At 72.2% G+C, this 57671-nt stretch carries 40 protein-coding genes and 1 pseudogene (1 of these 41 running past the window's edge); 22 read left to right on the top strand and 19 right to left on the bottom strand.

From position 1 onward, the window contains the following. Positions 1 to 2218, bottom strand: partial view of an amino acid adenylation domain-containing protein gene (locus ACIRR9_RS45830; protein ID WP_403765009.1) — the 5' portion only. Its footprint begins 152 nt before the window's first position; only the first 2218 of its 2370 coding nucleotides appear in the window; the start codon lies at positions 2216 to 2218; its stop codon lies beyond the left edge, outside the window. A 423-nt stretch (positions 2219 to 2641) separates the two neighbouring features. Between ACIRR9_RS45830 and ACIRR9_RS45825 the strand changes: the two genes are divergently transcribed. Beyond that, a complete protein-coding gene (locus ACIRR9_RS45825; protein WP_403765007.1) occupies positions 2642 to 4012 on the top strand; it encodes a cation:proton antiporter in 1371 nt (456 codons plus the stop codon). Between the two features lie 22 nt (positions 4013 to 4034). Further along, entirely contained in the window at positions 4035 to 4772 is a 738-nt protein-coding gene (locus ACIRR9_RS45820) for a thioesterase II family protein (protein WP_403765005.1), read from the top strand. Positions 4773 to 4842: 70 nt separating this feature from the next. On the opposite strand, the gene ACIRR9_RS45815 is transcribed toward ACIRR9_RS45820, so the two are convergent. Then, positions 4843 to 6192 carry an MFS transporter gene (locus ACIRR9_RS45815; protein ID WP_403765003.1) on the bottom strand — a complete coding sequence of 450 codons (1350 nt, stop codon included), beginning with the start codon at positions 6190 to 6192 and terminating at the stop codon, positions 4843 to 4845. Between the two features lie 10 nt (positions 6193 to 6202). After that, complete coding sequence (locus ACIRR9_RS45810) at positions 6203 to 8587, bottom strand: alpha/beta fold hydrolase (protein ID WP_403765001.1); 2385 nt, start codon at positions 8585 to 8587, stop codon at positions 6203 to 6205. A gap of 219 nt (positions 8588 to 8806) precedes the next feature. Between ACIRR9_RS45810 and ACIRR9_RS45805 the strand changes: the two genes are divergently transcribed. The 6 genes from ACIRR9_RS45805 to ACIRR9_RS45780 all read left to right on the top strand — a co-directional run bounded on the left by ACIRR9_RS45805 (position 8807) and on the right by ACIRR9_RS45780 (position 19129). Beyond that, complete coding sequence (locus tag ACIRR9_RS45805) at positions 8807 to 8935, top strand: hypothetical protein (RefSeq protein ID WP_365345284.1); 129 nt, start codon at positions 8807 to 8809, stop codon at positions 8933 to 8935. Further along, a complete protein-coding gene (locus ACIRR9_RS45800) occupies positions 8932 to 9765 on the top strand; it encodes a DUF6202 family protein (protein WP_365345282.1) in 834 nt (277 codons plus the stop codon). Before ACIRR9_RS45805 ends, ACIRR9_RS45800 begins: the two co-directional genes overlap by 4 nt. 49 nt (positions 9766 to 9814) lie before the next feature. Next, the gene (locus ACIRR9_RS45795) at positions 9815 to 10672 is read left to right on the top strand and encodes an aspartyl/asparaginyl beta-hydroxylase domain-containing protein (protein WP_403764998.1); all 858 of its coding nucleotides are present in this window, start codon (positions 9815 to 9817) and stop codon (positions 10670 to 10672) included. A gap of 200 nt (positions 10673 to 10872) precedes the next feature. Next, positions 10873 to 15120, top strand: coding sequence for a HemK family protein methyltransferase (locus ACIRR9_RS45790; RefSeq protein ID WP_403764996.1), 4248 nt, complete (start codon positions 10873 to 10875; stop codon positions 15118 to 15120). Beyond that, entirely contained in the window at positions 15117 to 18206 is a 3090-nt protein-coding gene (locus tag ACIRR9_RS45785; RefSeq protein WP_403764994.1) for an amino acid adenylation domain-containing protein, read from the top strand. The genes ACIRR9_RS45790 and ACIRR9_RS45785 overlap by 4 nt, the downstream gene beginning before the upstream one ends. Further along, positions 18203 to 19129: a kinase gene (locus ACIRR9_RS45780; RefSeq protein WP_403764992.1), complete on the top strand. Its 927-nt coding sequence runs from the start codon at positions 18203 to 18205 to the stop codon at positions 19127 to 19129. The genes ACIRR9_RS45785 and ACIRR9_RS45780 overlap by 4 nt, the downstream gene beginning before the upstream one ends. A gap of 85 nt (positions 19130 to 19214) precedes the next feature. On the opposite strand, the gene ACIRR9_RS45775 is transcribed toward ACIRR9_RS45780, so the two are convergent. Beyond that, positions 19215 to 22334 (bottom strand): amino acid adenylation domain-containing protein, encoded by a 3120-nt coding sequence (locus ACIRR9_RS45775; protein WP_403764990.1) that lies wholly within the window; start codon positions 22332 to 22334, stop codon positions 19215 to 19217. Between the two features lie 275 nt (positions 22335 to 22609). Between ACIRR9_RS45775 and ACIRR9_RS45770 the strand changes: the two genes are divergently transcribed. Beyond that, positions 22610 to 23887 (top strand): cytochrome P450, encoded by a 1278-nt coding sequence (locus ACIRR9_RS45770; RefSeq protein WP_403764988.1) that lies wholly within the window; start codon positions 22610 to 22612, stop codon positions 23885 to 23887. Continuing rightward, positions 23887 to 24717, top strand: a complete 831-nt coding sequence (locus tag ACIRR9_RS45765) for a class I SAM-dependent methyltransferase (protein ID WP_403764986.1) — start codon at positions 23887 to 23889, stop codon at positions 24715 to 24717. Before ACIRR9_RS45770 ends, ACIRR9_RS45765 begins: the two co-directional genes overlap by 1 nt. Before the next feature lie 76 nt (positions 24718 to 24793). Here ACIRR9_RS45765 and ACIRR9_RS45760 read toward each other — a convergent pair whose 3' ends face one another. The 8 genes from ACIRR9_RS45760 to ACIRR9_RS45725 form a co-directional block, all read right to left on the bottom strand. Continuing rightward, positions 24794 to 25963 (bottom strand): alpha/beta fold hydrolase, encoded by a 1170-nt coding sequence (locus ACIRR9_RS45760; protein ID WP_403764984.1) that lies wholly within the window; start codon positions 25961 to 25963, stop codon positions 24794 to 24796. A gap of 3 nt (positions 25964 to 25966) precedes the next feature. Then, positions 25967 to 26908 (bottom strand): chlorinating enzyme, encoded by a 942-nt coding sequence (locus ACIRR9_RS45755; RefSeq protein WP_403764982.1) that lies wholly within the window; start codon positions 26906 to 26908, stop codon positions 25967 to 25969. Positions 26909 to 26939: 31 nt separating this feature from the next. Beyond that, complete coding sequence (locus ACIRR9_RS45750; protein ID WP_365345262.1) at positions 26940 to 27194, bottom strand: acyl carrier protein; 255 nt, start codon at positions 27192 to 27194, stop codon at positions 26940 to 26942. A 24-nt stretch (positions 27195 to 27218) separates the two neighbouring features. Then, positions 27219 to 32513 carry an amino acid adenylation domain-containing protein gene (locus ACIRR9_RS45745; protein WP_403764979.1) on the bottom strand — a complete coding sequence of 1765 codons (5295 nt, stop codon included), beginning with the start codon at positions 32511 to 32513 and terminating at the stop codon, positions 27219 to 27221. After that, entirely contained in the window at positions 32513 to 34399 is a 1887-nt protein-coding gene (locus tag ACIRR9_RS45740) for a non-ribosomal peptide synthetase (protein ID WP_403765062.1), read from the bottom strand. Before ACIRR9_RS45740 ends, ACIRR9_RS45745 begins: the two co-directional genes overlap by 1 nt. 81 nt (positions 34400 to 34480) lie before the next feature. Continuing rightward, positions 34481 to 35593, bottom strand: coding sequence for a DUF6421 family protein (locus ACIRR9_RS45735; protein WP_403764977.1), 1113 nt, complete (start codon positions 35591 to 35593; stop codon positions 34481 to 34483). A gap of 69 nt (positions 35594 to 35662) precedes the next feature. Beyond that, complete coding sequence (locus tag ACIRR9_RS45730; RefSeq protein WP_403764975.1) at positions 35663 to 36691, bottom strand: hypothetical protein; 1029 nt, start codon at positions 36689 to 36691, stop codon at positions 35663 to 35665. 189 nt (positions 36692 to 36880) lie between these two features. Then, positions 36881 to 37525, bottom strand: coding sequence for a LuxR C-terminal-related transcriptional regulator (locus ACIRR9_RS45725; protein WP_365345255.1), 645 nt, complete (start codon positions 37523 to 37525; stop codon positions 36881 to 36883). A 666-nt stretch (positions 37526 to 38191) separates the two neighbouring features. Between ACIRR9_RS45725 and ACIRR9_RS45720 the strand changes: the two genes are divergently transcribed. Together ACIRR9_RS45720 and ACIRR9_RS45715 are read left to right on the top strand one after the other, a co-directional pair. Beyond that, positions 38192 to 39442: a cytochrome P450 gene (locus ACIRR9_RS45720; protein WP_403764973.1), complete on the top strand. Its 1251-nt coding sequence runs from the start codon at positions 38192 to 38194 to the stop codon at positions 39440 to 39442. 59 nt (positions 39443 to 39501) lie between these two features. After that, positions 39502 to 40590 (top strand): branched-chain amino acid aminotransferase, encoded by a 1089-nt coding sequence (locus tag ACIRR9_RS45715; RefSeq protein WP_403765060.1) that lies wholly within the window; start codon positions 39502 to 39504, stop codon positions 40588 to 40590. 72 nt (positions 40591 to 40662) lie between these two features. Here ACIRR9_RS45715 and ACIRR9_RS45710 read toward each other — a convergent pair whose 3' ends face one another. The 3 genes from ACIRR9_RS45710 to vioD all read right to left on the bottom strand — a co-directional run bounded on the left by ACIRR9_RS45710 (position 40663) and on the right by vioD (position 47549). Then, positions 40663 to 41715: a MupA/Atu3671 family FMN-dependent luciferase-like monooxygenase gene (locus ACIRR9_RS45710; RefSeq protein WP_365345251.1), complete on the bottom strand. Its 1053-nt coding sequence runs from the start codon at positions 41713 to 41715 to the stop codon at positions 40663 to 40665. A gap of 79 nt (positions 41716 to 41794) precedes the next feature. Next, positions 41795 to 46420: an amino acid adenylation domain-containing protein gene (locus ACIRR9_RS45705; protein ID WP_403764970.1), complete on the bottom strand. Its 4626-nt coding sequence runs from the start codon at positions 46418 to 46420 to the stop codon at positions 41795 to 41797. Continuing rightward, positions 46413 to 47549 (bottom strand): capreomycidine synthase, encoded by a 1137-nt coding sequence (vioD, locus tag ACIRR9_RS45700; protein ID WP_403764968.1) that lies wholly within the window; start codon positions 47547 to 47549, stop codon positions 46413 to 46415. The genes ACIRR9_RS45705 and vioD overlap by 8 nt, the downstream gene beginning before the upstream one ends. A gap of 280 nt (positions 47550 to 47829) precedes the next feature. On the opposite strand from vioD, the gene ACIRR9_RS45695 reads away from it, so the two are divergent. Further along, positions 47830 to 48042 (top strand): MbtH family protein, encoded by a 213-nt coding sequence (locus tag ACIRR9_RS45695; protein WP_384577769.1) that lies wholly within the window; start codon positions 47830 to 47832, stop codon positions 48040 to 48042. Positions 48043 to 48083: 41 nt separating this feature from the next. Beyond that, on the top strand, positions 48084 to 48839 hold the full coding sequence (locus tag ACIRR9_RS45690) for a thioesterase II family protein (protein ID WP_403764966.1): 756 nt from the start codon (positions 48084 to 48086) through the stop codon (positions 48837 to 48839). An 87-nt stretch (positions 48840 to 48926) separates the two neighbouring features. Here the strand turns inward: ACIRR9_RS45690 and ACIRR9_RS45685 are convergent, their stop codons facing one another. Both ACIRR9_RS45685 and ACIRR9_RS45680 read right to left on the bottom strand, forming a co-directional pair. Further along, complete coding sequence (locus ACIRR9_RS45685; protein WP_403764964.1) at positions 48927 to 49625, bottom strand: VOC family protein; 699 nt, start codon at positions 49623 to 49625, stop codon at positions 48927 to 48929. Positions 49626 to 49828: 203 nt separating this feature from the next. Further along, positions 49829 to 50827: a LuxR C-terminal-related transcriptional regulator gene (locus tag ACIRR9_RS45680; protein WP_403764962.1), complete on the bottom strand. Its 999-nt coding sequence runs from the start codon at positions 50825 to 50827 to the stop codon at positions 49829 to 49831. 142 nt (positions 50828 to 50969) lie between these two features. Here ACIRR9_RS45680 and ACIRR9_RS45675 point away from each other — a divergent pair, with 142 nt between their 5' ends. From ACIRR9_RS45675 to ACIRR9_RS45665, 3 genes are all read left to right on the top strand, one after another. After that, positions 50970 to 51275: a hypothetical protein gene (locus tag ACIRR9_RS45675; protein ID WP_403764960.1), complete on the top strand. Its 306-nt coding sequence runs from the start codon at positions 50970 to 50972 to the stop codon at positions 51273 to 51275. A gap of 153 nt (positions 51276 to 51428) precedes the next feature. Further along, positions 51429 to 51668 carry a hypothetical protein gene (locus ACIRR9_RS45670; protein ID WP_403764958.1) on the top strand — a complete coding sequence of 80 codons (240 nt, stop codon included), beginning with the start codon at positions 51429 to 51431 and terminating at the stop codon, positions 51666 to 51668. Between the two features lie 33 nt (positions 51669 to 51701). Further along, positions 51702 to 52709 carry a ParB N-terminal domain-containing protein gene (locus ACIRR9_RS45665; protein WP_403764956.1) on the top strand — a complete coding sequence of 336 codons (1008 nt, stop codon included), beginning with the start codon at positions 51702 to 51704 and terminating at the stop codon, positions 52707 to 52709. A gap of 294 nt (positions 52710 to 53003) precedes the next feature. Here the strand turns inward: ACIRR9_RS45665 and ACIRR9_RS45660 are convergent. Then, positions 53004 to 53358 (bottom strand): annotated as a pseudogene (locus ACIRR9_RS45660) (transposase); the annotation flags it as partial. Positions 53359 to 53606: 248 nt separating this feature from the next. Between ACIRR9_RS45660 and ACIRR9_RS45655 the strand changes: the two are divergent. The 4 genes from ACIRR9_RS45655 (at position 53607) to ACIRR9_RS45640 (ending at position 56346) form a co-directional block, all read left to right on the top strand. Next, complete coding sequence (locus ACIRR9_RS45655) at positions 53607 to 53915, top strand: helix-turn-helix domain-containing protein (RefSeq protein WP_403764954.1); 309 nt, start codon at positions 53607 to 53609, stop codon at positions 53913 to 53915. Next, positions 53915 to 55471 (top strand): helix-turn-helix transcriptional regulator, encoded by a 1557-nt coding sequence (locus ACIRR9_RS45650; RefSeq protein ID WP_403764952.1) that lies wholly within the window; start codon positions 53915 to 53917, stop codon positions 55469 to 55471. Before ACIRR9_RS45655 ends, ACIRR9_RS45650 begins: the two co-directional genes overlap by 1 nt. A 1-nt stretch (position 55472) precedes the next feature. After that, positions 55473 to 56048 (top strand): transcriptional regulator, encoded by a 576-nt coding sequence (locus tag ACIRR9_RS45645; protein ID WP_403764950.1) that lies wholly within the window; start codon positions 55473 to 55475, stop codon positions 56046 to 56048. Between the two features lie 157 nt (positions 56049 to 56205). Then, on the top strand, positions 56206 to 56346 hold the full coding sequence (locus ACIRR9_RS45640; protein ID WP_403764948.1) for a hypothetical protein: 141 nt from the start codon (positions 56206 to 56208) through the stop codon (positions 56344 to 56346). A gap of 21 nt (positions 56347 to 56367) precedes the next feature. Here the strand turns inward: ACIRR9_RS45640 and ACIRR9_RS45635 are convergent, their stop codons facing one another. Then, a complete protein-coding gene (locus ACIRR9_RS45635; RefSeq protein ID WP_403764946.1) occupies positions 56368 to 56517 on the bottom strand; it encodes a hypothetical protein in 150 nt (49 codons plus the stop codon). 404 nt (positions 56518 to 56921) lie between these two features. Here ACIRR9_RS45635 and ACIRR9_RS45630 point away from each other — a divergent pair, with 404 nt between their 5' ends. Then, positions 56922 to 57263, top strand: a complete 342-nt coding sequence (locus ACIRR9_RS45630; protein WP_403764944.1) for a hypothetical protein — start codon at positions 56922 to 56924, stop codon at positions 57261 to 57263. Positions 57264 to 57671 lie beyond the last annotated feature (408 nt).

Below are 57671 nucleotides of genomic sequence, written 5' to 3'. Positions count from 1 at the left end.
AGTTGTCCAGCACGCTGACCGGCGCGGTGCCCAGCAGCCGGCTGTAGAGGCCCGCCAGGACCGCTTCCACCTCGTCGGCCGGCGGTTCGATCGGACGGTCCGGGACGTGCCCCAGCAGCGCGTCGGCGTCGAGCTTGCCGTTGACGGTCGCGGGGATCGCCGGCACCGGGACGATCCGTTCGGGCCGCATGTGCTGGGGCAGCTGGGCCGCCGTGCGGGCGAGGATCGCCGCGGTGTCCAGCTGCTCCGGGTCCCGGCCCTCGGCGGGCACCACGAACGCGAGCAGCCGGGCGGGTTCCCCGTGCGGTACGACGGCGCAGTCCTCGACGGCCGGGTGCTCCGCGAGCACCACCTCGATCTCGCCGAGTTCGATCCGCAGCCCGTGGATCTTCACCTGCCGGTCGATCCGGCCCAGATGCTCCAGCACCCCGTCGTCGTCGTACCGGCACAGGTCGCCGGTGCGGTACATGCGGGATCCGGGCGGGCCGTACGGGTCGGGCACGAAGCGTTCCGCGGTGCGGCCCGGGGAGCGCCAGTACCCCTGGGCCAGTCCGGTCCGGCCGGCGACATAGGCCTCGCCGGGCATGCCGACGGGGACCGGTCGCAGCCGTGTGTCCAGCACGAGCATCCGGAAGTGGCTCTCGGGACGGCCCAGCGGGACACGCGCGCCGGGGTTCGGCTTGATGGGCATGTCGACGACCGTGCCCGCCTCGGTGGGCCCGCAGACGTTCACCAGGGTGGTGGCGGGCAGGGTCGCGTAGAACCGGTCCCGGACCCGCGGGGTGACGGGCTCGCCGCCGCACAGGGCCCAGCGCAGCGCGGTCGCCCGTGCCGGGTCCACGTGCTCCAGGAACGGCGACATCACGGTCGGCACGAGGAACAGTGTCGTGATGCGGTGTTCCTCGACCAGCCGGGCGAGGTGCCGGGCGTCGCCGTGGCTGTCGGGACGGCACACCACCAGCCGGGCACCGTGCCACAGCGGCCAGAAGATCTCCCAGATGGACACGTCGAAGCCGGGGGAGGTCTTGAACAGGGCCGAGTCGCCCGGCCCGAACGGGTACTGGCGCTGCATCCAGTCGATGTGCGCCAGCGCTCCGTCGGTCGGATAGGCCACGCCCTTCGGCCGGCCCGTCGACCCGGAGGTGTACAGGATGTTGAAGAGGTCGGCGGGGACGGTACCGGAGACGGGATCCGTGGTGTCGTACCCGGCCCACAGGGCGTCCTGCGACTCGACGTCCACCACCCGCCAGTCGCCTGCCGGGATCCGGTCGCGGCAGGCCGGGTCCGTCAGCACGTGGGTCGGCGCGGACTCTTCGATCATGAGGGCGAGCCGGGCGTCGGGCAGTTGGGCGTCCAGCGGCACGTAGGTGGCGCCCGCCTTGACCGCCGCGTAGATCGCCACGACCAGGGGGATGCCCCGCTCCAGGCAGACCCCGATCCGGACGCCGGGGGCGGCGCCGCCGGCGCGCAGGAAGTGCGCCAGCCGGTTCGCCCGCTCGTTGAGTTCCCGGTAGGTCAGGGTGGTGCCGGACTCGTCGACCAGCGCCACCGCGTCGGGGGTGCGGGCCACCTGCTGCTCGAACGGCTCGATCATGCTGCGGAAACGGAGCTCCGGGTCCCGGTACGGGTTGAGACCGGTCAGGATCCGCTCCCGCTCCTCGTCGTCGACCAGCGGATGCGAGCCCACCGGCTCGTCCGGCCGCTCCGCCAGCAGGGCCAGCAGCCGCAGGTACGTCCGTGCCCAGCACTGGACGGTCGGCGCGTCCGCGGAGGCGGCCGTGCTCTCCACGTACAGCCGCCGGGTGTTCTCCGAGACCAACAGGGTGACATGGACCGGGCCTTCGGCGGGCTCCTCGTGGGCGCTCCCCAGCAGCGAGCGGAAGTCGGTGGCCGGATCGACCGGGCCGGTGCTGCGCTCCCGGGTCCCCTGCATCACCCGGCCGCGCAGCGGGGCACCGGGCCGTGACAGCAGGGCGGTGAGCACGGCCGCGCCCTGGGCGAGCGCGGTGAACTCGTCACCGCCGGCGTCCTTTGCCAGCGCGCGCAGGGAGTTCATCGTCGTGGCGGGGACGGTGATGGGCCCGATGCACTCGGGCGGGGCGGCGGCCGGCTCGTCGGTGGCCGGAGCCGGCCGGGCAGCGGCTGCCGTACGCAGCTCGACGGGGGCCGGCTCGGGTGCGGCGACGGTGCAGACGGCGGCGCGTTGGTGACGGTTCACAGGCGCTCCTACGGCAGTGGCTGTCGCGACCGAAGTAAACGAAGGCCGCCGTGACGGAATCAAGGCGTGCCGGTGTCCCTGGTTCTGTGGACCCCCTGTCACCCCATGTCACCTGGGCTTCGGAGGTACGTCGCCGATTCGGGTGACTCCATCGGCGCGCGGTGTGGGCCTAACGTCGAGGACCGGCGGAACTGCTCGCGCAACCGGGCACCGCCACGACGTCCACCGGCACCTCATGGTGGCGAACACCGCGGCCGGACAGGGCGGTTCGCCCTTCATCCGTCGTCGATGCACCAGGCGGCCCGCTCCGGTCCGGCCGCGGTGGACTTCCCTGAATCCCTGTTTCCGCGTCCCGCTCGGCGGCGACTCCCGCCTTCGGAACGCGCGGCCGGGCCGCGGAGGCCCACCGCGAAGGAGCACCGGATGACACTGTCCACGGCCGGTCGGCTGATACTCGATCTGGCGGTGATCGTCACACTGGCCCGACTGCTCGGCGCCGCTGCCCGGCGGCTGGGACAGCCCGCCGTGATCGGCGAGATCATCGGCGGGATCCTGCTCGGACCCACCCTCTTCCACGGCGAGTTGACCCAGGCGCTGTTCCCCGCCGAGGTGCGTCCCTCGCTGAAGTTCGTCGCCGACGTCGGCGTCTGCGTGTTCATGTTCCTGGTCGGACTCGGCCTCGACCGCGGTCTGCTGACCGGGCAGGGCCGGCTCGCGGTCACGGTGTCGCTGAGCTCCACCGCGCTGCCCTTCGGACTGGGAGCGCTGCTGGCGCTGTATCTGCTCGGTGACCATCCGGCCTCGCACGAGCTCGCGTTCGTGCTGTTCCTCGGCACCGCGATGTCGGTGACGGCGTTCCCGGTGCTGGCGCGGATCCTCACGGACAAGGGCCTGATACGGACCCCGATCGGCGGGGTCGCGCTCGCCGTCGCCGCGATCGACGACGTCCTGGCCTGGTCGCTGCTGGCCGCGGTGGCGGCTCTGGCCGGCGGAGCCGCCAACCCCTGGCTGGTGGTCCTCGCGCTGCCCTACGCGGCCGTGATGCTGTGGGTGGTCAGGCCGCTGCTGGCACGGCTGGCCGAGCGGCGGGCGGCGGCGGCCGGCGGCCGTGCGGCCGGCGCCGCCGTGCTGATCGCCGTGCCGGCCGGACTGTGGCTGTCGGCCACCGTGACCGACCGGCTCGGCCTGCACCTGATCTTCGGAGCCTTCCTGTTCGGCGCCGTGCTGCCCCGCACCGGGGCCCCGCAGCTGCGCCGCAGGGCGCTGCCGCTGGTGGAGCGGATGAGCGCGGCGGTGCTGCTGCCGGTCTTCTTCATGATCGCCGGACTCAACGTGGACCTGTCGTCGATGAACGCGACCGCCTGCGCAGAGCTCGGGCTGATCCTGCTGGTCGCGATCGGGGGCAAGTTCGGCGGAGCCTTCCTCAGCGCCCGGGCGATCGGGGTACGGCCCCGGCACTCGGTGGTGCTCGGCGTGCTCATCAACACCCGTGGGCTCACCGAGCTGATCGTGCTGACCGTGGGGCTGCAGGTCGGTGTGCTCGACCGGCGGCTCTACTCCCTCATGGTCGTCATGGCACTGATCACCACGGCCATGGCGGGCGTCGTGCTGCGCTTCGTCTACCCGCCTGAGCGGGTGCGCCAGGACCTGGCCGCCCAAGACCGGACGGCGGGCGAGGCCGCCGCCAAGGCCGAAGACCTCTCCGGTGGCTCCGCCACAAAGACCACGGACCCGACCGGTGGCCCCGCCGCGGCCGCCGGCCCTCACCCGCCGCTGCGCCAGGAGCGGTCCTGATGGATTCACCGGGAGTTTGCCGATGACCCTGCCCACCCACACCCCGACCCCTTGGCTGCACCGCCCGCCGTCCGCCGACGCGAGCGGGCGGGTCTTCCTCGTCCCGCACGCGGGCTGCGGCGCCAACATCTTCGACGGCTGGCCCGAACGGCGGGCAGGCGTCGAGTTCCTGCCCGTCGAACTGCCGGGCCGGCTCACCCGGTACGGCGACCCGATGCCGGACACCTTCCAGGAACTCGCCGCGGCCCTCATCGAGGGTCTGCGCCCCTTCCTCGACCTGCCGTACGCGCTGTTCGGACACTGCTGGTCCGGACTCGCCGTCTACGAGGCGGCCGTCCAGCTCGGCCGGGCGGGCCTGCCGATGCCTGAGCGGCTGTTCGTCTCCGGTCAGGTCGCCCCGCAGGACGGACCGGTCGGACGCATGCTCGGCATGGACGACACCGAACTGGCGCAGGAGCTGTCCGAGACCATCCGGGCGGCCGGCAACCAGCCGCATCCCGAACTCGTCGCCCTCTACACCAAGGTGCTGCGAACCGACGTCGAGGTGTGCCGGCGCTACGTCGTGCCGGAACCCGCCCGGCTGGACTGCCCGGTCACCGCGATCGGCTGGGCCGAGGACACCGACGTCCCGCCGGAGCGGATGACCGGCTGGGCGCGGTGCGCCGACACCGCCTTCGAGGTCTTCCCCGGCCCGCACCACCGGTTCCTCGACGCACCGGCCGAACTGCTCGCCGTCCTGCGCGCGGGCCCGTCCTCCTGACCGGCGGACCGCGCACGCACAGCCCTGAGGGGGCGGACATCACGTCCGCCCCCTCAGGGTCCTCCTGCCGTCACCTGGAGGTGGCCGCCCCGGCGTCGTCCCACTCCCGCACGGGCACGTCCGGGAGTTCCTCGTCCAGCCGGCGCAGCCGCGGCGAGCGGACGACCAGGGCCACCCCGAGCGCCGTCACCACGCCGAGCGCCGTCAGCGCCAGCGCGTAGCCGCGGCCCGCGCCCTCGCCGACGAGCAGGGCCACCAGATCCGAGCGCACCCGCTCGGCGCCGACCAGCGGCACGGCCACGTACTCACAGACCACGCCCGCCAGCAGGTTGCCGACCAGCTGCGGGGTCAGCGCGATGGCATTGCGCAACGCCACCGTACGGCCCAGCATCCGGGGCTCCACCTTGACCTGCCAGACGGTCTGGACGATCCCGACGATCAGGGTCGCGGACCCCATGAACAGGAAGACCGCCACGGTCAGCAGCGGCAGACTGGGCCGCAGCGACGCCAGCACGATCGACGCCGCGAACACGAACAGTGATGCCACCAGACCGCCGACCCGCTGCTTGGGCCGGGGCCAGGTCCAGACGCTGATCACCCCGCTGACCACCACCATGCCGAGGGCGCCGACGGACATCACCAGGCCGAGATCGCCCGGTGCGCCGAAGGCGAGCACGAGCGGCGGCAGCACCAGTTCGCCGAAGCCGACGCCGAAGCTCATCACCCCCAGCAGCACGGCGAGGGACAGCAGCCCGGGCCGGGCCCGCAGATACCGAAAGCCCTCGCGGGCGTCCTGCAGTACCGAGGCTGGGACCCCGCCGGTGGCGGTCTCCTGCAGCGGCAGCCGCGGGATGCGCACCAGGGCGAGGGTGACGATCGCGAGCAGGAAGGACGCGCAGTCCAGCGCGACGATGCCCTCGATCTCGACGGCCAGCAGCAGGGCCCCGGCGAGCAACGGACCCACCACGGCACTGACTCCGGTGGCCAGCATCCGCAGCCCGGTGGCCCGGCCCAGCTGTTCCTGCGGCACCAGCAGTGGCAGCGCCGCTTCGAAGGCGGGCAGGTCCAGCGCTCTGAGCGAGGCCGTGACCAGGACGATGAAGTACACCTGCCAGACCGCGAAGGTGTCCGTCCACAGCAGCACCGTCATGAGCAGGGCGACGAGCATGCAGCCGCCGTTGCTGACCAGCATCGCCCGCCTGGCCCCCCAGCGGTCCACCAGGGGGCCGGCGACCGGCGAGACGATCAGGAACGGGACGAAGGGCAGTGCGTAGAGGACGGCCAGTGTCGTCACCGAGTCGGACTGCAGGTAGCAGTAGACCCCCAGGGCGAAACTGGTGACGGCGGAGGCGACCAGTGACACGAACTGGCCCGTCCACAGCACCACGAAGGCTCGAAATCCCGACGCTGATGGCTGCATGGTGTCCGGTTCACCGCTTTGCTGGGTGGTCGAGCACGCGCCGGAGGATCCCGGCGAGGTCCTCCGGCCGTTGCTGGTGGAAGTAGTGCCCGGCGCCGGGCACGGTCTCGATCCCGACGGCGGATCCGAACCGCGCCCACTCCGCGTACCGCTGCCGGTACCGCGGGGTGCCCGGGTCCTCGGTGCCCGCGATGAACGTGATCGGCGCGGTGAGCGGAGCGGTCGCCCCGTTCTTCGGCCACACCCGGGAGAAGTACTCGCGACCGACGGCGATGTCGTGGTGGGCCGCGCGCGTCACGAACTCCAGCTCCTCCTCGCTGAGTTCGCCGTCGAAGCCGGCGGCCTCCCGTAGCTCGCGCAGCTCCTGGGCCACGGCGTCGGTGCTCTCCATCCGGCGCAGCAGGACCCGGCCGATCCGCCCGCCGTCGTAGAACGGGTAGGAGGCCCCGACGAACAGCCGGGTGACCGGCCGCCCGGCAGCCTCCAGCAGCCGTACCACCTCGACGGCCAGGGGCGTGCCCGCCGAGTGGCCGTACACCGAGACCGCGCCCTCGACGGACTCCAGGACGGCGTCGGCGCACTGCCGGGCCACCTCCTGCAGCGGCCGCAACTCCTCGGCACCGCCCGGCTCGTGACCGGGAATCGACACCGCGAGCAGTTCGATGCCGGGGGGCAGGGCGCGGGCCAGCGGCTGGTAGCTGATCGCGCTGCCACCGCCGTACGGGACACAGACCAGGGTGTGGGCGGGTGCCTGGGCACCGGAGGTGAGGCGGCGGACGAGACCGGCGGGCTGTTCGCCGGACCGGAGCGCCCCGGCCAGCGCGCGGACGCTCGGGTGGGCGGCCAGCATGCCGAGCCCGGAGCGCGCGATGCGGTTGACGGCGCGTACCGCGTCGAAGGAGTTGCCGCCCAGGTCGAAGAAGCTCGCCAGGGCGTCGACGCCGGTGATGCCGAGGACGTCCTCGAACACCGCGGCTATCGACTCCTCCAGCGGGCCGGCGGGTGCCTCCGGCTCGCGTGGTGCCGCCTCGGCCGGCCGCTCGCCGGACACGGCGCCGGCCAGGGCGTCGGGGCGGGGGCCCGCGGCCTGCACGACCGAAGAGATCTCCGTACCGGTGACGACGGCGTCGAACACGCGGAAGAGACAGGCGAGCACGTCGTCGACGAACCCCGGCGCGAACCGCTCGCGGTGGATGAGCAGCTCCAGCTTGTTGACCGGGTCGGGGGCGAGGGTCAGCGTCAGCGGGATGTCGATCTTGTCGAAGAGCTCGTGGGTGCGGAAGGAGAGCTCCTGGCCCGACTCGGAGTCGACGGCCAGCGAGTAGTTCTCCAGCACCAGCAGGCTCTCGAAGAGCGCCCGGCCGGTCGCGCCGCTCCACTTCCTGATGTCGCCGAGCGGGGTGTACTCGTACCGGCGCATCTCCGCGTACCTGCCCTGCAGCTCGCGCAGCCAGGGGCCGAGGGCGCCCCCCTCGGGTACCGAGAGGGACAGCGGCAGGGTGTTGGCGAACGACCCCACGATCCGGTCCACCTGCGGCAGTTCCGGGGGCCGGCCGGAGCTGACACAGCCGAAGGTGATCTCGCTCCGCCCGGTGAGCCGCTGCAGGACCACCGACCAGCAGGCCTGCACCACCGTGCTCAGCGTCACCTGGTGACGTGCCGCCGTGTCCCGCAGCCCGCGGGAGACCTCCGGCGGCAGTTCCACGGTGCGCCGCTCCACCTCGCCGGTCCCGCGCTGCGGGTCCGCGGGTGCCAGCCCGAGCAGCGGGCTGGGGCGGACGTCCGCCAGCGTCCGGACCCAGAAGTCCCGGGCCTCCTGGAGGTTCTGGCGCTGCAGCCAGGCGATGTAGCTGCGGTAGGGCGGGGCCGGCGGCGGCGGGGGCGTGCCCAGAGCCAGTGACCGGTAGTGGGTCATCAGCTCGTTCATGAAGACCGGCACCGACCAGCCGTCCAGCAGCAGGTGGTGGTAGGTCCAGATCAGGGTGTGCCGCTGTGCGCCGCGCCGGATCAGGTGCAGCCGCTGCAGCGGCGCCTCGGCGGGGACGAACCCCACCGACCGGTCCTCGGACCGCAGCCGCTCCAGCTCCTTGTCCTGGCGCTCCTCGTCCCGGTCCGTCCAGTCGTGCCGGTGCACGGGCAGCTCCACCTCGTGGTGCACCACCTGCAGCGGCTTCTCGATGCCGCCGTCCCAGTGGAAGGAGGTGCGCAACGAGGGATGCGCCTCCACCATGGACCGCCAGGCGAGCACCAGAATGTCGAGGTCGAAGGGCCCGTCGACGGTGTAGGTGTGCTGACTGAGGTACATGTCGGCGGCGCCGTCATGCAGGCTGTGGAGCAACATCCCCTGTTGCAGCGGGGAAAGCTCATAGACGTCATCGATATTCTTGGTACCCACCCAAGCTCCCTGCGGAAATCATTCGAGTGCGGTTCTTACCGAACGTACGGGGCGGCTCCCGGCACGTCGCGTCACCCAAACCAGGGGCGGTTCTCCACAAAGGCTGCACGCAGTCGCCCAAGGTGTTCGACTGCGAAGTTGAGCAGTCGAATTCAACGGCCGTTCTCCTAGGCTCGTTCACCTGGTGACAGTTCGTACCGGCATGAGCCAGGAGTGGGAATGAGCCAGCTCGGAGAGCTGGAACTCAGCCCGGTGCACACGGGCCGGCGGTACGGATCGACGGCGGCGCCGGGCGAGACCCTCGCCGGCGTCGCGCTCTCACGACCTACCTGCCGGGAGGCACCATGACGACCCTTGCCCTGCCCCCTGCCGCGCTGTCCGCCGCGGAGCAGGCGGAACTGGACGCGCGCGTGGAGGCCGCGATCGACGAGGCAGGCCTCAGGCGTGCCGACAACCCGTTCTTCGGCGCGGCCCGCCGCGCCGGGACGGTGAGCCACGAGGGAGCCCTTGCGGTGGCCCACCGCTGGCGGGCGATGACCAAGGGCTTCATGTTCACCACACTCTCCGGCCTCGGTGTGCTGGCCGGCCGGCTCAACGCCCAGGACGCCCCCTCCCCGGTGCTGCTCGGCGCCTTCCAGACCGTGTACCAGGTGATCGGCGACGATCTCGCCAACGCGGCGCCGGAGTTCAGCGCCGTGGCGCCCAAGGGCCCGGCCGGCATCCACTACGTCTGGTGGCAGGACACGGTTCTCGCCCCGGTGGCGGCGCTGGTGCCGGCCGAGGTACGCGAGCGGGCCGCCCAGCTGCCGCCCGCGGTGACCGACCTGCTGGCCGACATGGACCGCCTCGCCGCCGAACCGCTGGGCGCCGCTGTGCAGTTGCGCATCGTGGAGACCATCGCGCTGGACATCGCGGTGGCGTTCCGGCGGATGTACGGCAAGGTGCAGGCCGTGGACGGCGCGCTGTTCCGCCAGGACGGCGCCCTGGACTGGGTGGACTCCCACATCCGCGCCGAGACCGTGCACGCCGCCCAGGTGAGCGCCGACGAGACCGGCATGACCAGTCTGGTCACCTCCGCCGCGGAGGCCGACGACTTCGTGCGGCTGAGCGTCGAGTACGCCGCGCACTGGTCCCGCTCCCTGGCCTCCTTCGCGGACTGCCTGCCGGACGCCGCGTAAGGGGGCCGCAGGCCGCCCCCACCCGTCCCGTACACCCAGGGAGATCCTGATGACCGACACCACGGCCGGCAAGGCACCGGGCGCCGAACGCACCCGCCGCCTCGCCACGGTGCCGCTGGACACCGAGCGGCTCGCCGCCGACCTGGAAGTGATGGACCGGCTTCCGTACGCCTCCTCCTACAGCGACTTCGCCTTCGCCCCGCTGCGCAACACCATGCTCTGGAACGCCACCGGGGTGCTGGGCGAGGCCCTGCTCGGCGACTACCCGGGCGGCGCCCGGCCGACCGAGCACGGCCGGCTGCTGCCCTATGTGAACGAGCTGATCACCGGTCTCTTCCGCACCGAGCACCTGAAGTTCGCCCGGCTGCTCGTGCTGCCGCCGGGCTGCGTGATGGTGCCGCACCGCGACTACCTGGAGCTGGATCAGGACATGATCCGCATCCATGTGCCGCTGCGCACCTCCGAGCGGTGCTTCAGCTCCCAGGGCGACACCGTCTTCCATATGCGGGCCGGCGAGATGTGGTTCCTCGACGCCACCCGCACACATACCGCCGCGTCCTTCTGGGACATCGACCGTATCCATCTGACCTGCGACTTCATCGCCGGAAGCATCGACGAGGTGCTCACTGCGCCGGCCGCGCACCGGCCGGGCGTCCCGGCCGGGAACATCGCCCCGCGGCGGCCGCTGCGCCCCGCGGAGCGGGACGCCCTGCTGGGCCTCGCCGGGCTGATCGACCTCGACAACTACCGCGACGTGATGGCCGTCCTGACCAAGCGTCACTTCGAGGCGCTGATCCAGGCCGACGAGGTCTTCGGCTGGATGAAGGACATCGCGGCCGCCTCCGGCCGGCCCGAGGTCCTCGACCGGGTGGCCCGCGACGAGGAGTACTACCTGGTCCGCCGCTGAACCCCGGGGACAACCCGCCCGGGCCCCGCCGAGACACCTCGCCCGGCCTCCGCGCCGGGCGAGGCAATCGGCCTTTTCCGGCACCGGCCACAATTCCCTCACGTGCCCGGTCCCGTGAAATCGAGAGGGCACATAAGCGCCCGGCTCGACCCTGCTTTTGGTGACATCCGACCCGACGTCACGGGTCCTAGCCTTTTCTTATGTCACTTCCTTCGACGCAGGTTACCGCGGACTTCGAAGAATTCTCCGGACGGGATTCCACCGACCTTTCCGCGAGTGATGCCGACGCGCCGGGCAGCCGCTATGAGAACGCCATTCTTGCCATCTGGCAGGAGGTGCTCGGCCGTTTTGACGTCGATGTCACGGACGACTTCCTCACCCTCGGCGACCACTCCCTGGCCCCCGCCGTGGTGGCCAGGATCCGCAAGCGTCTGGGCGTCGACATACCGGTGATGGACTTCTTCGAGTCCCGCACGGTCACCAGCCTGGCCGCCAGGGTCGCCGCGAAGGAGGCGGCCGCCCGGGCGGCGGCGGCCCCGCCCCGGACGATCACCCCCCGCCCCCCGGACGCCGAGCCCGTGCTCTCCTACGATCAGCAACGGCTGTGGATGGAGAACCAGCTGCTGCCCGGCGTGATCTACAACGTCCACATGCGCAGGCGGCTCATCGGCCCGCTGGACGTGCCGGTGCTGCAGCGGAGCGTGCGGGCCATCCTCGCGCGGCACGAGGCGCTGCGCGCCCGGTTCCCGACCGTGGAGGGCCGCCCGGTGCACAGGGTGGCCGACCCCGACGACGACTGGAGCGTCCGGGTCGAGGACCTCACCACCGCCGACGGCGACCGTACGGCACGGGCCCTGGCCCTGCTGGACGAGGAGTCCACCACCCCGTTCGACCTGGCCGAGGGCCCCCTGCTGCGATGCATGCTGGTCAGGATGAGCGACACCGAGCACCTGCTCGGCGTCACCATGCACCACATCGTCTCCGACACCTGGTCGCTGGCCCTGTTCGTACGCGAGCTGTCCGCCCTGTACGAGGCGGGCGGCGACCCGGTCCTGGCCGATCTGCCGCCGCTGCCCGTCCAGTACGGCGACTACGCGCTCTGGCAGCGTGAGCGGCTGGTCGGCGAGGCGCTGGAACGGCAGGTCGGGTACTGGCGCGAGCATCTGGCCGGCGCGCCTCCCGTGCTGGCGCTGCCCACGGCACAGCGCCGCACCACGACCCAGCGTGCCGAGGCCGACCGGATGGAGTCGGTGCTCACCCGCGAGGAGACGACCGCCCTGCACGCCCTGTGCCGGGCCCAGGGCGTGACCCCGTTCATGGCCCTGCTGGCCGGCCTGACCACCGTGTTCAGCCGCTGGACCGGGCAGGACGACGTGGTGATCGGCGTGCCGCTGGCGGGCCGTACGACCAGCGGCACGGACCACATGATCGGCTTCTTCGTCAACGTGCTGCCGTTCCGCATCGACCTGTCGGGCAACCCCTCCTTCACCGAGCTGCTCGGCCGGGTCCGCCGGATCGCCCTTGACGGCTACGACCACGCCGACGCCCCGCTGGACGCGCTCGTCGAGGACCTCCAGGTGGCCCGGGACCCACGGCGCACCCCGCTCTTCGAGGTGGTGCTGAACGTGGTCGGCAGCCCGGAGGCCGAACGCGCCATGGGGCTCACCGTGGAGCCGATGGAGACACCGTCCCTGTTCAGCCGGTTCGACCTCACCGTGACCGCGCAGGAGTCCGACGGCCGGCTGCGGCTGCAGCTGGACTTCGCCTCGGACCGCTGCGACGTGGAGATGGTGCGGGTCCTCGTCGGGCACGTGCACGAACTGCTCAGCGGCGCCGTGGCCGATCCCGGACGCGGCATCCTCGACTACACGTTCCGGCCGCCCGCCGCACTGCCGGGACCGCAGACCCCCGCTCTGGACCTCGCACCGCACGAGGAGGTGGACCGGCACGCCGCGTCGGCCGCCGGGACCGCGGTGACCGACGCGGACGGCGAGTGGAGCTACGGCCGGCTCGCCCGGACGGCCTCGGACATCGCCGGGCTGCTGGCAGGGCACGGCATCGCCGCGGGCGACCGGGTGGCCGTCGTACGGCGGCCCGGGGCCGGGTTCGTGGCGGCGCTGCTCGGCTGCGCGAAAGCGGGCGCCGACTGCTCCGTGATCGACGACCCCGCGGCTGCCACGGCGGTGTCGGCGGTGCTCGACGCGGCCGCGGACGGCACCGGCACGATCGGTCTCTCCGAGGTGCTGAGCAACCCGGCCGCGACGCCCACCGGGCAGGCACCGGCCCCGTCCGGCACACAGGACAGGCCCGCCGACCGCTTCGGCGCCACCCCCGCCGACCGGATCGCAGTGCTGTCCAGCGTGCCCGGCCACCTGGAGTCGGCGCTGGCCATGACCTTCCGCGCGGGGGCGACCTTCGCGATCCCGAACTGCTCGTTCGCCGCGGACGCCGGCACCGTCACGCACTGGCTGCGGACCAACGCGATCAGCGTCCTGTACGCCACCCCGTCCGTGCTGCGCGCCCTGGCCGCCGACCCCACCGGCCCCCGACTGCCCGATCTGACCCGCGTGTTCGTCGAGAACACCGGCGACCTGCTGTCCCGTGACGTCGACACCCTGCGCCGCCTGGCGCCCACCGCCCGCTTCGTCTCGCTGTACGGCAGCGGGGCCGACGGACGCCCCCGCGCCGTGCACGAGGTGCCCGTCGGGCAGGAGCTGCGCACCGCACCGCTGCGCGTGCCCCTCGGCCGCGAACTGCCCGGCGCCCCGGCCGAGCTGGTGCGGCCCGGCGGCCGGCCCGCCGCGGTCGGCGAACCGGGCGAACTGACCTTCGCCACCGTGCGCACCGGGGACATCGGCCGTCGCTGGCCCGACGGTTCCCTCGAGTTCGTGTGCCGCGCCGACGGCAGCCCGGCCTTCGACCCGCAGGAGACCGCGGCGACCCTGTGGGACATCCCCGAGGTGCGCGACGCGCTGGTCACCGTGGCGGCGGGACCGGCGGACCCGCCCGCGCTCACCGCCTACGTCGCCGGCCCCGACCCGCGGACCGACGCCGCCGTGCTGCACAACTTCCTTCGGACCCGGCTGCCCGGCTATCTGCTCCCCGAGCGCATCGTCGTACTCCCCGCCCTGCCGCGCACCCCCTGGGGGGAGTACGACCTGGCGGCGCTGGAGGCCAGTGCCGGGGACGGCGGGACCGACGAGGAGTACGTGCCCCCGCGCACACCGATGGAGGAACAGCTCACCGAGCTGATCAAGGAGCTCCTGGACATCCGGCGGGTCGGGGTCTACGACAGCTTCTTCGAACTCGGCGGCTTCTCCCTGCTCGCCACCCAGCTCGCCACCCGGATCCGCGCCCTCTTCCACGTGGAACTGGCCCTGCGCGACATCTTCGAGGCCCCCACCGTCGACGAACTCGCCCAGCTGATCGTCCGTACCCAGGCCGAGCTGTCCGGGGACGACGACCTGGAGGCGCTGCTCGCCGAGCTCGACACGGCCGACCAGGACGGCACGGCGGCCGCGCTGCCGGTCGCGCCGGGAGAGGACGCGGTACCGCTGCTGTACGGGCGGGTGGAGGAGCGGCTGCGCGAGCAGGCGGTGTTCACCGCCGACAAGCCCGACGAGAGCCCGCAGAGCACGGCCCGGGCGCTGTGGTTCGCCGCCGCCGGCACCCCCCGTGCCGTCACGGCCGACGCCACCGAGCCGCTGCCCGGCCTCACCCCGGAGCAGGAGCGCGCCCTCGACGAGCTGCTGGGCCGCCGCATCGCCGGCGAGCCGCTCGCCTACCTCACCGGCCGCGGCGGCTTCCTGGGCCTGGAACTCCTCACCGCGCCCGGCGCACTCATCCCCCGCCGCGGCACCGAGTTGCTCGCCGGCGCGGCACTCGACCTGGCCGGGGAGATCGCCGACCGGGCCGCCGAGGTGCGGATCCTCGACCTGTGCACCGGAGCGGGCAACCTGGCCGTGTCGCTGGCCGTGCTGGAGCCACGGGCCCGGGTCTGGGCGTCCGACCTGGAGGCGGACGCGGTCGCCGTGGCCGCGCGCAACGCCGAGTTCCACGAGGTGGCAGACCGGGTCACCGCGGCCGCCGGTGACCTCTTCGCGGCCCTGGACGAACTGCCCGACCGGCCGGCCGAGTTCGACCTGATCGTGTGCAACCCGCCGTACATGCCGACCGAGTCGGCCCGGACCATGCCCGTCGAGGTGGGCGGATTCGAACCGGCCGCGGCCTTCGACGGCGGCGACGTCGGCCTGACCGTGGTCTACCGCCTGATCGCCGAGGCGCACCGGCATCTCGTGCCCGGAGGCTGGCTCGGCTTCGAGGTCGGCGCCGGGATGGGCCGCGTCGTGGAGAAACGCCTCGCCGCACTCGGTACCTACAGCGAGATCCGGCTGGTCGCCGACCAGGACGGCAACACTCGCGCAATCCTCGCCCGGAGGCTGTCGTGAACCCTGCTGACCCCATCCGCGTACCGACGACACCGCTGCCCCCGTGGACACTCCCGGACGCCCCGTCCGGCCGTGGCCGGCAGGAGCGGGACCTGCCGCCGGAGCTCAGCACGGCACTGCGCGCCGCGGCGGACCCGGTGCCGCAGGCCTGCTGGGCCGCGGTGCTGTCGCGATGCGTCGGTGAGGCCGATGTCACCACCGCCGTGACCGGTGCCGACGGCGGACTCGGCGCACTGACCGCGACGGTCGGCCGGACCGGCTGGTCCGCACTCGCCGCCGCCCTGCGCCACGGGCCGCTGGAGGGCCGCCCGCACAGCGTGCTCGACCTGCACGGCACGGCGGATCCGGCCGACTCGGGCCTGGTGGTCGGGCTGGACCGGCGATCGGGACAGCTCACCGTCGACTACGACACCACCGAGGTGTCGCACCAGGCGGCCGACCGGCTCCTCGGGTACCTCGCCCACGCCCTGGCGGCCGCGACCACCGACCCCGACGGCTCCGTCGACCTCGCCGACATGCTCGGTGCCGAGGAACACCGCCGTCAGCTGACGGAGCTGTGCGGGCCACGGGTGAACAACGGCCCGGACGGGTTCGTCTCCGCGTTCCGGGCCCGGGCCGCCGCCCATCCCGACCGTCCGGCCGTCCACCACCGCGACGCGAGCCTCACCTACGCCGAGCTGGACCAGGCCTCCGAGCGGATCGCGCACCACCTGCACGGCATGGGCGTCACGGCCGGCCAGGCGGTGGCCGTGGTCTGCGACCGCCACCTCCCGTGGGTGACCGCGCTGCTCGGCGTGCTCAAGGCCGGCGGGGTCTATCTGCCGGTCCGCCCCGACTTCCCCGCCTTCCGGGTGGTGGACCAGCTCACCCGCGCCCGGTGCGCCGTCGCCGTCACCGACGCCGACGGCGCCGCGCTGATGACGGAAGTCACCGCAACCGGGGACTGGCAGGGCGCGGTGCACGGCATCGGCACCCTGCTCGCGGAGCCGGCGCCCGCCGTGGAACTCCCGCCCCCCGCGCTCGACCAGCCCGCCTACGTGTACTTCACGTCCGGCTCCACCGGCCGGCCCAAGGGGGCCGTCTGCGCCCACGACGGGATGATCAACCACCTCTGGGCCAAGGCCGACGACCACGGCCTGGGCCCCGCCGACGTCGTCACCCAGACCGCGTCGCAGTGCTTCGACATCTCCCTGTGGCAGGTGTGCGCTCCGTTGCTGGTCGGCGGGGCGACCGTCATCGCCGGCATCGGCGAGCAGCTGGACATCGCCGCGTTCGCCGGGCTGCTCGTCCGCCACCGCGTCACGACCATCCAGATCGTCCCCTCCTATCTGGAGGTGCTGCTGGCACACCTGGAGGCCGGGGCGGTCCGGCTGCCGGCACTCGCCTCCGTCTCGGTGACCGGCGAGGCGCTCAAGGCGGACCTGGTACGCCGCTGGTTCGCGGCCGTACCCGGAGTGCGGCTGGTCAACGCCTACGGAGCCACCGAGGTCTCGGACGACACCATGCACAAGGTGCTGGACGGACCGCCCCGGCGCCCGCTGGCCGTCGTCGACGTGGGCCGACCGCTGCGGAACATGCGGGTCTACGTCGTCGACGAGCAGCTGCGGCTCATGCCCGAGGGCGGCCGGGGCGAGATCGTCTTCGCCGGCGTCTGCGTCGGCGGCGGCTACATCAACGACCCCGAACGCACCGCCGACGCGTTCCACCCGGACCCCTACGCCCCCGGGGAACGGCTCTACCGCTCCGGCGATCTCGGCCGCTGGCTGCCGGAGGGGCGCCTGGAGTTCCTCGGCCGGCGTGACGAGCAGATCAAACTGCGCGGGCTGCGGGTGGAGATCGGTGAGATCCAGACCGCGCTGGCGCAGGTGCCGGGAGTCTGCGGCGCGGCGGTCGTCACGGTGGGGGAGGGCAACGGGGCGCGCCTGGTGGGCTTCTACGTCTCCGACCGCGAGCTGTCCTCCGTCGACCTGCACGACCTGCTGTCCGCCAGACTGCCTCCCTACATGGTCCCCGCCCATCACTTCCGGCTCCCCGAGATGCCGTTGAACGAGAACGGCAAGACCGACAAGCGGCGGCTGAAGGAACTGGCGGAGGAACTGTCCGCCGGCATCCACGCCTTCGAACCTCCGGCCGGCGACACCGAGCGCTGGCTCGCCACGCTCTGGGCGGAGGTGCTGGGCATGGCGGCCGGCCGGGTCGGTCGGCACGACGACTTCTTCGACCTCGGCGGCACCTCGCTGTCCGCCATCCACCTGCTGATGCGGCTCGACCACCGGCTCTCGCTCGCCGACATGCTCGGCCACGCGGTGCTCAAGGACCAGGCCCGGCTGCTCGACGAGGCCGCGGACGCGACCACGGCCCGGCTGGTCCACGAACTGAGCCCGGCGGAACCGGGCCGGCCCATGGTGGTCTGCCTGCCCGACGCCGGCGGCAACGCGATCAACTTCCAGCGGCTCGCCGACGTCGCCGGCGGCCGGGCGCAGGTTCTCGCCGTGGAACTGCCCGGACACGATCTCGCACACGCCGACGAACGGCCGGTCCCGCTGGCCGAGCTCGCCGGGCGACTGGCCGCCGAACTGGCCGGCCGGGAGGGACTGTACCTGTGGGGCCAGGGCGCCGGGGCCGTGGCGGCGCTCGCGACCGCGCGGGCGCTGGAGGACGCCGGCGGCAAGGTGGCGGGCGTCCTGACCGCCTGGGACGACACCGTGCCCGAGGACCTCGCCCGGGTGACCGGGACCGCGCTCAGCGACGACGCGATCGCCGACCTGCTGGGCCGCCGCCAGGCATATGTCGAGGTCGACGGAGCGACACCGGGCCGCCTCGCGTTCGTCGCCAAGGCCTACCGGCACGACTGGGCCGAGGCGCTGGACCTGCTGCGCCGGTTCGACGGCGCGCCAGGGCCCGGACCGGACTGCCCGGTCACCGAGCTGACCCTGGGCGCCGCCGAGTCCCGGTTGCGGCCGGACGGTACCGGGATCACCCGGTACCGGCTCACCGAGACGGCGGGCGACGTCGCCCGGATCCGCCCCGAGGCGATCCTCGACCTCCTGGAGGGCCGCTTCGGCTCCACGGCGGCGCTGTCATGACGGCGCCCGCCCGGCAACTGACCGCCCCCGTCCGTCCCGGCTCCGGCCGGGTCGGCGTGGGGACCGCCAACGGGACCTTCGGCGAACTGCTGCAGGGCGCCCTGCCGGGGCCGGGGGAGACCGACGGCGAGGGCCGCTTCCTGGTCACCCTGCCGGTGGCCCGCTGGTCGACCGCCCGCTTCGAACTCAGCCCGCCCGGCAGCGGGCTGCGGGTGAGCCCGGCCGGCAAGTCCAAGGCGGGCCGGCTCGCCGCCGCCCTGCTCGCCGAACTCGGCAGACCGTGCGACGGGGAGCTGGTGCTGCACGGCAGCATCCCCGAGGGCAAGGGACTGGCGAGTTCCTCGGCCGACCTGGTCGCGACGGCACGCGCCGTCCTGGCGGTCACCGGGGAACAGGTGTCCGGCAGGCGGCTGGGCGAGCTGCTCACCGCCATCGAACCCACCGACGGTGTGATGCACCCGGGCGTCGTGGCCTTCGACCACCGCCGGGGCCGGCATCTGCACACTCTGGGAGAGCTGCCGGGGCTGCAGATCGTGGCGGTGGACCAGGGCGGGGCGGTGGACACCCTGGCCTTCAACCGCGCTGCCCCCGGCTACGGACCCGGCGAACGGCGGCACTACGCGGGGCTGCTGGACGAACTGAGCCGGGCCGTCGCGGTCGGCGAGCTGGCGGCGGTCGGCGCGGTCAGCACCGAGAGCGCGGCCCTCAACCAGTCCCGGATGCCCAACCGCAACTTCGCGGCGCTGCGGGAGATCTGCCGGACCGTCTCGGGGCTGGGGCTGGTGGCCTGCCACAGCGGCACCATGATCGGCATCATGCTGGATCCGAGGCGGGACGGCTATCGCGCACAGCTGTCCGCCGCCGTCCGACTGGCCCAGGAACTGCCCGGCCAGACCCATCTGTACCGGACGCTGGGCGACTGACGACGGTACGGCGGGGACCAGGGCGCGAAGGCCGCCGGCCGGGGCTGTCAGCCCCGGCCGGCGGCCTTCGGCACTTTGGCCGGTGTCACGCGGGGCCGGGCACCGCGACCTCCGTCGGCTGCGCCGCCGGGCTCCCGGCCGCCTCGGCCAGCATCCGGGTGAAGTCGTCGGCGATCCGGGCGGCCGTCGCCTCGTCGAAGAGCTGGGTGGCGTAGTCGAGCCGGCCCCCGATGCCGCCGTCCGAGCGGTCCGTCAGCCGCAGCGAGAGATCGTGCTTGGTGCCCGGTGCGTCCGGCACCGGGAACCCGGCGATTTCGGCCGGCACCCCCTGCGCGCCGAACGTCACGTCGAACAGCGGGCCGCGGCCCGGCGCCGGCTCGGTCTCCACCACGTCGAGCACCCCGGCGACGATCTCCTCCAGCGGCAGCACCGCGTGCCGGTGCGCGGCGAGCACGGCGTCGCGGACCCGCACCAGCAGCTCGCGGAACGTGGGCGCGTCGGCGACGCTCGCCCGGACCACCGCGGTCTCCTCGAACACGCCGACGACACCGGCGAGTTCCGGCCGCCGGGTGGACACCGGCACCCCGACCGTCAGATCGGCGCCGTCGGAGTGCCGGGCCAGCACGGCGAAGAAGGCCGCCAGCAGCCCCACCGACGCGGGGGCGTCGTGCTCGAAGGCCAGCTGCCGCAGTGCCCCGGCCGTCTGTGACGGCACCGTGAACCGGATCGTCCCGCCCTGCCAGTCGCGGCCGAACGGGCGCGGCCGGTCGGTGCGCAGCCCGGCCTGCCGCAGCCCGGCCAGCGCCGTGCGCCAGAAGTCCAGGTGAAGGCGGCCCGAGGGAGCGGCCACCAGGTCCCGCTGCCAGCTCGCGTAGTCGGCGTAGCGCAGTTCGGGCGCGGGCACCGCTCGGGTCTGGTAGGCCGCCCGGATCTGCTTGGCGACGAGGTCGCAGGAGCGGTCGTCGGCCGCGATCCGGTGCAGCACCAAAAGCAGCAGCGCCGACTCCGCCCCCGGCTCCGGCACCAGCCGGAACCGTACCGGCGGCTCCTTGGAGAGATCGAACGGCCGGGCGAGCTCGGCCGCCAGGATCTGCCGCGGATCGCCCACCTCGGCGGTCAGCCGCACCGGCTCGGCCGGGTCGGCCACCGCTACCGGCTGGCCGGAACTGTCGTACTCGTACCGGGTGCGCAGCACCTCGTGACGGTCCAGCAGGCCGGTGAGCGCCGACTCCGCGGCCGGCACGTCCAGCGGGCCGGGCAGCCGGACCGTCAGCGGCCGGTTGTCCGCGGTGCAGTCCGGCACCCGCTGCTGGTGCAGCCAGGACCGCCACTGCGCCCAGGACAGGCGCGGCGCCCGGTCGGCGGGCAGCGCGGCGAGCTCGGGCTCGGCCGCGTCGTCGCCGTCCAGCAGGAGGGCCAGTCCGTAGGCGGTGCGGGCCTCGAACAGGGCGTTGATCGGGACCTCGCGGTTCAGCTCCGCGTTCAGCGTCAGGATCGCCTGCACGGCGCGCAGCGAGTCACCGCCCAGGGCGAAGAAGTCGTCGTGCGGACCGATCTCCGGGCGCTCCAGCACTCCGGCCAGCACCTGGGCGACCCGCTCCTGCGTCCCGCCGGCCGAACCGCCCGCCGCGGCCCGCCCGGCGCCGGTCCCGCCGGCCGGGATCTCCGCCCTGGGCAGCGCGGGCGGGGCGGGCAGCGCCGCACGGTCCAGCTTGCCGTTCGGGGTGCGCGGGAAGCCGTCGAGGACGACGAACTGGGCGGGGACCATGTACGCCGGGAGCGAGCGGGCCGCGTGCAGCCGCAGCCGGTTGGCCTCGGGAGGGCTCGCCGGGTCGGCGGAACGCACGTAGCCGACCAGCCGCGGGGTCTTTTCGGCCGCGCCGCTCACGCGTACGGCCGCCTCGGCGACCTCCGGGTGTCCGGCCAGCACATGCTCGATCTCGCCCGGTTCGATGCGGAAGCCGCGCAGTTTGATCTGGTCGTCGTTGCGTCCCAGGATCTCGATCCGGCCGTCGGCATGCCGCCGGGCGAGGTCGCCGGTGCGGTAGAGACGGGCTCCCGGGCGGTCCGCGGACGGATCGGCGACGAACCGCTGCGCGGTCAGACCGGCACGGCCCGGATAGCCGGTGGCCAGTCCGGCCCCGCCGATGTACAACTCGCCCTCGGCAACCGGCGAAAGCCGCTCGTCGAGCACGTGCAGCGGGGTCCCGCGCACCGGGTGGAACCGGGTGTCCGCGCCACGCTCGTAACGGGTGAGGGACGACCAGATCGTCGTCTCCGTGGGGCCGTACAGATCCCACAGCACCACGCGCTCGCCCAGCAGCCGGCCGGCCAGTTCGGCAGGCAGCCGCTCACCGCCGCACAGCACGGTGAACCCGGCAGGCGGCGTCCAGCCGGCCTCCAGCAGCAGTCGCCAGGCGACCGGGGTCGCCTGCATCACCCGGGCACCGGTGCGCTCCAGCAGCGCCGCCAGCCTGCGGGGGTCGGCGGTCTCGGACTGCTGGGCCAGCACCACCCGGCCGCCGGTGGTCAGCGGCAGGAACAGCTCCAGGCCCGCGATGTCGAACGAGACCGTGGTGACGGCCGGCAGGACGACGTCGTCGGGCAGCGCGAGCCGCTCGCGCATCGAGGCGATGAAGTTGGCGAGCGCCCGGTGCGGCACGGCGACGCCCTTGGGCAGGCCCGTGGAGCCGGAGGTGTAGATGACGTAGCCCGCGGACTCGGGGTCCGCCCCGGGGAGCGGGCCGGCGCCGCCCGGGCCGCGGCGCACCGGGACGTCGTCGAGATGCACCCGCATCTCGGTGCGCAGCCCGGGGCAGCCGGAAGCGTCGGACGTCACCAGCACCCGCGCCGCACAGTCCCGCAGGATGTGGTTCAGGCGCTCGGCCGGGTGCTCCGGGTCCAGCGGCACGTAGGCGGCACCGGCCAGCTGGACGCCGAGCAGGGCCGGCACCAGGTCGACCCCGCGGGGCACCGCCACCGCGACCGGGTCGCCCGGACCGACCCCGATGCCGACCAGGTGCCGGGCCAGGCCCTCGGCCTGCGCCAGCAACTGGCCGTACGTCAGGAACTCTCCCGCCGACTCGACCGCCGTCACCTCCGGCGACCGCAGCGCCTGCGCCCGGATCAGACCGGGCACGGTCGCTGCGGAGCCGTCGCGGGCGGACACCGCGGGGGTGGCCTCGGGGCCATCGAACGGATTCATTGCCTCGACTCCTTGCCGGGGACGTCACTGCTGCACCCGCCTGGCCGGTCCGACCGGGCGGCGCCGGCGTGGCTGCTGACCTGCGGGCGAAGCTACCGAGTCGGGCACCGGCAGGGGCGTCACATGAATCGAGGACGGCGGGGCCCCGGCTGGTACCGGACCCGTGTCTCCCCGCTTTATGGGACGCCCGCCCGGCCGGCCCCGGCAGCTACGTTGCCGGTCATGACCGCCTCGGCCACGGCAGCCGCGGGCAGCGCAGGAAGGGGCCGGCCCCGATGACGACCACCCTGGACACCCCCCCGTCCACCGAACGGACCGACCCGGTCCCGCATCTCGATCTCGCCCGTCCCGACCTGCATCACACTCTGGACCTCCAGGGCGTCTTCGCGGATCTGCGGCACGCCCACCCGGTGAGCTGGCACGGGCCGAAGAGCCGCCCCGGGTTCTGGTCGGTGACCCGGCACGCGGACGTGGTACGGGTCTACCGGGACACCGCCGCCTTCACCGCCACCCACGGCATGACGATCGACTCGGTGGGACCGGACCCCGATCCGGCCACCGGCATGATGGCCGAGGTCACCGACCCCCCGGAGCACCGGCGGCTGCGCCGCGGCATCGGGGGGTTCTTCACCGACGGCGCGGTGGCCGCGATGGAACCCGACGTGCGGGCGCTGGTACGGCGCCTGCTCACCGGGATCCGCGACCGCGACGAGCCGGTGGATTTCGTCCCGGAGGCCGCGGCCCGGATCCCCACCCAGGTGGCCGGTCTGCTGCTGGGCCTGCCGCCGGAGGACCTGGACTGGATCGCCGAGCGCACGGCGCAGGTCTTCCTCTCCGGCGAGGCCGTCCAGGACGGCCGGCGGGTGGACCTCGACGCGCAGGCCACCCGGGCCAACGGGGAACTGCTCAGCTACTTCTCCAAGCTGGTCCGCTCCGGCCGCCGGCAGGCGGGTCGGCGCGGGCTGGTGCAGCAGCTGTCCGAGGGGACGGCGAGCCGGGACGGACTGACCAAGGGCGAAGTGATCCTCAATGCCCTCAACATGGCCATCGCCGGCACCCAGACCACCCGCAACTCGCTCGGCAACATGCTGCTCGCGTTCGTCCAGTGCCCGCAGAGCTTCCGGGACCTGTGCGCGGACCCGGAGCTGGTGCCGTCGGCGGTCGAGGAGTCGGTGCGCTGGGCCAACCCGGTGCGGCACATCACCCGGGTGGCCACCCGCGACGTCGACCTCGGCGGCCGCGCCGTCCGGGCCGGGGACCCCGTGGTGCTGTGGCAGATCTCGGCCAACCGGGACGAGACCGTCTTCGCGCTGCCCCACGTCTTCGACATCCGCCGCCACCCCAACCCGCACATCGGCTTCGCCACCGGCGCACACAGCTGCCCCGGCTCCGGGCTCGCCCGGCTGCAGATGCGCACCACCCTGACCTGCCTGACGGAGCTGTTCGCGGGGGTCGAACTCGCCGGGACGCCCAAGCTGGTGCGGTCCAACTTCCTGCACGGGTACGAGCATCTGCCCGTGCGGTTCACCGCTCGACACAAGGAGGGAAGCTGATGGGAGCGCCGGAGGTGTCCGACGCGGAGTTCCGTGCCGCGGTCGGCAGGCTGCGGGCACCGGGCATGGGCACGGAGGTGGTCGCGCCGCTGCTCGCACAGCTGGTCCGGCTGCACCGCCCGAGACGGGTGCTGGAGATCGGCATGGGCTACACCACCCCGTTCCTGGCCGCCGCGCTCGCCGAGAACGAACGCGAGGCGGACGCCGAGGCCGTGGCGCTGGCCGCCAAGTCGCGGGCGCACCTGGGCAGCGGGGCGGACCTCGACGACATCTGGGCGTACACCGAACCGCCCCTGCTCGCGCCGTCGTTCTATCTGGAGCCCTACCGGCCGCGGTTCGTGGCGGTGGACAACCTGTCCATCGAGGCGTCCTCGGCGGGCCGGGTGCTGGACGTGCTCGGCGACCTCGGCCTGGCCGAACGGGTCGAGGTGGTCAACGCCGATCTGCACGACTGCGCCGGACTGCTGCCGGACGACCTCTTCCCGATCGACCTGGCCTGGGTCGACGCCTGGGAGTGCCTGTACTTCTTCGAGCACTTCTGGGAGCGCATCAATCCGGACGGCGGCCTGGTGGTCATGCACTACCTGATGACCTACCCGGAGGGCGAGGCGATCCTGGAGTACTTCGCGAAGGTGCAGCACAGCCGCCCCGGCGAGCTGGAGATGGTCAACCTGCTGGAGCCGCACAAGCTCGGCCAGAACAGCATCACCGTGCTGCGCCGCACCGGCGCCGTCCGCCCGCGTCCCTACGGCGGCCCGGGCGGCGCCCTGCGGTACCACCCCGGTCTGCGCCGGGAGGCGGCGACGCAGGCGGGGCTGGGCGAGGGATAGCCCGGATACGGCACGACGGAGCGGCCGGCGCAGGAGAGCTTTTGCCGGCCGCTCCGTCATGCTCCCCGCCGGCCGGTCAGGCCACCTCCCCGAGGAACGCCAGCAGCGTGTGCACCTGTTCGGGACTCGCCCGGAACGCGTCCAGATGGGTGCCGTGCGCGGTGACCACCAGCCGGGCGTCGGGGACCAGCCGCGCCAGCCGCCGCGATCCGTCGGGGTGGGCGGTGTGGTCGTCCTCGCTGGTCACGATCAGGGTCGGCTGCGTCACCCGGGCCGCCGTCGCACGGGAGTCCCAGTGCATGGTCGCCCCGGTCAGCCGCGCATAGCGGTAGAGGAGTTCGGCGGTGGCGTACGGCCGTACCACCAGCGGCCCGACCTGCGGGGGCACCCCCGTCATCGGCCCACTGGCGATCTTGTCGCGCAGCCAGCCGGCCGTGTCCCGGGACTCGCCGGCCAGATCCAGCAGCGACCTCAGATTGGTCTGGTGGTCGCTCTTCGCCGCCTCCGGACCGAGCTCCAGGTCCGCGTGCCACAGGCTCACCGACCGGACCAGGGACGGCTCCTGCACGGCGGCCAGCAGCGCGGGTACGGCGCCCCCGCACAGCCCCATCAGATGACAGGACCCGATGCCGAGGGCGTCGGCGACGGCGAGCACATCCCCCGCCTGTTCCGGCACCCCCGAGGCGTACCGGTCGAAGTCCGCCGGGTCGGCCACGGGTTCGCCGGTGCCGCGGGTCTGCAGCACCACGCACCGGTGGCCGGCGCCGAGCGCGTGCAGCCAGGGCAGGGCGAGCCGGTGGCTCATCCCGCAGGCCGACGAGAGCAGGACGCAGGGCCCCGTCTCCGGGCCGGTCTCGACGACCTGGAGCTCGGCGCCGTCCGGCCGGACCACGGTGTGCAAGCGCAGCCGGGCGTCCTCCTCGTCGCGGATCAGCCGGGCCGCGTCCGCCGCCTCCCGCGGGGTCAGGCCGGCCAGCTCCGGCGCGCGTTGGGCACGCTGTATCTCCGCCGCCAGCGACTGGAGCGCATGGTCGTCCAGGGGGCCGTCGAAGGCCAGTGCGATCCCCAGCTCCCGGCACACGGCCGCGACCAGTTCCGGTGCCCGGTCGCAGGTGCCGGCCGGCAGCGCGACCGGGCCGACCTGGCGGACCAGCCCTTCGAGCTGCCGGACCGCGCCGACCAGGTCGGTCAGCGCGGCCCGGGCCGCGGAGTGCGCAGACCGGGACGATTGCGTCTGCAGCGCCATCGGTCAGTGCCGCGCGAACGGGTGGCCGGTGGCGGTGTGCGTGGCGATGCGGTTGTGGTCGTAGCGGTTCTCGCCACTGACGACCACGGCACCGTAGCGGTCCAGGCTCACCTTGCCGCCGTACTCCTCGACGACGTCCGTGTCCGGGTAGACATGCACGCTGGTGGGCACGTACCGGCCGGCGAAGCCCAGCCGCATCTCGTCGCTCTTGCCCGTGTGCGGGTACGAGGCGTGCATCAGCGTCGACCAGAACATCACCGCCTCGCCGGGCCGCAGCACGATCGGCACGGCCTGGGACTCGTCCGGCACGAAGTCCGGGTCGATCTGCAGCTCGCGGTAGTCGTAGCCGAAGAAGCCGCGGCGCACGCCCCGCTTGCGATTCCGGTTGATCGTCTCCGGCCGGTACTCCATGACCTTGGTCTCGTCGTAGTTCATCGTCGTGAACGAGCCCGGGATGAACTGCAGGCAGCCGTTGTCGACGGTGGCCTCCGTGAAGGCCGTCCACACCGTGAGGGTGCCGCCGAACCCGCTGTCCTCGGGCCACACGATCTGCGGCTTGCCGGAGGCGTTGGCGAAGGTGTCGGCCTGGTGCCAGTCGGTGCCCTCGTCGCCCGGGTACTTCGGGAAGAACTCGGTCCGCCAGCAGAGCACGTCCGGGCCCAGGACACTCGCCACCCGGTCGGCGATGCGCGCGTCGGTGACGAGGTCGGCCAGGAAGTCGTTGTCCATGTGCCGGTCGTAGTTGGAGATGTTGGTGTTGCCGGAGACCGCCCACTCCTCCGTGTAGATGGCGTTGCTCCGGTCCATCAGGGCGAGCCGCTCGGTCCGCCAGGCGCTCACCATCTCCTCTTCCTCCAGCACCTTGAAGATGAGGAAGCCCTGCTCCTGGAAGGTCTTGCGGTCGGCCTCGCCGAGGGCGAAACCGCTCTGCACGGTGTCCGTCATGGTTGTCCCAACTCGTTTCTGTGGCGGGCGGTCAGCGGGCGGCGCGGACGAGGCTGCGGGCCGTGACGGAACCGCCCAGTTCCCGCAGGTTGACGTCGGTGCCGAGGGTCTTGCGGATCTCGGCGAGGATCCGGACGATCGAGAGCGAGGTGCCGCCGAAGTCCATGACCTCGTCGTCCGCGGTGAGTCCCGGCTTGGACAGGACCTGGCGCACGATGGCGAGGACCTGCTCGACGCGTGCGTCCTCGGAGCTGTCGGGTAGGGCGTCCGTCTGCTGGATGCTCACGGGGTTCCTCCTGGGGAACAGTCGTTACGGCCGGGCGTCGTCGCCCGCGTTCACGGGGAGGGCGGACCTGTCGTGGCCGCCGTCCGGGCTCAGTGGGATGCGGGGCAGCAGGGTCAGCCGGCCCGGGATCAGGTACTCCGGCAGCCGGGTCACCAGGTGCTGGCGGATCCGGGCGGGGTCGAGCGTCGGGTCGGACACCGCCAGCCAGGCGTCCGCCGCGGCCGCGTCCCCGGCGGTGCCGGACACGGTGACCACCGCGTCGGCCACCCCGGGCAGGTCCAGCAGCGCCGCGACCGTCTCGAGGACGTCCGGCCCGCCGTCCGCGGCGGGTCCGGCGAACTCGAGCAGCCCGTCACTGCGGCGCCGCACCGGAGGGCCGGTGAACTCGCCGGCGTTCCGCAGCCGGGCCACCTCGCCCACCGCCGCCGGAAACCCGGCCGCGTTGCGCGCGTCCGCTTCGGCCGGGGCGCCGATCGGCACCCGCAGCGGGGCCGAGACGGGCGACCAGCGGGCGGGGACCTCGTAGGCGGCGGCCGACGAGACGTCCGAGGCCGACCGGAACACGGCGACCACCCGGCAGCCGGGCGCCAGCTGCCGCGCCCGCGCCACGTCATGGGCCGTCAGACCGCCGTCGTTGACGAGGAAGACGTGCCGCAGCAGCGGCAGCACCGTCCCCGCCCCGCGTCCGGTGAGCGCCCTCAGCAGCGGTGCGCTCAGCTCGACCGCGGTCACCGCCGAGGTCCGCAGCCAGCCGAGGAGCGCGACGGGGTCGTCGCCCGGCGGCCGCTCGGGCAGCACCAGGTCCGCGCCCTCGGCCGCCACCGGGTCCCGCCAGACGCCGTCGCCCGAGGCCAGCGGAGCGAACCGGTCGGCGGGGGACAGCCCCGGACGGAACGCCGGGCCGGCCGGCCCGGTCCCGCCGCACAGCTCCAGTTCGAGGAGGCCGCGGTCCGGGTCGTCGGCGGCCGCCGCGAGGACCGCACCGAGCTGCCGGAGCAGCTCCCGCATGGCCGCCTCGTCGTATCGCTCCGCGTGGTACTGCAGGTCGAACCGGTAGTCGTCGCCGTCGTGCCGGACATCCAGGTTCAGGTCGAACTTGCTGGGCTGCACCGGGTGTTCCGGCGTCTCGACGGTGATCCCGGGCAGCTGCCACTCGCCCTCGGCGCTCTCGATCATGTTCAGCATGACCTGGAACAGCGGTGTCCGGGCCGGATCCCGCACCGGCCGCACCTTGCTGACCAGCGCCTCGAACGGGGTGTCGGCGTGGCTGCCGTACCCCTCCAGCGAAGTCCGCCGCACCCGCTCCAGCACCTCCCGGAACGAGGGGTCGCCGGCGAGCCGGACCCGTAGCGGAAGCGTGTTGACGAACAGCCCGACCAACGCGTCCGCGCCCGCGGAGCCCCGGGTGTTCACCGGCACCCCGATGACCAGGTCGTCCTGGCCCGTCCACCGCCGCAGCACGGTCGCGTACGCCGCCAGTACGGCCATGAACGGGGTCACCTCGTGCTTCCGGCACAGCTTGTGCAGCGCGGCCGACGCGTCCGGGCCGAGCGCCGTGCGCACCCGGCCGCCGGCCGCACCCTGCGTCGGCAGCCGGCGGCGCGCCGTCGGCAGCGCCAGCGCCGGGGGAGCCCCGGCCAGTTCCCGCTGCCAGAAACCGACCTGCTCGGAGAGGCGCTCGCCGGCCATCTCGGTGCGCTGCCACACCGCGTAGTCGAGGTACTGCACGGGCAGTTCCGGCAGCCCGGCCCGCCCGGTGTCGCCGCCCGCCCGGTACAGGGCCGACAGCTCCCGCAGGATCAGCCCGACCGACCAGGCGTCGGAGACGATGTGATGGATGGTCATGCTGAGCAGATGACGGGTGTCGCAGACCCGGACCAGCAGACAGTCGAAGAGCGGTCCCGACGCCAGGTCGAACACCGTTGCCGCCTGACCGTCGGCCAGCCGTTCGGCCTCGTCCGGGCCGTGCCCGGACAGGTCACGCACCGGCAGCCGCCACTGCGGGTCGGGCGCCGACACACGCTGCTCCGGCAGACCGCCGGCCGCGGGGAACGTCGTGCGCAGCGCCTCGTGCCGGGAGACGACGGCCCGGATGCTGCGCTCCAGGACCGGGACGTCCAGCGGGCCGTCCAGCCACTGCCGGCCGTGCACGTTGTAGGCGGTGCCGCCCTTGACCATGCACTCCAGCCAGACCCGCTGCTGGTCGAAGGAGAGGACGGGTTTCGCCCCCGCCGGCCTCGGGACCACCGTGGTCCCGCCGGACGCGGGCGGTGCCGTGGGCAGGGCTGCGGCCAGGTCGGCCAGCCGCGAGTGCTCGAACACCATCCGCAGCGGCAGCGCGCCGCCCGCCCGGGGGCGCAGCCGGCTCAGCACCTCGCCGGCCAGCAGCGAGTCCCCGCCCAGATCGAAGAAGTCGTCGTCGCGGCAGACGTCGTCGAGTTCGAGGACCTGCCGCCAGACCTCGGCGACCAGTTCCTCGTCCGGGCCGTGGGGCGGCTCACCGCTGAGGCCGACCGGGGCCTGCGGGACGGGCAGGGCGCGGCGGTCCACCTTGCCGTTCGGGGTCTGCGGCAGCGCGTCGAGGAGCATCAGACTGCTCGGCACCATCACCACGGGCAGCGTCCGGCGCAGATGGGCCCGCACCTCGTCGAGGTCCAGGGCGCCGCCCGGGTCCCGGGCGGTCAGATAGCCGACCAGACGGTCCTCGTGGAGCGACACCACGGCCTCGTGGACGTCCGGATGGCGTTGCAGGGTGCTCTCGATCTCGCCGAGTTCGATGCGCTGGCCGCGCACCTTGACCTGGAAGTCCCGCCGTCCCAGATAGAGCAGGGCGCCGTCGGACCGGTACCGGACGAGGTCACCGGTGCGGTACATCCGTTCGCCCGGCTCCGTCGCGCACGGGTCCGGCACATAGCGGCCCGCGGTCAGGGCGGGCTGGTTGATGTAGCCGCGCGAGACCCCGCGCCCGGCCAGGTAGAGCTCGCCGACCGCGCCCACCGGCAACGGTCGCAGCGCCTCGTCCAGGACCCGGCCGCGCCCGTGCGGCAGCAGCACACCGATCGGCGGTGGCTGTTCGGCGGGCTGCAGGATCGCGTACGTCGAGTAGGTGGTGTCCTCGGTCGGCCCGTAGAGGTTGACGACCGCCCGCACGTGCCCGGTGGCGTACAGGTCGTCGACCAGCGTGCCGGTCACGGCCTCGCCGCCGAGCCCGACCACCTGGGTGCTGCGCGGCAGCGCGCCCGCGGCGATCAGCGCCCGGGCCGCGGAGGGCACCGAGCAGACCATCGACACGTCGGTGGGCTCGGCCAGCAGCGACAGCGCGTTGTCGACCACGACCACGGTGCCGCCCGCGCACAGCGGTCCGAAGAACTCGAAGACCGAGACGTCGAAGCAGATCGACGTGGACGCCAGCACCCGCGACATCTGCTCGGCGGTGAACGTGCGCCGCCCCCAGAGCACCATGGGCACCGCGTTGCGATGGGTGACCAGGACGCCCTTGGGACGTCCGGTGGAGCCCGAGGTGTACAGCACGTAGGCCAGCTGGTCCGGCCGCACCGGAGCGCGGTCCACGGCGGACACCGGCAGGCCGTCGAGCGCGGCCAGTTCGGCATCCGCCACCACCAGCCGTGCCCCGCTGTCCGCGAGCATGTAGTCGGTGCGGTCGGCCGGGTACGCCGGGTCGAGCGGCAGATAGGCGCCGCCCGCCTTGATGATGCCGAGCATGGCCACGGCGAGGTCCACCGACCGGCCCAGCCGGATGCCGACGATGTCGCCGTCCGCGACTTTCCGCCCGGCCAGCAGACGGGCGAGCTGGTTGGAGCGTTCGTCGAGTTCGCGGTAGGTCAGCGAGCGCCGGGAGTCCTCGACGGCGACGGCGTCGGGGGTGCGCGCGGTCTGCCCGGCGAACAGCGCGACCAGGCTGGTGTCCGGGTCGTCGGTGTCGGGGCCGCGGCCCCAACGTTCCAGCAGCGTCCGGTCGGAGTCAGTGAGCAGGTCCAGCCGGTCCAGCGGACGGTCTGGTTCCGCGAGCGCGCGGGCCAGCAGGGCCGGCAGCCGTTCGGCCATCCGGGCCGCGGTGTCCGGCGTGAACGCCTCCGTGCTGTAGTCCCAGGTGCCCCACAGGCCCCCCTGCTCCCGCCACAGGTGCAGATCCACGTCGTAGCGCAGCCCCGGACGGTCCGTGGCGACCTGCCGCAGGGGTGCGCCGGCCAGGGTCAGCGGACCCCATTCGCCCTGGAAGGCCAGGCTGGCCCGGACGAGCGAGCCGTCCAGGTGACGGCCGGGCGCGAGGGCCGAGACCAGGTCCTCGAACGGCACGCCCCGGTGGGCGAACGCGTCCAGACAGGTGCCGCGCACCCGGCGCAGCAGCTCCCGGAAGGAGGGCCGTCCGTTCAGGTCGGCCCGCAGCACCAGCAGATCGGACAGCAGCCCCACCACCCGGTGCTCACCGGGACGGGAGCGGCCCGCCTCGGGGGAGCCGACCGCGAAGTCCGACTGCCCGCTGTGCTCGGCGAGCAGCCACTGGAACGCGGCGAGCACCACCATGAACAGGGTGGCGTTCTCCTCGCGCCCCAGTTTCCCGGCCCGCGCGACCAGATCGGCCGGTACGGTCACCTCGACCGAGCCGGCCCCGAACCCGGGCCGGGCGGGGCGCGCCCGGTCGGCCGGCAGGTCCAGTTCGGGCAGCCCGGCGAGCTGCCGCTGCCAGTAGGCCAGGGCGTTTGCGGGTGCTTCGGCGGGAAGGGGCACGGGGACGACGCCGTCGAGCCGGTCCCGGTAGGCGGTGTCGAGATCGGCGAGCAGCACCTGCATCGACGCGCCGTCGCAGACCAGGTGGTGTGCGACGAAGACGATCAGGCGCTCCTCGTCCGACAGCCGCACGACGTGCACCCGCACCGGCGGGGCCTGCGCCAGGTCGAACGGTTCGGCCGCCACCCGCTCGGCGAGCTCCAGGGCCGCCCGCTCGCGCCGCTCGGCGGGCAGCGGGCCCAGGTCGGTCCAGCGGGCGGTGAGTTCGGCGGAGTCCTCGACGACCCGGACCGGTCCCGCATCGCCCTGGTCGAACCTGCTGCGCAGACTGGGGTGGCGGCGCAGCAGGGCGGTCAGCGCGCGGTCGAAGCGTGCCGGGTCGAGCGGTCCGGTGTGCCGGGCGGTGAAGCGCAGGTTGAAGACCGCGGTGCCCGGATGGAGCCGCTCGAACACCAGGATGCCCCGCTGTGCCTTGGTCAGCGGTGCCCGGCCGGTGAGGGCCTGCGGTGCCGTGGTGTCCGCGGTCCGCCAGCGGTGGACGAGATTCCGCCCGATGTCGAGATGATCCATCACACAACTCCCGCGCCCTCGTGGGTGGACTCCATGCGTGTGCGCACCAGTGCCGCGTCGTGCCCGTCGGCCAGCCAGCCCGTCATCAGGGCGGCGGCGACGCGTTCCGGGGTGGCGGAGGTGAGCACGGTCTCCAGCGGGACCGGCAGACCGAGCGCGTGCTCCAGGACGGCCGCGGCCTCGGCAGCCCGCAGTGAGTCGACCCCCAGGGCGGTCAGTTCGTCGGTGGGCTTGCAGTCCGGCAGTTCGCCGGTGCCGGCGATGATGCCGCAGACCAGCGAGGTCAGGTCCGCCGTGGCGGCGATCCGGGCGCGACCGGGTTCGAGGGCCGCCAGCCGGTCCCGGCCGCTGACGACGGCCTCGTCGAAGGCGCCGGCCAGGAAGGCGTCGCGCGCCGCGGACCGGCGCACCTTGCCACTGGAGGTGCGCGGCAGCGACCGCGGTCCCACCAGCGCGACCACCTCCAGGCGCAGCCGGGTGCGGGCCAGCACGGCGGTACGGATGTCGGCCGCGAGCGATGCGCCGGGACTGCCGTGCACCTCCAGGGCCAGCACCGGGACCGAGCCGGTCGGGGTCTCCACGAGGAAGGCCGCCGCGGTGCGCCCGGCCCGGCCGACGGTGTCGAGGGCGGCGGCCTCCACATCGACGGCGTGGTAGTTCACACCGCGGTGGACGATCACGTCCTTGGCGCGTCCGCTCACGTACAGGTCGCCGTCGCGCAGGAACCCGATGTCGCCGGTCCGCAGATGGCGCACTCCGTCGAGTTCGCCGAACAGCTCGCCGGACTCGTGGGAGAGGTAGCCGGAGGTGATGTGGCGGCCGGCGATCCAGATCTCGCCCTCGGCGCCGTCCGCCACCGGGGTCAGGTTCTCCGGGTCGACGACGGCCACCTGCTGGCCGGCCACCGGCGTTCCGCAGCTGACCGGGCCGTCCGGTTCGCCGGCCGTCGGGGACCAGTGGCCGGCGCTCACCATCAGGGTCGCCTCCGCCAGGCCGTACGACGGCAGGAAGGCCTCGGGCCGGAATCCGGCGGGGGCGAACTTCGCGGCGAACTCGGTCATCGTGCGGTGCTTGACCGCCTCGGCGCCGCTGAAGGCCACCCGCCAGCTGGACAGGTCCAGTCCGTCCAGCGCGTCCTGCCGGTTCGCCCGGCGGACGCACAGGTCGTAGCCGAAGTTGGGGCCGCCGGTGTGGGTGGCGCCGGTCTCGCCGATCTGCCGCAGCCACCACAGCGGGGCCTTGAGGAAGTCGCCCGGCTGCATGATCCGGATCGGGATCCCGGCGGCCATCGGCGTCAGCAGGCCGCCGACCAGTCCCATGTCGTGGAAGGGCGGCAGCCAGGTGAGCGCCCGGGACTCGGGGTCGAGGCCGAACTTCTCGGCGATCGCCGCGGTGTTGGCGGCCAGGCCCTCGTGCCGGACCAGTACCCCGCGCGGCCGGCCGGTGCTCCCCGAGGTGTACTGGATGACCGCGATGTCCTGCTCGGGGCCCACATGGGGCTTGCCGCCGTCCGCCTCCGCGCCGGGCACCCGCAGCACATCCGGCACGCCCAGTTCCGGGTAGCGCTCCCGCGCCACCAGGGTCGACGGCCGGGCGTCGGCGACGATCCCGGCCAGCCGGGTGCGGTCGGGGGTCGAGGAGTAGTCGGGCGGAAAGGCCGGAATCACCGGGCGTCCGGCGAGGAATCCCGCGAACACCGCGACGGGATAATCCAGACCGGCCGGCAGGGCGATCAGCACCGGCCCGTCGCCGCCTTCCGCGAGCCGTCCGGCCAATTCACCGGCTCGGGACGCGACTTGGGAATATGTCAGCGTGCTGACAAGACCGGAGGTGTCAATGCTTTCGTATGCAACGGCATCCGGCGCCTTGTCGGCCCGAGCCAGCATCACATGAGACAGGGCCTGAACTTCCATGTTCTGTAACCTAGTCAGACGGTGCTTTTGCCGAATGTCCCCAAAACCGGGGGACTACACGCCGAGCCGCTTCTTGACCTCGGCGAAGAACGGGATGTGCCGGTAGTCCCTGATTTCCGGGTCATAGTCCGTGTATTCGTTGGTGAATGCCAGCAGCCGCTTGCGCACGGCCTCCACCGGCTCGTCGTGGATGTACCGCTCGATCCGCTGGATCTCGCCCAGGAACCGCTCCAGTACGGCGGGCAGGTGCGGGTTCAGCCGGATCCGGCCCTCGTCGAGCCGGATGCCGTCGTGCCCGATCAGGTAGTTGAACAGCAACTGCGAGGCCACCGCGTCGTAGTTGGGCCTCGGGATGCCCTCCACGGCGTACCGCAGCAGCCGTTCGGCCAGGATGAACTCGTACGCCCGCAGGGCCTCGTCGGCGGGCAGCCGGTCGTCGTGCAGGCAGGCCAGCATGCTGGAGATGTCCACGCGCAGCTCCTCCAGCCCGGCCAGCGGCTTGGACTTCTTCGCGGGCAGGAAGTCGGGGATGGGCATGTCGCCCTGCCGGTGGTGGTACTCGTGCAGCCGCACCCACCACGACGACGCCTGCTGGACGACCTCGTCCGGGGCGCCCTGGATGGCGGGGAAGCCACCCGGCTCCACGATCTCGTCGATCATCTTCCGGGTGACGAGGTTGTGCCGGGTCACGAACTTGTCGATGAAGTAGAAGATGAGGTCGTCGGGGCGCTGGATCCCGTCGAGATGGTTCTCGGGGAAGAGCGCGACCACCACGCGCGAGTCGAATCCTGCGGTCCGGCCCGTGATGGTGACGGGCATGGTCGGGCTCGCGTAGCGCTCGGCCAGATGCGGGTCGGTGGGCAGGGTGGCGTAGGTCAGGTAGTCGAGCTTGAGCCGGGGGAAGTAGGAGGCGTCGAAGAGCGAGAACACGTGGTTGTCCCGCCGGGTGTTGATGTGCGCCTTGACGGCCTCCATCCGGGTGCCGGGCTCGAAGGAGCGCAGGTCCTCCAGCAGGGCCCGGACCGCCGGCACCCGTCGGACCCGCGGCGACACCTCCAGGCGCCGGGCGATCTCCTTGAGCGTCGTGTCCTCCCGGAGCCGGGCCCGCTCCGGGAGGTCCTGGCGTATCTCGTCGACCCGGGCGAATACCTCTTGCATCTCGTCCATGACGTTTCCTTCTGTCGCAACTGGAGAGGCACCGGCGCGCCCGGTGCCGTCGGGCGGACCTGGGCGCGATCAGGAAGACGCCTGCTCCGTGCTGAGCAGCGCCGACGCGAAGTCGGCCCAGGCCAAGGCGAGTTCGCGGGCCAGCGATGCGACCGCGGCGGCGCTGTGCGGCGGGATCCGCTCCGCCGCGTCCGGGCAGTGGGCGATGGCCCGCCGGGACTGGTCGAGCCATCTGATCAGGCCGCGGCCCGCGTCGTTGTAGCGCAGCGACGGGTCCTTGGTGAGGGCGGCGATGATCTCTTCGGGATCGGCGGCCGCCTCGGCCTCGAACAACGCGCGCATCCGTGCGGTGCGCTCGTCCGCGGGCTCCTCCCGCGGGGCCGGTTCCCGCGTGAGCAGCCGCGGTGGCACCGGCTCGTGCCCGTCCCGCAGCCGCCGCCGGACGTCGAGCACGGTGGCAGGGGAGACACCCGCGCGCCGGGCTATCTCCCGGATCGAGGCGGCGGGGTCGGACTCCAGGAGCCGGCACACCCGCCGGCGGCCGACCGCGCCGTCCACCGGGCGCGCCCGGCCGTCCTTGCCGACCCGGATCTGCGTGCGCGGGATCTGCGCGGCCGAACGGCTGCGGATCCCGGCGACGGTGGCCGCGGACAGCCCGGTGCTGTCGGCCAGCCTGCGGTCGGACCAGTGCGGGTGGGTGCGCACGATACGGACCGCGGCGGCGACGCGTTCGGCCCGGGCAAGCGGTCGGCGGCCTCGCAGGTTGAGGCGCACGGCCAGGACGAACGCGTCGTCCTCGGAGCCGTCGAAGACCCTGGCCGTGATGGCCTCGTGGCCGCACAGCACGGCGGCCCGCGCCCGGTGGAGTCCGTCGACGACCCGCAGGGTGGGGCCGTGCACCAGGACGGGCGGCAGCGCGTCGCCCAGGTCCGTCAGGTTCCGGCAGTGCTCCTCGCTCAGCCCGCCCTGCCGCGGGGTGTCGCCGAGCCGCAGCTCCTGGAGGGACACCCGGACGGTCGGGAGGGTTTCGAGGTGTACGGCATCGAGGGCGGCGACATCGAATGCCGGACGGGACGACTCGGTCGACGCGGCACTCATTCTTTCCTCCGATCCGGCCCCGACCGGATTGGAGTTCCGGATATCGAGGCAGACCAATTGTGCAGGCCCGGGGAGAAGAGTCGCCCGGGATCGGGACCGGACGGCTGTCACCGAAATTCGGGACAGCAGGTCGAATCCGTGTGCTTCTGCCGGTCCCGGCTTCTTCGGGAGCCGGTGGTCCGGGCTTCTTCAGGACTGGTGGGAAGGCTCCGCGAGGGTGTGGTCGGCGGAGTCGGAGGCGAACTCGTGACTGGCGCGGAGCATGGCGGCCCGGGTGAGTTCCGCTTTGTTTCCGGCCCCCAGTTTCGTGCGGATCCGTTTGACGTAGGTGTCGACCGTGTGGGTGCTGATACCCAGGCGCGTGGCTATCTGGCTGTGGGTCCGGCCGAGCGAGATGTGGCGCAGCACCTGCTCCTCGCGGCCGGACAGTTTGAGGTCCTTGAAGGCTGTGCGCTTCTCGGCCGGGGGCGCCGCTGCGGCGCCCGGGCGAACGGTCACTCCGCCGGCCATCGACCGTATGGTGCTCGCAATGCGCTCGGCGGACTCTCTCCTGGTGACGACACTCACCGCCCCGGCCGCCAGATAGGCGTCGGCCTTCTCCGGAAGTCCGTGGTTGACCACCAGTACCGTGGCGCCCTGGGCCATCTCGGATATGTAGCGGGGGCCGTCCTCGGGAAGCGCCTCGGCGTCGACGATCAGGGCGTCGGCCAGCCAGAAAGGCTCCTCCTCCAGTGAACTCCGGGTTGCGACGACCTGGATTCCGGAATTTCTCAGTGTCTGTGCGAGGCCGACCAGATAGATCGGCGAGTTGGAAAGTATGTCGATCCGAATCACTTTCGCCTCCGAGAAGGTCGCCTTTCTCTGCACCAGAAGTCATGGATCCATGCGTCCGTGCGCACGCCACTGTGCCGGCGCTGGATTGTGCGCCGCCGCGGACTATGTGGCGTCGTGTCCTCAGGGGTATCCGAAGGAGGTCGGAAGACAAAAGACTCGGCTACCGGCCGGGTCGGTACGGAAACTCCCGGCTGACGGACGGATCCTGCTGTTTCGGGCCGCCTAGCGGGCCGCCCGGCCGGAGCCGCCGGCCGACCTGCGCCCACGAGCCGGGCGTGCGGCTCGCGGCATCGCAGAAGTGCTCGTCATTCCCATTTCCCCCGTTCGTGCGGACCGGGACCGCGACGGAGTCTGCACCGCGATGCCCGGACCGGTGGTCACGTGGTCATGATGGCGGCAATTTCTATCAGATCCACAACTCGCCCGACAGGTATTGACGTTGGACGTCGGTGCTCGCGGGACGGGTCGCACGGGCCGCCCGCTCCCCGTCAAGGCCACGCCGAATTACACGCTGACCTGCGGCTTGACTCGAAGAGCCGATTCCCCCGCTTCGGCCGGCAACCCGCGCCGCGGCGGGCTGCCCCCGATTCCCGGGACGCGACGCGCGTTGCACCGGGTCCTAGGTTCGATTCGGATCTCTCTCGGCCTGGCACTGGAGTTACTTTCATGGGGACAAACAGTCTGACCAAGCAGGAAGATGTCGAGGAAGCCCCGGACGTGCGGGCTTACGACCCTTTCGACTACGAGATCCATTCGGATCCGTACCCCACTTATGCCTGGATGCGTGAGCACGCACCGCTCTACCGGAACGAGGAACGTGATTTCTGGGCGGTGTCGAGGTATGCGGACGTCAAGGACGTCCTGCGCAACGCGTCGCTCTTCTCCAACCGCAACGGTATTTCCCTCGAACCCGAACTCTGGGGACCGGAGGCGGTGAAGACGAGTCTGTTCCTCGCCATGGACCCGCCCGAGCACGGCGCGCACCGGGGCCTGGTGGGTTCCATGTTCACCCCGAACCGGGTGAACGTGCTGGAACAGCGCATCCGTGAACTGGCCCGCGAACGCCTGGAGCCGCTGCGGGACCTGGAGCGTTTCGACTTCGCCGCCGAGTACGCGGCCGCCCTGCCCAACGACGTCCTGTGCGAGATGCTCGGTGTCCCGGCCGACGACTGGGACCAGATCCGCGCCGACACCGACCAGCTGAACCAGCGTGCGGACGGTTCCGACGAGCGTGGCCCGAGTTCGGTGGCGGCGGCACTGCGGCTGGCCGACTACTTCGTGGACCTGGTCAAGCACATGCGGCGCCACCCGGGCGACAACGTCACCACGACGATGATCGAGGCCGAGGTCGACGGCGCGAAGCACACCGACTCGGAGATCGTCGCCTTCCTCTTCCTGATGATCAGCGCCGGCAACGAGTCCACCGGCAAGACCATCGGCAACGCCTGGTACCACGGCTGGCTGCTCCCGGACATACAGCACCAGGGGCTGAACGGGCGGGCAGGCGACTGGGTCAAGGAGACCCTGCGCTACGACTCCGCGAGCCAGATGACCGCCCGCACCGTGACCCGGGACACCGTCATCCACGGCGTCGACCTCAAGGCCGGGGCCCGGATCGCGGTGCTGCCGGCCTCCGGCAACCGCGACGAGCGGGTCTTCCCGCACGCCGACCGCTTCGACCTCGACCGCGACACCAGCCAGATCATCAGCTACGGCCGCGGCCCGCACCACTGCCTGGGATCCGCCCTCGCCAACCTGGAGATGCGGATCGCGCTGGAGGAGATCGGCGCCGTCGTCGAGGGCTACGAGATCGACTTCGCGCACTCCCGGCGGGTGCACTCGCCGCACCAGCGCGGTTTCGCCGCCCTGCCCTGCACGGTGCGCCACCGCGCCAAGCCTCTGACCCCGGGGGCCTGACGGCCCGTGACCTCTCGTATCCCCCTGCCAGGAGGCCAGCGGTGACTATCGACTTCGACATGATTCCGGCCCGGGACACGGTGCCCGCACACCGGCGGGAGGCGATCCTCGCAGACCCCGGGTTCGGCGTGCACTTCACCGACCACATGGTCACCATGCGGTGGTCGCAAGGCAGCGGCTGGCACGACGCCCGGCTGGAGCCGTACGGCTCGTTCACGTTCGACCCGGCCACGTCGGTGCTCCACTACGGCCAGGAGCTGTTCGAGGGCCTGAAGGCCTACCGGCAGGACAACGGGGCCGTCGTGCTGTTCCGGCCCGAGGTGAACGCGGCGAGGTTCAACGCGTCCGCCCGCCGCATGGCGATGCCCGAGATGCCGGAGGAGGTCTTCGTCAAGGCGCTGGAACTGCTGGCGGCCCAGGACCAGGACTGGGTGCCGACCACGCCGGGCACCAGTCTCTATCTGCGGCCGTTCATGATCGCCACCCAGCGGGGCCTGGGCTTCTCCCACCCCTCCACCAGCTACCTCTTCTGTGTCATCGCCTCACCGGCCGCCGCCTACTTCGGCGGTGGCGCACGGCCCAGGGCGCTGACCGTGTGGCTGAGCGAGAACTACTCCCGGGCCGCACCCGGGGGGACCGGCTTCGCCAAGGTCGGCGGCAACTACGGCGGCGCGCTCGCGGCTTCCCGGGAGGCCACCGAGCGGGGCTGCGACCAGGTGGTCTGGCTCGACGCCGCCGAGCGCACCTGGGTGGAGGAGATGGGCGGCATGAACCTCTTCTTCGTGCACGCTCCCGAGGGTGCACCGCCCCGCATCATGACCCCGCGGCTGACCGGCACCCTGCTGCCCGGCGTCACCCGGGACTCGCTGATCCGGCTGGCGCCCACGCTCGGCATCGAGGCCGGCGAGGGCCGTATCTCGACCGCCCAGTGGCGTGAGCAGAGTGCGGCGGGGGAGCTGACCGAGACCTTCGCCTGCGGCACCGCCGCCGTCATGGCACCGGTCGGCCGGGTACGGGGCGCATCGGGCGGCTGGACCATCGGCGACGGCGAGCCCGGACCGGTCACGATGCGGCTGCGCGAGGAACTCCTGGGCATCCAGTACGGGCTGCTGCCGGACCCGTTCACCTGGATCCACAAGGTCTGCTGAGCGCCCGGCTCGACGCACCGGGTATGGGTGTGGGCCCCTCCGCCGGAGGGGCCCACACCCATACCCGGTGCGTCAGGCCGCCAGCGTCCGGCGCAGTTCGGCTATGTGGCCCAACGACGTCAGCACCTCGTCGTGCGGCACACCGAAGTCGATGAGACAGGCCACCTCGTCGACCCCGATCGCCTCCAGCGCACGCACCGTGCCGACACCGTCCGGCACGGAGCCGAACAGGCCGCTGGTCGTGAAGTAGCGGTCGAAGGCGTGGGCGAGCAGGAACTCCTTGTCCTGCTCGGGCAGCCGGTTCACGTCCAGTCCCGGCGGCAGCAGCCCCGAGGCCGCCTTCACGATCAGGTCCACCGAACTGCGCAGGTAGTCGGTGAACGGCTCGCGCACCTGCTCACGCACCCGGTCCCGGTCGGTGCCGAGCAGGGTATGCAGCATCAGGGCGACATGGCCCCGGGAGCCGTCGCCGCGCGTCTGCGCGTAGGCCTGCCGGTACCGGGCGATGTTCTCGGCCAGCGCCGTCACGTCCTGCCCGAGCAGATGGGTGAGCACCCCCGCGCCGAGCCGGCCCGCGCTCTCGAAGGTGTCGGCAGAGCCCGCGCTGGTGATCCAGACCGGCAGCTGCGGCTGCACCGGCGCCGGGAAGATCCGTACGGCCCGCTTCTCCCCGTTCCCGTCGGGGAACTCGGCCTGCTCGCCGCGCCACAGCCGGCGTACCGTGTCGACGGTCTCCAGCAGGGCGTCCTTGCGGGCCGTGTAGTTCTCCGGCCGCAGCACGAAGTCGCGGGCGTGCCAGCCGGAGGCGAAGGAGACGCCGACCCGTCCGCCGGAGATGTTGTCGACGACCGACCACTCCTCGGCGATCCGCGCCGGATGGTGCAGCGGGGCGACCACACTGCCCGCGCGGATGCCCACCCGCTCGGTGACCGCGGCGACCGCCGCGCCCGTGACCGCGGGGTTGGGGTACAGACCGCCGAACGAGTGGAAATGGCGTTCGGGCGTCCACACCGCCGTGAAGCCGTGGGTGTCGGCGAACCGCGCGCTGTCCAGCAGCAGCCGGTAGCTGTCGGCCTCGGCCGCGCTGCCGCCTGAGTCGGCGAAGAAGAAGAGACTGAAGTCCATTGCTGCCCTCCTTGTCGGGCTGAAGGCGGGGGGACCGCCGGTGTCCCCGGCGGCCGCCGGGGACATCCGGGAAGGGCCCCTAGAGCCGGCCGAGGAGTTCGTCGAGCTGTGCCTGGTCCACCCGTGCCAACGGGAAGTCGGACGGGGTGTGCGCCGCGCCCTCGGCGTGCAGGTGCAGTTCGGCCTGCTGACGCAGTTCGCCGAGCAGACGGTCGGCGAGCCGCGCCACCGTCCGCTCCTCGTACCGGCCCGCGTGGTACGACCAACGGACCGCCAGCCTGCCCTCGCGCACCGAGGCACGGACCTGCAGCGGGTACGGCCGCGGTGTCGCCGGGTCCGCGTCCTGACCGGCCGCCGTCGTGCCGCTCTCCTCGCCGAGCCAGCCGAAGAGGAGGTCCGCCGGCGTGTCCGGCAGCGGCCGCGCGTCCTGGCGGAGCAACTGCCATCCCGTGCCGTTCGCCGGCACCGCCCGCAGGGTCTCCTTGGTGCTGCGCAGGGTCGTCTCCGGAGAACCGTCCGGCTCGGCGGACAGCACGACCGGATGGATCCGGGTCAGCGCCCCGACGGTCCGGCCGAGATCGACGTCGTCGAAGACCGGCGCCCGGTCGTGCCGCTCGACATGGATCAACTGCCGGTCCGCCCCGCTCCAGTCCCGCAGGGTCCGCGCGAGCGCGGCGAGCAGGAGTTCGTCGGTACGGCAGCTGAGTGCCTCGGGGACGGTGTGCAGCAGCCCCGCGGTCACCGGGGCGTCCAGCGTCACCGTCAGGGTCCGCTCGTCCGCGAGGGTGCCGGCCGGACCGTCCGCGGGGAATCCGCCCGGCGCGGACAGACCTTCCCAGTACGGCCGTTGCGTCTGCACCTCGTCGGTTGCGGCGTACTTCGCGAGCCGCCGTTGGTAGGACTGCCACGAGGTGGTCTTGGCCCGCAGCCGGACCTGCTCGCCCGCCCCCAGCTGCCGCAGGGCGGTCGTCAGGTCCTCCGTCAGGATCCGCACCGAGGCCTCGTCGGCGACCAGCCGGTGCACCACCAGGACCAGCAGGTCGGGCCGTTGCCCACCGCCACGGACCAGCGCGGCACGCAGCAGCGGACCCACCGCGAGGTCGAGCCCGCGGTGCAGTCCGGCGCGGATCTCCGCCAGCCGGCCGTCCCGGTCCGCCCCATCGGGACCCGGCAGGTCGTGCACCTCGAACGGGGTCACGTCGCCGCGCGGTGCGATCCGCACCCTGGTCTTCGCTCCGGACAGCAGGAACCGCTGACGCAGGCCGTCGTGATGGCCCAGCAGCGCCTCGACCGCCTCCCGTACCGTCCGCTCCTCGCTCGCGTCCGGCAGCTCCAGCACGACGGAGCGGTTCCAGTGCCGCGGCTCCGGGCTGCCCGCCGTGGCGAACCAGCGCTGCGCGGGCGCCAGCGGCACCGGCCCCGTGACATCGCCCTGGTCCGCGTCGACGGCCGGTCCCGCGGTCGCCACCTCCGACAGGGCCGCGACCGTGGGGTTGGTGAACAGGTCGTACGGGGACAGGTGGAGGCCTTCCTCCTGGGCCCGGGCGACGACCTGGATCGCCAGGATGGAGTCGCCGCCCACCTCGAAGAAGTTGTCGTGGACGCCGATCCGGCCGACCCCCAGGACACTCTTGAGGATCTCCGCCAGACGCAGCTGCATCGGGGTCTGCGGAGCGACGTACTCCTCGTCCGTGGCCGGACGCAGGCCCTCCGGGGACGGCAGCCGTTTGTGGTCCACCTTGCCGTTGGGCGACAGCGGCAGCGCGTCCAGCTCGATGAAGGCCGACGGCACCATGTACGCGGGCAGCTCCCGCTCCAGGTACCGGCGCAGCTCCTCGGTGCCGAGCGTCCCCTCGGCGTCGGGGACCAGATAGGCCACCAGGCGCCGGTCGCCGGGGGCCGGCTCGTACAGCGTCACCACGGACTCGGCGATCCGCGGATGGCGGTTCAGCACCGACTCGATCTCGGTGGGTTCCACCCGGAAGCCGCGGATCTTGATCTGGGTGTCGACCCGGGAGACGAACTCCAGGTTCCCGTCCGGCCGTTGCCGGACCAGGTCGCCGGTGCGGTACAGCCGTTCGCCGGCGTGCACGGGGTCGGCGACGAACCGGCCGGCCGTCAGCCCGGGACGGCCCAGATAGCCGCGGGCCACACTGACACCGCCGATGTACAGCTCGCCGGTCGCGCCCATGGGCACCGGCCGCAGCCGCCGGTCGAGGACGCGCAGGTCCGCCGAGGGCAGCGGGGTGCCGATCGGGAGGTTCGGCCAGTCGTGGACCGGGTCCGCGGGGTCGAGGCGGAAGAAGGTCGAGCTGACGGTGGTCTCCGTCAGGCCGTACACGTGCATCAGGGGCACGCCCAGCCGCCGCCACATGACCAGCCGGTCGGGCAGCACCCGTTCGCCGCCGATGATCACCAGGCGCAGGCACTCCGGCAGTTCGCGGCCGGTGCGGTCGAGCTCGCGCACCCATTCGTGCCAGTACGCGGTCGGCAGCTCCATCACCGTCAGGCGGTCCCGCCCGATCAGCTCGACGAGGTCGACCTGGCCGCTGATGATGTGGCCGGTCGGGACGACCACCGCGCCACCGGCGAGCCAGGTCGGGAACAGCTCCTCCACCAGCACGTCGAAGCTCGGCGACGCGAACTGCAGGAACCGGTCGCCCGCGCCCAGGCCCAGCCGCTCCACCACGTCCCGGGCGAACGTCGCCAGCGAACGGTGCTCGACGACGGCGCCCTTGGGACGGCCGGTCGACCCGGAGGTGTAGACGATGTACGCGGCCGAGTCCGGGGCCGGCGCGGCCGGCGGACCGGCGGAGGTGTCCCCGGCGGGCAGGGGTGCGGCGCCGTCGAGGAGCACGCTGTGCTCCGGGAGGGCCACGCCGCCGGCGGTGAGGGCCGCGGCCGGGCCCTGCTCGGTGACGAGCACCCGGGCGTCCGCGTCGGCCAGCATGAACGCGATCCGCTCCGGCGGATACCCCGGGTCCAGCGGCACATAGGCCGCACCGGACTTCAGCACACCGAGGATCGCCGACGCCAGCCGGGGCGAGCGGTCCACCAGGATGCCGACGCGGGTCTCGGGACCGACGCCCAGCGTGCCCAGACGGCGGGCCAGCCGGTCGGCTGCGGCGTCGAGTTCGGCGTAACTGGTCGCCGTGCCGTCGACGATGACGGCCGGGGCGTGCGGGGTCAGCGTGACCCGGCGCCGGAACAGCTCGACGAAGCCCGGCTCGGCGGCACCTGCGGGCTCCCGGACGGGGGCGGCCGGCGCGGCCGCGAGGTCGACCTCGCCGACCGGGGTGTCCGGGGCCTCGACGAGCCGGCGCAGGATCCGGTCGAACTGCTCGGCGAACAGCACCACCGTGTCGGTGTCGAACATCTCCGTCATGTAGATCCACTGCAACTGCAGGGTCTCGGCGCTTGGGTTGGCGTCCAGCGTGAGCGGCGCGGCTGCCACGTTGACCTCGATCGGCTCCTGGGCGATGCGCAGCCCGGGCACCTCCAGAGCGCTCTCGGGCGTGCGGACGTCGATCCACATGTGGCTCATCGACGTCTGCGAGGCCTCGTGCCCGAGGCCGAGCTCGCCGATCAGACGCTCCATCGGCAGGTTCTGGTGGTCGTACGCGGTGAGCACGGTGCCCCGGGCCTGCTGCACGACCTCGCGCAGGCTCATCTTCTCGGCCAGCCGCATCCGCAGGGGCAGCGCGGTCACGAAGCAGCCGATCAGGCGCTCGACCTCGGCCCGGCTGCGACCGGAGACGATCTCGCCGATCACCATGTCGTCCTGGCCCAGGTACCGGTACAGCAGCACGGAGGTGGCGGCGAGCAGGACGACGCCCAGCGAGACCTTCTCCCGCTCGGTGAACCGGCGCAGCTCGTCGGCGAAGTCGGCCGGCAGATCCACGAAGTGCGCGGCGCCGGCGAAGGTCGGCCGGGCCGGGAACGGCCGGTCGCTGGGCAGGGTCAGCGCCCCCGGTATGCCGTCCAGCGCCTTGCGCCAGTGTTCCACCTCGGCGGCCACGCCCTGCTCGCCGAACCCGCGCTGCCAGGCGGCGAAGTCGCCGTACTGGATGTCGAGCGGCGCGAGGACGTTGCCGACACCGTTCTGGTGGCCCGCGTAAAGGGCCGCGAACTCCTGGACGAGGATGGCCACGGACACCAGGTCCGCAGCCGCGTGGTCGGTGGTGATCAGCACGACGTGGTTGTCCTCGGCCATCCGCAGCAGGGAGGTCCGCAGCCGCAGCGGGTGCGCCTGGTCGAACGGCCTGACCACCTCGGCCTTCCAGCGCAGCAGCACCTCCTCGCTCTGCTGCTCGGGCGTGCGACCGGACAGGTCGGTCACGGGCGTGGGAACCGGCGTGACCGGGTGCACCACCTGCACCCGCTGACCGTCCTCCCGCAGCTCCACCGTGGAGCGCAGTACCTCGTGCCGCTCGGTGACCTCGGTCAGGACCCGGCTGAGGAGGCCGAGGTCGAGGGCTCCTTCGACGCGGAACGCGCCGGGGATGTTGTTGGCGGGCCGGAACCGCCCGATGGCCCACTCGCGTTCCTGCTGGAAGGCCAGCGGGGTGGGCTGCGAGCGGTCGCGGGGCTCGATCCGTTCCCTGGAGCCACCCGCGTGCGCGGCCGTCCGTTCGGCGAGCCGTTGTTCGAGAAGAGCCCTCTTCTGCGGGGACAGGGCCGCGATACGGCTCTGCAGGTCAACCATGATTCACCACCATCCCTGCGTCTTCACGCAGCACTCGTTCCAGGAGAGAGAGGCCGGTCGTCAGCTCCTCGGCCGCGGCGCCGAAGCCCAGCCGGGCATGGCTGCGGTAGGCGTCGCCGAAACACCCGCCCGGCACCAGCAGCACCCGGTGCTGCTCTGCCAGCCGGCGGCAGGACCGCTCGACGTCCGGCTGGCCGGGGAACTCGACGAAGGCCGTGACCCCGCCGTCCGGCGGGGTCAGACGCACCAGTTCGGGCGCGCTGCGGGCCCAGTCGGTGAGCAGCCGGAGATTGCGCTGGGCGTGTTCCTTCTGCAGCGCCACGATCCGGTCCGCGTTGCGGACGGCGTGCTCCGCGAAGAACTCCAGCACCGGTGAGACATAGAGCGCGATGTAGTCGCGCAGCAGCGCCATCCGGGCCAGCAGGTCCGGCGGGGCCAGGCACCAGCCCACCCGCAGCCCGGCCAGACCGTAGCTCTTGGAGAAGGTGCCCCAGACGATGGCCCGGTCGTACCCGGTCGGCAGCGGCAACGGGTCCGCCGTATAGGTGAGTTCACCGAAGGCGTGGTCCCAGACCAGCCAGGCGCCCGCCTCCTCGGCGATCGCGACCAGCTCCTTCTGCTGGGCCGGCGTGATGGAGATCCCGGTGGGGTTGTGCGGGAAGTTGACGACGATCATCCGCGGACGGGACCGGGCGAGCTCCCGCAGCCGTGCGAGATCCACGGCGAACCCGTCGGTCACGTCCAGCGGCCAGCGTGTGACACGGCAGCCACGCGCGGCGGCGATGTCGTGCAGTTGCTGGTAGGCGGGATCCACCACGACCACTTCGTCGCCCGGTTCCAGCAGCAGCTGCATGACCAGATAGATCGCCTCGCTGGAACCATGAGTGACCATCAGCCGGTCGGTGTCGCCGCCGGTCCACCGGTCGGCCAGCGCGGCACGCAGCCCGCTGCCGCCGTAGCTCTCGCTGTCGTGGAAGACCATGGGGTCCAGCTCCGACAGCTCGAACCCGCAGATCGCGCGCAGCTCGGCCATGGTCAGATCCCGCACCCCGCTGCTGCCGATGTCGTGGTCGACCTTGTGGTAGTAGTCGCGCATCCACGCCTCAAGCTTGGCGATGGCGATGTCCATAAACGATGCCTATCCCGTAGCGGTAGCTGGGCGCGGCGGTCGCAGGGCCCGCCGGGCCGTTCCGGCACGAGGCAGGGCAGGCGGCCGCCTCCGCGGAACCATAGGTCGCCACCCCGCGTCGGCGGGCGTCCTCGATTCACGGGACGGGGCCTGTGCGGCCACTCTTAGTAACGTGACAGTCCGGTCAGCCGAGCTGGCCGCGCCGCCGCCGCGGCATGCCGATCGCTCAGGACTTCCGGCTTTCCGGGTAATCCGGCTTTCCGGGTAAGGAGTCGTTTCCGTGAACCCGTTCGATGACCCCGAGGGCACCTTCTTCGTGCTCGTCAACGATGAGGACCAGCACTCCCTGTGGCCGGCCGACCTGGCCGTGCCGGCCGGCTGGAACGTCGCGCACGGCGCGGCCGGCCGACAGGACTGCCTGGACTACGTCGAGGCCAACTGGACCGACCTGCGACCCCGCAGCGCGCGCCGCGACGCGGTGGCGAGCAGCTGACCGATGCCATTTCCGAGCGACTCGGTCCCTGGGAGCGGAACATGAACGGGCAGCCGCCGAACGAGGAACGGCGTTGGCTGAAGCGGTTCGGCCGGCGCGAGGGCACAGCCGACATCCAGCTGCTGTGCTTCCACCACGCCGGCGGCAACGCGGCCATGTACCGGCAGTGGCCGCGCCTGCTGCCGAGCAGCATCGAACCGGTCGCGATCCAGCTGCCCGGCCGCACGGACCGCTTCCGGGAACCGGCGTACGACCGGATCGAGCCGCTCCTCGACGACCTGATCGAGGTGGTCAAACCACTGCTGGAGCGGCCGTTCGCCTGCTACGGCATCAGCATGGGCGCCCGGGTCGCCTGGGCACTCGCCCACACCCTGCGCGAGCGGGCGATGCCGCAGCCGCGCCAGTTGTTCCTGGCGGCCAACGCCGCGCCCGGCACCGACAACGGCACCTTCGAGTGGGAGGGGCGGGAGGACGGCCTGGAGGGATACCTGCGGGCGATGGGCGGGACCCCCGAGGAGATCCTGGCCGAGCCGGACCTGCTGAGCGCCCTGCTGCCGACGCTCCGGGCCGATCTGACGGTCCTCAGCAGCCATGCGCCCCGCCACGAGGTCCCGCTGGACATGCCGATCCATGCGTTCGCCGGCACCGAGGACTTCTCGGCCACACCGCAACGGATGGCCGGCTGGCGCACGGAGACCACCGCCGCCTTCGGCCTCGACCTGGTGCCCGGCGGCCACTTCTTCGCCGGACCGGCGGAACACCAGGTGATCGCCGCCATCACCCGGGCCATCGGTTAGAGGGGACATACGACTGCGGGGGAGGACCGGGCGCAACGTCCGCGCCGGAGCCTCCCCCGCCTTCCGGTGCCCTGCGGCACCGCGGGCTCAGCCCGACTTCGGCTCCGGGCCGGTCCAGCCGGCCACACCCACGCAGGCCTCGTTGCCCTCCGGATCGGCCAGCACCCAGTGCCCCGGCGCCTGCGCGTCGCTGACGAGCCGTCCGCCGGCGGCGATCGCCGCGACGATCCGGGCCTCGGCCTGGTCGTACGGCACCCAGACGTCGACGTGCACGGTGTTGCGCTGCGGACGCGGCCGGTCCAGCTCCTGGAAGTAGAAGGGACCGCCGCGCCGGTTCGGGTCGATCAGGTCCTCCGGGCTGCCCGCCCGGTCCTGGTAGCCGAGCAGCGCCCGCCAGAACGCGACCACGGCCGGCCCGCCGAGGGCGTCGACCGTGACCTGGACGGTCTGTACGGCGGACGGGTCGGCGGTGGCCTTCAGCCGCCGCGCCACGGCCGAGATCTCCCGCGCGAGTTCGACGTCCCGCTCGGTCAGCCCGAAGAAGTCGTCGGTCAGCGTGATGACCCGGACGAAGACGCCGTCCCCGCGCAGGTCGATGTCGGGACGGCCCGGTCCGGTGCCGGGCAGTTCACCGATGGCCTGCGCCAGCCGGGCGCCGTCCGGGAAGGACCGGGCACGGAAGCACGCACACGCCCCCTCGCCCACGACCCGCCAGTCCGCCACGCCGGTGCTCTCGTGGAACTGACGAGGCCTGATGCGCCGGATCTCGTCCTCTACGTATGTCATACACACAACCCAGTTTCGTCTCGGGTACCGGAGGGAGCGTCAACTCACCCTCGTCGGCCTCGATTCCAGCAGATGAAACGGTCCTCCTGCAGGGAAGATGAACGTTTCTGCGCACCAAGCGGCCGGATACCGAGGATTTTGTCCGAGCGTCGACCCCGGAACCGTTCAACCGCTCGCGGCGGGCAGTCGGACACCTTGCCGCCCTACTCGGGTGAGGCGGGCAGATAGCCGCGCTGAACGGCGTGCGCACCGGCCTGGAAACGGCTGCGCGCGTCCAGGTACTCAAGGAGGCCGGCGGCGATCCGGCGCACGGTGCGGTCCGAGATTCCGAGGCTCTTCGCAATGGACTCGTCGGTGTTGCCGCGGGCCATCAGCCGCAGCACTTCCGCCTGTTGTCTGCTCAGCCCGCCGGAAGGCGGCGCGGCACGCGCGCTCAGCGGTTCGGCGGCCTGCCAGACGCTTTCGAAGAGCGCGCACATCAACGTGACGGTTCCGGGATTGTCGATGAGCACGGCCCCCGCCGCCGTATTGCCGCTGTCGGCCGCCACCAGCGCGGTCCGGCGGTCTATGACGATGATCCGGTTGGGCAGGCTGGGAGCCGTACGGATTCGCGCCCCCAGGCTCTCCAGCCATTCCGCGTGCGCCATGGTCGGTGGATCATGCCGGATGCTGTCGAGATAGACCGTCCGCATTCTGATCCCGCGGTCGAGCAACCGGCGATTGAGCGGGCGGGAGGCGGCCATGTTGGCAGCAGTCTGGGCGCCTCCCGGCGCGAACGTCAAGAACTCGTCCTGGACCTTGGCGTTGAGCAGTTCCAGATGCTCTCTGATCGCCTCGACGCCTTCGATGTACTGAATGCCGCCGCCACTGCTGACCGCGTACTCCTGGCCGTATCGGGAAATGGCCTCGGCGATGGCGGCCCGGCTTTCCTCGAGTTTTTGCTGCTGTGCCGCCAGATCCGCCTGCTGGCGTGCGAGCAGCGCCTCGAAACCCAGGAGCGGATTGACTGGACGCACCTGGCTCTGGTCCTCTGTGCACGGGCGGACAAGCGCGAGTTCGCTCAGCTGATCAAGAGCGTCCCGCACGGCGGTTTCGGATATGTCCAGCCGGGCCGCCCAGTGGGCAATGTTCTCTTTCGGGTGAGCCAGCATCATTCGGTAAACGGCTTCGGTGGTCAGGCTGATCCCTAGACGACTGAGCATCGGTTCCCCCTTGGCACTTCAGCGAACTCGGCCTCAGCGGCCGGGGCGCAACCTTACCGAACCGCCTTTCGGGCGATATACACCCGGAAGCGGACTTGACCAGGGCCTAGCCGCCCCTTCCGATCATTCCTTCACTCACCGTATGCCTGAAATGATATATCTGGTCCACATTCACCTTTCGCCGCGACGCCTGGGCGCGCGGCTGCCGTCCGAGTGTGCCTCGGTGGTCGCCGGCGGCGCGAGCCATCCCGGGGTGGCTCATGTGGTCGTGCATTCCCTCGCCGAGCCCTACCCCATCGTCGGCCTGTACCTCCAGGAGGCCACCCTGGAGCGGGCCGAGTCGTTCGCGCGCCGGATCTGGGAGCGGGCGGTGGTCGCCGAACCGGCCCTCGGGGACTGGGAACTGGTCCGCGCCGAGGTGCCGCTCCTGCAGGTCGACGAGGAATAGGCGGGTTCGGGCGGCACGGGCCGCCGGTGTCCTGAGGCGGTCATGGCCGCTTTGCCCGCCCCGAACTCCCTTCTCCCCCCACCGGGGCCCGGCCAGACTTCAGTCACCGGCCGGCCGAACCTGACTCACACACAAGCTTTGGGGGAGACAACGATGCGACGTATCAAGTTGCTGGGAGCAGCGGTGGCCGTGGCGGGTCTGCTGGGGGCGGGCGCGGTGCAGGGGTTCGTTCCCGTCGGCCCGGCGCTCACCGGACCGGACCGGGCGGACTCGGGCTGGCAGCGCACGCCCGCCACGGGGACCGCTCGGGCGGACTCGGGCCGGCAGGCCCTGACCGGTGCCCCGACCCCTCAGGGTGCCCTGACCTCGCAGGGTGACTCGGGCCGGCAGTAGGGGCCGGTGGTGGAACCGCTGCCCGATATTGTCATGCAAGCTTCAACAGAACGGATCGGTGCGGAGCACCTGCTGGAACTCCGCGACATGCTGGGCCGCACCTCGGCCGAGAGCGTCGCACTGAGCCGGCTCACGGTCGCGGGATCGCCGCGCAGCACGGTCGAAAGTCCCCACTACACACGCGAACTCGCCGCATCGGAAGGCCCGCTGCCACCGATACTCGTGCACCGCGCGACCATGACGGTGATCGACGGGATCCATCGGTTCCTGGCGGCACGACTGCGCGGGTGCACGCACATCGACGCCCGCTACTTCGAGGGCAGCGAGGCGCAGGGCCGGATGCTGGCCGTGGCGCTGAACGTACAGCACGGCCGCCCGCTGTCGCTGGAGGAACGCGTCACGGCGGCACGGCAGATCCTGACCCTGCATCCGCACTGGGCCGACCGGCCGGTGGCGGCCATCGCCGGGCTGTCCGCGACGAAGACGTCGGACATCCGGCGGGAGCTCTTCGGCGACGCGGCCCGTACCGGCAAACGCGTCGGCCGGGACGGGCGTGTCCGCCCCCTCGACCCCGCGCAGGGCCGGACGCTCGCCGCCGAGCTGCTCACCCGCGATCCCGGCGCCTCGCTGCGTCGGATAGCCAGGCAAGCCGGTGTCTCCCCGACCACCGTGTCCGACGTACGGGACCGGATGGCGCGGGGGGAGAGCCCGGTCCTGCAGGAGCCGTCCGCCTCCGGGCAGGCCCCCCGGCGCCGGCAGCCGGCGCCGCAGCCGAGCGGACCCGCCGGGCCCGGGTCCGTGCCGCAACTGGGAGACGTTCTCGACACCCTGCGGCGCGACCCGTCCCTGCGGCTGAACGACACCGGGCGCTCCGTGCTCCGGCTGCTCGACGTCAGCGCCGCCTTCATCAGGAACAGGGAGAGCATCGCCGCCAGCCTGCCCCCGCACTGTGTGCACGCCATGGCGAGACTCGCGCAGGGCTACGCGCACAGCTGGGCCCTTTTCGCCGAGCAACTCGGCAGGGACCAGGGCGGTCCGTGAGCGGTACACATCGGCCTCGGCATCAGGCGCACCACACCTCGCGACGCGCGCGCGGCCCCCGCGGCCACACAGCCCCGCGGACCGGCGGGTCGGCCGCGGCAGATCCGCCCCTCAGCACTCGATGATGTTCACAGCCAGCCGGCCCCGTGCCGTCCCCTTGTACGTGACGGACAAGCAGGCGCCGGACGCCACGAGCCCCTTGGCCTGCCGGTTCGCCGGAATTTTCTTGATCCGTTCGGCCGGTGGGGACTTCGCGGGGATTTTCGGCCGGCGGCGGTCCTCCAGGGGCCGTCTTCAAACGGATCCTGCCCAGAGCAGGAATGACGCGAGGCTGACCGCTGCTTCCGTAGGAGGTGGCGGTCTTGTCGTATCGCGTGGCGATTCCGCGGAAGCCCTTGAGGCGGTTGAAGCAGCGTTCCACCACATTGCGTTGGCGGTGGACCCGCTGGTCGAAAGCCGGTGGCCGCCCGCCCCGACGGCCGCGGTCGTGCCGGTGCCGACGCTGGTCGGCCTTCTCCGGGACGGTGTGTGCGATGCCGCGTCGGCGCAGGCAGGCACGCAAGCCGCGGGAGCTGTAGGCCTTGTCCGCGATGACCTGGTCGGGCCTGCAACGTGGCCGGCCGGGGCCGGTTCGCGGGACGCGGATGCGTTCGGGGAGGGGGCCGGCCGCGGCCGCCCCCCTCGCCGTCTTGCTGACGCCCGGCCGACGCCACGACAGCGAGTTCCCCTCTGCTGGGAGGCCTGGCCGATGAGTCGGTCGTACGGGGCAGCGGCGGCCCGAGGGTTGCCCAGGCCCGACGTTCTGCACGCGTACCCGGCCCTCGGCCGAGTCGCCCTTCATGATCAATAATGCGCTGTGCGAATAGAAAGTGAGAGATGAGTGATTAGATTGGCTCTATGGGTATGGGGCTCGAAGAGCGGGTGAGGTCGGCGGTGGCGGCGCTCCTGTACGCGACCGGTGAGTCGCAGTCCGCCCTGGGGACTGTCCTGGGGGTGAGCCAGGCGCAGGTGAGCCGTCGTCAGCGCGGCATCGCCGCCTGGACGTTGGCGGACTGTGAGGCTGTCGCCGCGCATTACGGCATTGACGTCCTGGAACTCCTCGGGGGACCCACTAGGGCAACGGAGGCGCTGCCCTCCACGCGGCGCCGCATCCCTGGTCATCAGGCCGGCACCCGGCGTCCTGCGGCTGCCGGGGAAGGCGTGTGATGACGGACTTCGGTGCGATCGACGCTCTGCTGGCCGGGGCCGGAAAGCAGGTCCCGCTGCCGCCTGTCGGGGAACGAAGGATCCTGCGTGAGGAGTTGGACCTCTCACGTGCCCAGCTTGCGCAGGCTCTGGGGGTCAGTCCCTCCACGGTCGCAGGCTGGGAGTCCGGACGGGACCCGAGTGGCGAGACGAGGGTCAAGTACGCGTACTTCCTTGACGGGGCCAGGACCAAGCTGGCCGCCGACCCGGCCCGGGAGGCCCCCGTCGACGAACCCGAAGCCCAGGTTGTCGCGGATGCCGGGCAGACGGTGAGCCAGGACGACGGCGACCAGGACGAACTGGCCGTGGCGCAGCCGTGCGTGCTGTGCGGGCAGCCGGCCCGCCACCAGGTCGCCGGTTTCCCCCAGCACCTGGACCCTGCCGAGTGCACCGGCGCGCCGGCGGCCGAGCAGCCGGTCCCGGAACCGACACCGGCAGCCGCACCGGCCGCGGCTGGGGTGCAGCGTGGTCGCGGCCGTGCCGGCGGGCCAGGACAGGACTCGCGGGGGGTGAGGGTGGTTGCGGCTGGGCGCCGGGTACGGCCCGCCGACGCCCCCGACCCGCTCGCCGGACGGATCCCCGCAGCGGTCGCGGCCGCGCTCGCCGAGCACGGCGGGGACGTCGCGGACGCGACGGCGGCGCTGGTGAAGCGGGCGATCCCGGACGCGATGGCGCTGCTCGACCAGGCCCGTCTCGGCGGCCGGTACGACGTCGTCGCGCACCCGTGGCTGCCCGACGTGCTGCGCAAGCAGACCGCGCGCGGTGCCGACCAGATCTGGGAGGCCCGCCCGAAGTGGACCCGCCCCGAACTCCCGGCCGGCGCCCACGAGGTGACCGCGCTGGACGTCAACGGGGCGTACCTGTCGGCGCTGAAGACGCACCTGCCGCTCGGACAGCTGGAACACTCCGAGGGCGGCCGGCACGACCGGCGCCGGGCCGGTATCCACCTGATCACCCCGCCCGACTGGGACCACGACGCCTGCCTCCCCAACCCGATCGGCCAGCGCGACGAGCCCGGCCCGCTGTGGGTGACGGAGCCGACCCTGCGCCTGCTGCTGCGGATCTCCGGCCCGAAGCACGGGCTGTGCGAGGCGCCGGTGATCCACGAGTCGTGGACGTCGGGGGCCACCGAGGGCCTGCTGGAGAAGTTCCGCATCACCCTCAAGGACGCCCGGGACCGGGCGATCGCCGACGGCGACGACGTGACGCTGGAGTACGTCAAGGCCATGTACTCGAAGTTCGTCTCGACCATGGGCGAGTCGAACTACAACCGGGAGCTCTACAGGAGCGACTGGATGCACCTGATCCGCTCCCAGGCGTTCGCGAACCTGTGGCTCAAGGCCCACCGCGCCTACGACGAAGGCCTCGTGGTGGTCCGTGCCATGGGCACCGACGAACTGCACGTCGCCGGCGACTGGCGCGCTGTCTTCCCCGAAGGGCGCGGCGTGACCGAGGTCAAGGTCAAGGACGTCTACACCGTCGGCGACGCCACCGACGTGACCCCGGAAGAGGCCTGACATGCCCGACCGCAACCTCGACTTCGGCAAGTTCGGCGCGCGCGGCATCAAGGGCCATGAAGCCGTCGCGCGGCAGCTGGACGCCCTCGCCGGGTACATCGCGACCCCGATCACGGCCCGGCGCGGCCTGCTCGCCCGCCTGCACTACCTCACCCGCACCGACCACGCCCGCACCGCCGCCCGCCAGGCCGGGCTCACCGCGACCCCCCGCACGATCCGGGCCTGGCTCGCCGGCACCCGCTCACCCTCCCGCGCGAACCTCGCGGCGATCGAGCGGGCGTACCGGGCGGTGCGGCGGGAGAACGTGGCCCGCTACCTCCTGGCCCGCCTCAACCGCGACGGCCGCGGCACCCGCGTGGAGTTCCACCCGCTCAACCAGTCACAGGTCACCCGCCCGCACCAGCGGCCCGTGGAGTACCGGACGCTGAACGTGCGGCACTGGGACCGGATCGTCGCCGCCTGGGCCGCCGGCGACGACGACGCGCTGGACACCGCCTGGGTCGATGACGCAGTGGTCGACCTCGGCTCCCAGTGGGGCCAGTACGAATACGTCACCACCATCGGATTCGCCGCATGAGCGTGCGCGGATGGCCCGCAACCATTTACCGGGTACCCGGTACGATCGACCTACGGGTGGATAGCTTTCCGGGGGGTTGGCAGAAGCGGTCAACTATAGAGCTAGGCGCGCTGCGAACCCCTGATCACGGATCTTGCCTGCCGCCCTCACGCAATGCATGACGCGGACCGTGTTGATGGACACGGTCCGCGTCGTCACGGAGGTCCGGTGTGTCCTCTACGTCGTGGTGCAGGATGCCAGCAAGCAGGCCGACTACGGCTGCAAGGCGGGCAGCGACTTAGCAAAACCGAGGACCTGAAGGTCTGTTGCGGGACTCTACTCAGTAGCGGTGGAAGACGTACGGGTACGAGCTGTCACTCGTCGGAGAGACGTAGAAATAGTCGCTGGCCTTGTAATTGCCCGCGTCGTCGTACCAGTTGACCTGCATGTCGCCCTTCCACCACCACGACTCGACGTCGTAGGCGTTCATGCACCAGTTATAGGGATCCCCGTTAGCCTGGTATAGCTTGAAAGGCTGGATGAGATATTCGTCGTTCTGATTGTGACCAATGAGAACGACGGACCTGTAGTAATAGGTATATGTCGCACAGACACTGACCTGCTGACCATTAGTGGGCGTAGCGGATGCAGTACCAGCCCCGGCCAGCGTTCCCGCAACTGCGAACCAGAACGCGGCCACAGACATCAGAATTCGGCGTAGCATTACAGAACCCTTTCTCGCCAGAAGCGGCAAATGCAATTCCATTCTTCCAGCGAGTCGAAGCCAGTGAAGAGCGAACAGACGAAATGGAGTCATTCACGCAAGGAGACTGTCGAGAAGTGCAGAGGCCCCCCCAATCTTCTTGCGGCCAAATGAAGACCTTTTGTCACTTTTTGTCGATCGACAACAGAGTCAAAATCTGCACGGCACCCCGGGGCCGCCCTCCGGGCGCCGAGTTCCGGGCCCTCCCTGACGGTCTGTTCGAGTGTCCTGCCGGCCACCTGCTCGCCCCGTGGGACGTCGATCTGGACGGCGCCCGCGTGTGGGCGGTCGACGCCTCCGGCGTCCTCGGCTACGTCACCGACCCGGACCGCGCCCTGGAGGTGCTCGGCGAGGGCCGCGAAATGCCGGACCAGGAATACGGCACAATGAGTTCACTGCGGAGCGCCGTGGAAGCATTCGATGAATACGCGGAAGCGTTTCAAGCGGGAGCCGCTCCGGTATTTCACCGATAGCGCAGGGGACCTCGCCTGTTATCCCAGAATCTATCCGGGCCGGGAATTGACGCATTCTCGATTCAGGGCTTCCGTGGTGGGGTGGGGGTAGGCTGTCATCCCAGAATCTATCCGGCCGTCAGTTTTGACGTACGGGGGAGTGATTGACGCTCCGTCACTTCGTTTGGGCGGCCCGACCGTTCGGCCACCCCCGACCCCCTCCTCTCACTGCTGCGTCGTTGCCCCCGATCGCGGAGCGGTCGGGGGCTCTGACCTGCGCGGAGCGTAGGTCAGTTGGGCTGCCACGGAGTGGCAGCCCGTTCCGGACGACGTCCGGGAACCTCCGGGCGGAGCCCGGGGGGTTCGGCGCGTAGCGCCGTTCGTGTCGCGTAGCGACACCGCGTCGTGTCTGCGGAGCAGACCGCGCGC

It is taken from the genome of Streptomyces sp. NPDC101234 (assembly GCF_044767525.1).
Classification (GTDB): domain Bacteria; phylum Actinomycetota; class Actinomycetes; order Streptomycetales; family Streptomycetaceae; genus Streptomyces; species Streptomyces sasae.
The sequence above is the reverse complement of the archived record's forward strand: the minus strand, read 5'-3'. Positions and strand labels throughout refer to the sequence as shown.

Coding starts and splice junctions, on each gene's coding strand:
- ACIRR9_RS45825 (WP_403765007.1), top strand. CDS start 2,642: ATGACACTGTCCACGGCCGGTCGGCTGATACTCGATCTGGCGGTGATC.
- ACIRR9_RS45820 (WP_403765005.1), top strand. CDS start 4,035: ATGACCCTGCCCACCCACACCCCGACCCCTTGGCTGCACCGCCCGCCG.
- ACIRR9_RS45815 (WP_403765003.1), bottom strand. CDS start 6,192: ATGCAGCCATCAGCGTCGGGATTTCGAGCCTTCGTGGTGCTGTGGACG.
- ACIRR9_RS45805 (WP_365345284.1), top strand. CDS start 8,807: ATGAGCCAGCTCGGAGAGCTGGAACTCAGCCCGGTGCACACGGGCCGG.
- ACIRR9_RS45800 (WP_365345282.1), top strand. CDS start 8,932: ATGACGACCCTTGCCCTGCCCCCTGCCGCGCTGTCCGCCGCGGAGCAG.
- ACIRR9_RS45795 (WP_403764998.1), top strand. CDS start 9,815: ATGACCGACACCACGGCCGGCAAGGCACCGGGCGCCGAACGCACCCGC.
- ACIRR9_RS45790 (WP_403764996.1), top strand. CDS start 10,873: ATGTCACTTCCTTCGACGCAGGTTACCGCGGACTTCGAAGAATTCTCC.
- ACIRR9_RS45780 (WP_403764992.1), top strand. CDS start 18,203: ATGACGGCGCCCGCCCGGCAACTGACCGCCCCCGTCCGTCCCGGCTCC.
- ACIRR9_RS45775 (WP_403764990.1), bottom strand. CDS start 22,334: ATGAATCCGTTCGATGGCCCCGAGGCCACCCCCGCGGTGTCCGCCCGC.
- ACIRR9_RS45770 (WP_403764988.1), top strand. CDS start 22,610: ATGACGACCACCCTGGACACCCCCCCGTCCACCGAACGGACCGACCCG.
- ACIRR9_RS45765 (WP_403764986.1), top strand. CDS start 23,887: ATGGGAGCGCCGGAGGTGTCCGACGCGGAGTTCCGTGCCGCGGTCGGC.
- ACIRR9_RS45760 (WP_403764984.1), bottom strand. CDS start 25,963: ATGGCGCTGCAGACGCAATCGTCCCGGTCTGCGCACTCCGCGGCCCGG.
- ACIRR9_RS45755 (WP_403764982.1), bottom strand. CDS start 26,908: ATGACGGACACCGTGCAGAGCGGTTTCGCCCTCGGCGAGGCCGACCGC.
- ACIRR9_RS45745 (WP_403764979.1), bottom strand. CDS start 32,513: ATGGATCATCTCGACATCGGGCGGAATCTCGTCCACCGCTGGCGGACC.
- ACIRR9_RS45740 (WP_403765062.1), bottom strand. CDS start 34,399: ATGCTGGCTCGGGCCGACAAGGCGCCGGATGCCGTTGCATACGAAAGC.
- ACIRR9_RS45735 (WP_403764977.1), bottom strand. CDS start 35,593: ATGGACGAGATGCAAGAGGTATTCGCCCGGGTCGACGAGATACGCCAG.
- ACIRR9_RS45730 (WP_403764975.1), bottom strand. CDS start 36,691: ATGAGTGCCGCGTCGACCGAGTCGTCCCGTCCGGCATTCGATGTCGCC.
- ACIRR9_RS45720 (WP_403764973.1), top strand. CDS start 38,192: ATGGGGACAAACAGTCTGACCAAGCAGGAAGATGTCGAGGAAGCCCCG.
- ACIRR9_RS45715 (WP_403765060.1), top strand. CDS start 39,502: ATGATTCCGGCCCGGGACACGGTGCCCGCACACCGGCGGGAGGCGATC.
- ACIRR9_RS45710 (WP_365345251.1), bottom strand. CDS start 41,715: ATGGACTTCAGTCTCTTCTTCTTCGCCGACTCAGGCGGCAGCGCGGCC.
- ACIRR9_RS45705 (WP_403764970.1), bottom strand. CDS start 46,420: ATGGTTGACCTGCAGAGCCGTATCGCGGCCCTGTCCCCGCAGAAGAGG.
- vioD (WP_403764968.1), bottom strand. CDS start 47,549: ATGGACATCGCCATCGCCAAGCTTGAGGCGTGGATGCGCGACTACTAC.
- ACIRR9_RS45690 (WP_403764966.1), top strand. CDS start 48,084: ATGAACGGGCAGCCGCCGAACGAGGAACGGCGTTGGCTGAAGCGGTTC.
- ACIRR9_RS45685 (WP_403764964.1), bottom strand. CDS start 49,625: ATGACATACGTAGAGGACGAGATCCGGCGCATCAGGCCTCGTCAGTTC.
- ACIRR9_RS45680 (WP_403764962.1), bottom strand. CDS start 50,827: ATGCTCAGTCGTCTAGGGATCAGCCTGACCACCGAAGCCGTTTACCGA.
- ACIRR9_RS45675 (WP_403764960.1), top strand. CDS start 50,970: ATGCCTGAAATGATATATCTGGTCCACATTCACCTTTCGCCGCGACGC.
- ACIRR9_RS45670 (WP_403764958.1), top strand. CDS start 51,429: ATGCGACGTATCAAGTTGCTGGGAGCAGCGGTGGCCGTGGCGGGTCTG.
- ACIRR9_RS45665 (WP_403764956.1), top strand. CDS start 51,702: ATGCAAGCTTCAACAGAACGGATCGGTGCGGAGCACCTGCTGGAACTC.
- ACIRR9_RS45655 (WP_403764954.1), top strand. CDS start 53,607: ATGGGTATGGGGCTCGAAGAGCGGGTGAGGTCGGCGGTGGCGGCGCTC.
- ACIRR9_RS45650 (WP_403764952.1), top strand. CDS start 53,915: ATGACGGACTTCGGTGCGATCGACGCTCTGCTGGCCGGGGCCGGAAAG.
- ACIRR9_RS45645 (WP_403764950.1), top strand. CDS start 55,473: ATGCCCGACCGCAACCTCGACTTCGGCAAGTTCGGCGCGCGCGGCATC.
- ACIRR9_RS45640 (WP_403764948.1), top strand. CDS start 56,206: ATGACGCGGACCGTGTTGATGGACACGGTCCGCGTCGTCACGGAGGTC.
- ACIRR9_RS45635 (WP_403764946.1), bottom strand. CDS start 56,517: ATGAACGCCTACGACGTCGAGTCGTGGTGGTGGAAGGGCGACATGCAG.